Annotated in this window: 56 protein-coding genes, 1 tRNA gene and 1 pseudogene (1 of these 58 cut by a window edge); 32 read left to right on the top strand and 26 right to left on the bottom strand. The window is 73.0% G+C overall.

Translation table 11 applies throughout. The features are described 5' to 3' along the window. The 3 genes from ACFQS7_RS20635 to ACFQS7_RS20625 all read left to right on the top strand — a co-directional run. Positions 1-141, top strand: partial view of a DUF983 domain-containing protein gene (locus tag ACFQS7_RS20635; protein WP_380069016.1) — the 3' end only. The gene continues 348 nt to the left of window position 1, outside the view; the window shows 141 of its 489 coding nt (coding positions 349-489); its start codon lies off the left edge, out of view; its stop codon occupies positions 139-141. Next, positions 134-646: a UPF0262 family protein gene (locus ACFQS7_RS20630; RefSeq protein ID WP_380069015.1), complete on the top strand. Its 513-nt coding sequence runs from the start codon at positions 134-136 to the stop codon at positions 644-646. Before ACFQS7_RS20635 ends, ACFQS7_RS20630 begins: the two co-directional genes overlap by 8 nt. Positions 647-936: 290 nt before the next feature. After that, positions 937-1383, top strand: coding sequence for a type II toxin-antitoxin system VapC family toxin (locus ACFQS7_RS20625; RefSeq protein ID WP_380069014.1), 447 nt, complete (start codon positions 937-939; stop codon positions 1381-1383). A gap of 129 nt (positions 1384-1512) precedes the next feature. Here the strand turns inward: ACFQS7_RS20625 and pal are convergent, their stop codons facing one another. Continuing rightward, positions 1513-2031: a peptidoglycan-associated lipoprotein Pal gene (gene pal, locus ACFQS7_RS20620; protein WP_380069013.1), complete on the bottom strand. Its 519-nt coding sequence runs from the start codon at positions 2029-2031 to the stop codon at positions 1513-1515. A gap of 131 nt (positions 2032-2162) precedes the next feature. Here pal and ACFQS7_RS20615 point away from each other — a divergent pair, with 131 nt between their 5' ends. Together ACFQS7_RS20615 and mtnA are read left to right on the top strand one after the other, a co-directional pair. Continuing rightward, positions 2163-2804, top strand: coding sequence for a glutathione S-transferase family protein (locus ACFQS7_RS20615; RefSeq protein WP_380069012.1), 642 nt, complete (start codon positions 2163-2165; stop codon positions 2802-2804). A 156-nt stretch (positions 2805-2960) separates the two neighbouring features. Beyond that, complete coding sequence (mtnA, locus tag ACFQS7_RS20610) at positions 2961-4052, top strand: S-methyl-5-thioribose-1-phosphate isomerase (RefSeq protein WP_380069011.1); 1092 nt, start codon at positions 2961-2963, stop codon at positions 4050-4052. Positions 4053-4106: 54 nt separating this feature from the next. Here mtnA and ACFQS7_RS20605 read toward each other — a convergent pair whose 3' ends face one another. Continuing rightward, positions 4107-5009 (bottom strand): hypothetical protein, encoded by a 903-nt coding sequence (locus tag ACFQS7_RS20605; RefSeq protein WP_380069010.1) that lies wholly within the window; start codon positions 5007-5009, stop codon positions 4107-4109. Positions 5010-5304: 295 nt separating this feature from the next. Between ACFQS7_RS20605 and ACFQS7_RS20600 the strand changes: the two genes are divergently transcribed. Further along, positions 5305-6864 (top strand): porin, encoded by a 1560-nt coding sequence (locus ACFQS7_RS20600; protein WP_380069009.1) that lies wholly within the window; start codon positions 5305-5307, stop codon positions 6862-6864. A gap of 47 nt (positions 6865-6911) precedes the next feature. Here ACFQS7_RS20600 and ACFQS7_RS20595 read toward each other — a convergent pair whose 3' ends face one another. Further along, positions 6912-7127 (bottom strand): hypothetical protein, encoded by a 216-nt coding sequence (locus ACFQS7_RS20595; protein WP_380069008.1) that lies wholly within the window; start codon positions 7125-7127, stop codon positions 6912-6914. 270 nt (positions 7128-7397) lie between these two features. Between ACFQS7_RS20595 and ACFQS7_RS20590 the strand changes: the two genes are divergently transcribed. Both ACFQS7_RS20590 and ACFQS7_RS20585 read left to right on the top strand, forming a co-directional pair. Continuing rightward, complete coding sequence (locus tag ACFQS7_RS20590) at positions 7398-8264, top strand: transporter substrate-binding domain-containing protein (RefSeq protein WP_380069007.1); 867 nt, start codon at positions 7398-7400, stop codon at positions 8262-8264. A 38-nt stretch (positions 8265-8302) separates the two neighbouring features. Next, positions 8303-9055, top strand: coding sequence for an amino acid ABC transporter ATP-binding protein (locus tag ACFQS7_RS20585; RefSeq protein ID WP_380069185.1), 753 nt, complete (start codon positions 8303-8305; stop codon positions 9053-9055). An 8-nt stretch (positions 9056-9063) separates the two neighbouring features. Here the strand turns inward: ACFQS7_RS20585 and ACFQS7_RS20580 are convergent, their stop codons facing one another. Beyond that, positions 9064-9651 carry a hypothetical protein gene (locus ACFQS7_RS20580; protein ID WP_380069006.1) on the bottom strand — a complete coding sequence of 196 codons (588 nt, stop codon included), beginning with the start codon at positions 9649-9651 and terminating at the stop codon, positions 9064-9066. A gap of 95 nt (positions 9652-9746) precedes the next feature. On the opposite strand from ACFQS7_RS20580, the gene ACFQS7_RS20575 reads away from it, so the two are divergent. Then, positions 9747-10427, top strand: coding sequence for an amino acid ABC transporter permease (locus tag ACFQS7_RS20575; protein WP_380069005.1), 681 nt, complete (start codon positions 9747-9749; stop codon positions 10425-10427). Between the two features lie 7 nt (positions 10428-10434). After that, on the top strand, positions 10435-11115 hold the full coding sequence (locus tag ACFQS7_RS20570; protein ID WP_380069004.1) for an amino acid ABC transporter permease: 681 nt from the start codon (positions 10435-10437) through the stop codon (positions 11113-11115). Here the strand turns inward: ACFQS7_RS20570 and ACFQS7_RS20565 are convergent. From ACFQS7_RS20565 to ACFQS7_RS20555, 3 genes and pseudogenes are all read right to left on the bottom strand, one after another. Beyond that, entirely contained in the window at positions 11040-11387 is a 348-nt protein-coding gene (locus ACFQS7_RS20565; protein WP_380069003.1) for a hypothetical protein, read from the bottom strand. The genes ACFQS7_RS20570 and ACFQS7_RS20565 overlap by 76 nt on opposite strands. Positions 11388-11439: 52 nt before the next feature. Next, positions 11440-11847: pseudogene (locus tag ACFQS7_RS20560) on the bottom strand (substrate-binding domain-containing protein); the annotation flags it as partial. An 8-nt stretch (positions 11848-11855) separates the two neighbouring features. Beyond that, the gene (locus tag ACFQS7_RS20555; RefSeq protein ID WP_380069002.1) at positions 11856-12248 is read right to left on the bottom strand and encodes a hypothetical protein; all 393 of its coding nucleotides are present in this window, start codon (positions 12246-12248) and stop codon (positions 11856-11858) included. A 267-nt stretch (positions 12249-12515) separates the two neighbouring features. On the opposite strand from ACFQS7_RS20555, the gene ACFQS7_RS20550 reads away from it, so the two are divergent. Next, a complete protein-coding gene (locus tag ACFQS7_RS20550; RefSeq protein ID WP_380069184.1) occupies positions 12516-13421 on the top strand; it encodes a GGDEF domain-containing protein in 906 nt (301 codons plus the stop codon). On the opposite strand, the gene ACFQS7_RS20545 is transcribed toward ACFQS7_RS20550, so the two are convergent. From ACFQS7_RS20545 to ACFQS7_RS20530, 4 genes are all read right to left on the bottom strand, one after another. Continuing rightward, positions 13406-13879 carry a DUF3237 domain-containing protein gene (locus tag ACFQS7_RS20545; protein WP_380069001.1) on the bottom strand — a complete coding sequence of 158 codons (474 nt, stop codon included), beginning with the start codon at positions 13877-13879 and terminating at the stop codon, positions 13406-13408. The genes ACFQS7_RS20550 and ACFQS7_RS20545 overlap by 16 nt on opposite strands. 20 nt (positions 13880-13899) lie before the next feature. Beyond that, positions 13900-14316 (bottom strand): rhodanese-like domain-containing protein, encoded by a 417-nt coding sequence (locus tag ACFQS7_RS20540; RefSeq protein WP_380069000.1) that lies wholly within the window; start codon positions 14314-14316, stop codon positions 13900-13902. 215 nt (positions 14317-14531) lie between these two features. Continuing rightward, a complete protein-coding gene (locus ACFQS7_RS20535) occupies positions 14532-15164 on the bottom strand; it encodes a transposase (protein ID WP_380068999.1) in 633 nt (210 codons plus the stop codon). A gap of 332 nt (positions 15165-15496) precedes the next feature. Further along, on the bottom strand, positions 15497-15697 hold the full coding sequence (locus ACFQS7_RS20530) for a hypothetical protein (RefSeq protein ID WP_380068998.1): 201 nt from the start codon (positions 15695-15697) through the stop codon (positions 15497-15499). Between the two features lie 300 nt (positions 15698-15997). On the opposite strand from ACFQS7_RS20530, the gene ACFQS7_RS20525 reads away from it, so the two are divergent. Next, a complete protein-coding gene (locus tag ACFQS7_RS20525; RefSeq protein WP_380068997.1) occupies positions 15998-17365 on the top strand; it encodes a hypothetical protein in 1368 nt (455 codons plus the stop codon). 96 nt (positions 17366-17461) lie between these two features. Here ACFQS7_RS20525 and ACFQS7_RS20520 read toward each other — a convergent pair whose 3' ends face one another. Next, positions 17462-18265 (bottom strand): hypothetical protein, encoded by an 804-nt coding sequence (locus ACFQS7_RS20520; RefSeq protein ID WP_380068996.1) that lies wholly within the window; start codon positions 18263-18265, stop codon positions 17462-17464. A gap of 202 nt (positions 18266-18467) precedes the next feature. On the opposite strand from ACFQS7_RS20520, the gene ACFQS7_RS20515 reads away from it, so the two are divergent. Then, entirely contained in the window at positions 18468-19196 is a 729-nt protein-coding gene (locus ACFQS7_RS20515; RefSeq protein WP_380068995.1) for an aspartate/glutamate racemase family protein, read from the top strand. Between the two features lie 53 nt (positions 19197-19249). Continuing rightward, complete coding sequence (locus ACFQS7_RS20510; RefSeq protein ID WP_380068994.1) at positions 19250-21340, top strand: TonB-dependent receptor; 2091 nt, start codon at positions 19250-19252, stop codon at positions 21338-21340. A gap of 84 nt (positions 21341-21424) precedes the next feature. Here the strand turns inward: ACFQS7_RS20510 and ACFQS7_RS20505 are convergent, their stop codons facing one another. Next, positions 21425-21913, bottom strand: coding sequence for a nuclear transport factor 2 family protein (locus ACFQS7_RS20505; RefSeq protein ID WP_380068993.1), 489 nt, complete (start codon positions 21911-21913; stop codon positions 21425-21427). A 317-nt stretch (positions 21914-22230) separates the two neighbouring features. Here ACFQS7_RS20505 and ACFQS7_RS20500 point away from each other — a divergent pair, with 317 nt between their 5' ends. Both ACFQS7_RS20500 and ACFQS7_RS20495 read left to right on the top strand, forming a co-directional pair. Beyond that, the gene (locus ACFQS7_RS20500; protein ID WP_380068992.1) at positions 22231-22581 is read left to right on the top strand and encodes an AraC family ligand binding domain-containing protein; all 351 of its coding nucleotides are present in this window, start codon (positions 22231-22233) and stop codon (positions 22579-22581) included. Between the two features lie 126 nt (positions 22582-22707). Continuing rightward, positions 22708-23100, top strand: coding sequence for a RidA family protein (locus ACFQS7_RS20495; RefSeq protein WP_380068991.1), 393 nt, complete (start codon positions 22708-22710; stop codon positions 23098-23100). 223 nt (positions 23101-23323) lie between these two features. On the opposite strand, the gene pncA is transcribed toward ACFQS7_RS20495, so the two are convergent. Continuing rightward, entirely contained in the window at positions 23324-23980 is a 657-nt protein-coding gene (gene pncA, locus ACFQS7_RS20490; protein ID WP_380068990.1) for a bifunctional nicotinamidase/pyrazinamidase, read from the bottom strand. Between the two features lie 131 nt (positions 23981-24111). Between pncA and ggt the strand changes: the two genes are divergently transcribed. Together ggt and ACFQS7_RS20480 are read left to right on the top strand one after the other, a co-directional pair. Beyond that, a complete protein-coding gene (ggt, locus tag ACFQS7_RS20485; RefSeq protein WP_380068989.1) occupies positions 24112-25824 on the top strand; it encodes a gamma-glutamyltransferase in 1713 nt (570 codons plus the stop codon). Between the two features lie 185 nt (positions 25825-26009). Then, positions 26010-27830: a response regulator gene (locus tag ACFQS7_RS20480; protein WP_380068988.1), complete on the top strand. Its 1821-nt coding sequence runs from the start codon at positions 26010-26012 to the stop codon at positions 27828-27830. Positions 27831-27990: 160 nt separating this feature from the next. Here the strand turns inward: ACFQS7_RS20480 and ACFQS7_RS20475 are convergent, their stop codons facing one another. The 7 genes from ACFQS7_RS20475 to ACFQS7_RS20445 form a co-directional block, all read right to left on the bottom strand. Continuing rightward, complete coding sequence (locus ACFQS7_RS20475) at positions 27991-28410, bottom strand: hypothetical protein (protein WP_380068987.1); 420 nt, start codon at positions 28408-28410, stop codon at positions 27991-27993. Continuing rightward, positions 28407-29183: a hypothetical protein gene (locus ACFQS7_RS20470; protein ID WP_380068986.1), complete on the bottom strand. Its 777-nt coding sequence runs from the start codon at positions 29181-29183 to the stop codon at positions 28407-28409. Before ACFQS7_RS20470 ends, ACFQS7_RS20475 begins: the two co-directional genes overlap by 4 nt. Beyond that, positions 29176-29451: a hypothetical protein gene (locus tag ACFQS7_RS20465; protein WP_380068985.1), complete on the bottom strand. Its 276-nt coding sequence runs from the start codon at positions 29449-29451 to the stop codon at positions 29176-29178. The genes ACFQS7_RS20470 and ACFQS7_RS20465 overlap by 8 nt, the downstream gene beginning before the upstream one ends. A 99-nt stretch (positions 29452-29550) precedes the next feature. Next, complete coding sequence (locus ACFQS7_RS20460; RefSeq protein ID WP_380068984.1) at positions 29551-31407, bottom strand: ABC transporter ATP-binding protein/permease; 1857 nt, start codon at positions 31405-31407, stop codon at positions 29551-29553. A 287-nt stretch (positions 31408-31694) separates the two neighbouring features. Further along, positions 31695-32666, bottom strand: a complete 972-nt coding sequence (locus ACFQS7_RS20455; protein ID WP_380068983.1) for a 2-hydroxyacid dehydrogenase — start codon at positions 32664-32666, stop codon at positions 31695-31697. Between the two features lie 63 nt (positions 32667-32729). Then, complete coding sequence (locus tag ACFQS7_RS20450; RefSeq protein WP_380068982.1) at positions 32730-34046, bottom strand: NtaA/DmoA family FMN-dependent monooxygenase; 1317 nt, start codon at positions 34044-34046, stop codon at positions 32730-32732. Positions 34047-34267: 221 nt separating this feature from the next. Then, positions 34268-35464, bottom strand: coding sequence for an LLM class flavin-dependent oxidoreductase (locus ACFQS7_RS20445; protein WP_380068981.1), 1197 nt, complete (start codon positions 35462-35464; stop codon positions 34268-34270). 205 nt (positions 35465-35669) lie between these two features. On the opposite strand from ACFQS7_RS20445, the gene ACFQS7_RS20440 reads away from it, so the two are divergent. Next, the gene (locus ACFQS7_RS20440; RefSeq protein WP_380068980.1) at positions 35670-35888 is read left to right on the top strand and encodes a hypothetical protein; all 219 of its coding nucleotides are present in this window, start codon (positions 35670-35672) and stop codon (positions 35886-35888) included. Positions 35889-35902: 14 nt separating this feature from the next. On the opposite strand, the gene ACFQS7_RS20435 is transcribed toward ACFQS7_RS20440, so the two are convergent. Beyond that, on the bottom strand, positions 35903-37069 hold the full coding sequence (locus ACFQS7_RS20435) for a lactonase family protein (protein ID WP_380068979.1): 1167 nt from the start codon (positions 37067-37069) through the stop codon (positions 35903-35905). 157 nt (positions 37070-37226) lie between these two features. Here ACFQS7_RS20435 and ACFQS7_RS20430 point away from each other — a divergent pair, with 157 nt between their 5' ends. The 5 genes from ACFQS7_RS20430 (at position 37227) to ACFQS7_RS20410 (ending at position 41670) form a co-directional block, all read left to right on the top strand. Next, positions 37227-38117 (top strand): 2-dehydro-3-deoxygalactonokinase, encoded by an 891-nt coding sequence (locus ACFQS7_RS20430; protein ID WP_380068978.1) that lies wholly within the window; start codon positions 37227-37229, stop codon positions 38115-38117. Further along, the gene (locus ACFQS7_RS20425; RefSeq protein ID WP_380068977.1) at positions 38108-38728 is read left to right on the top strand and encodes a 2-dehydro-3-deoxy-6-phosphogalactonate aldolase; all 621 of its coding nucleotides are present in this window, start codon (positions 38108-38110) and stop codon (positions 38726-38728) included. Before ACFQS7_RS20430 ends, ACFQS7_RS20425 begins: the two co-directional genes overlap by 10 nt. A 75-nt stretch (positions 38729-38803) precedes the next feature. Further along, complete coding sequence (locus ACFQS7_RS20420; protein ID WP_380068976.1) at positions 38804-39853, top strand: TRAP transporter substrate-binding protein; 1050 nt, start codon at positions 38804-38806, stop codon at positions 39851-39853. Next, positions 39854-40348 (top strand): TRAP transporter small permease, encoded by a 495-nt coding sequence (locus tag ACFQS7_RS20415; RefSeq protein WP_380068975.1) that lies wholly within the window; start codon positions 39854-39856, stop codon positions 40346-40348. Beyond that, entirely contained in the window at positions 40348-41670 is a 1323-nt protein-coding gene (locus ACFQS7_RS20410) for a TRAP transporter large permease (RefSeq protein ID WP_380068974.1), read from the top strand. The genes ACFQS7_RS20415 and ACFQS7_RS20410 overlap by 1 nt, the downstream gene beginning before the upstream one ends. On the opposite strand, the gene ACFQS7_RS20405 is transcribed toward ACFQS7_RS20410, so the two are convergent. Then, positions 41663-42364, bottom strand: coding sequence for an EAL domain-containing protein (locus ACFQS7_RS20405; RefSeq protein WP_380068973.1), 702 nt, complete (start codon positions 42362-42364; stop codon positions 41663-41665). The genes ACFQS7_RS20410 and ACFQS7_RS20405 overlap by 8 nt on opposite strands. 264 nt (positions 42365-42628) lie before the next feature. Between ACFQS7_RS20405 and pcaF the strand changes: the two genes are divergently transcribed. The 5 genes from pcaF (at position 42629) to ACFQS7_RS20380 (ending at position 48018) form a co-directional block, all read left to right on the top strand. Then, the gene (pcaF, locus tag ACFQS7_RS20400) at positions 42629-43837 is read left to right on the top strand and encodes a 3-oxoadipyl-CoA thiolase (RefSeq protein WP_380068972.1); all 1209 of its coding nucleotides are present in this window, start codon (positions 42629-42631) and stop codon (positions 43835-43837) included. A gap of 172 nt (positions 43838-44009) precedes the next feature. Next, entirely contained in the window at positions 44010-45161 is a 1152-nt protein-coding gene (locus ACFQS7_RS20395; RefSeq protein ID WP_380068971.1) for an alpha/beta fold hydrolase, read from the top strand. Further along, positions 45161-46504 (top strand): 3-carboxy-cis,cis-muconate cycloisomerase, encoded by a 1344-nt coding sequence (pcaB, locus tag ACFQS7_RS20390; protein WP_380068970.1) that lies wholly within the window; start codon positions 45161-45163, stop codon positions 46502-46504. The genes ACFQS7_RS20395 and pcaB overlap by 1 nt, the downstream gene beginning before the upstream one ends. 66 nt (positions 46505-46570) lie before the next feature. Continuing rightward, positions 46571-47200 (top strand): uracil phosphoribosyltransferase, encoded by a 630-nt coding sequence (upp, locus tag ACFQS7_RS20385; RefSeq protein ID WP_380068969.1) that lies wholly within the window; start codon positions 46571-46573, stop codon positions 47198-47200. A gap of 14 nt (positions 47201-47214) precedes the next feature. Then, positions 47215-48018: an enoyl-CoA hydratase gene (locus tag ACFQS7_RS20380; protein ID WP_380068968.1), complete on the top strand. Its 804-nt coding sequence runs from the start codon at positions 47215-47217 to the stop codon at positions 48016-48018. A 65-nt stretch (positions 48019-48083) separates the two neighbouring features. Here the strand turns inward: ACFQS7_RS20380 and ACFQS7_RS20375 are convergent, their stop codons facing one another. Both ACFQS7_RS20375 and ACFQS7_RS20370 read right to left on the bottom strand, forming a co-directional pair. Next, positions 48084-49682 carry an ABC transporter substrate-binding protein gene (locus tag ACFQS7_RS20375; RefSeq protein ID WP_380068967.1) on the bottom strand — a complete coding sequence of 533 codons (1599 nt, stop codon included), beginning with the start codon at positions 49680-49682 and terminating at the stop codon, positions 48084-48086. A gap of 60 nt (positions 49683-49742) precedes the next feature. Then, a complete protein-coding gene (locus ACFQS7_RS20370) occupies positions 49743-50576 on the bottom strand; it encodes an alpha/beta fold hydrolase (protein WP_380068966.1) in 834 nt (277 codons plus the stop codon). A gap of 95 nt (positions 50577-50671) precedes the next feature. Between ACFQS7_RS20370 and ACFQS7_RS20365 the strand changes: the two genes are divergently transcribed. Genes ACFQS7_RS20365 through ACFQS7_RS20355 form a run of 3 tightly spaced genes read left to right on the top strand, consistent with a single transcriptional unit; the run spans position 50672 to position 54101 of the window. Then, complete coding sequence (locus ACFQS7_RS20365) at positions 50672-52414, top strand: AMP-binding protein (protein ID WP_380068965.1); 1743 nt, start codon at positions 50672-50674, stop codon at positions 52412-52414. Beyond that, the gene (locus ACFQS7_RS20360; RefSeq protein ID WP_380068964.1) at positions 52411-53691 is read left to right on the top strand and encodes a thiolase family protein; all 1281 of its coding nucleotides are present in this window, start codon (positions 52411-52413) and stop codon (positions 53689-53691) included. Before ACFQS7_RS20365 ends, ACFQS7_RS20360 begins: the two co-directional genes overlap by 4 nt. Next, positions 53688-54101, top strand: a complete 414-nt coding sequence (locus tag ACFQS7_RS20355) for an acyl-CoA thioesterase (protein ID WP_380068963.1) — start codon at positions 53688-53690, stop codon at positions 54099-54101. The genes ACFQS7_RS20360 and ACFQS7_RS20355 overlap by 4 nt, the downstream gene beginning before the upstream one ends. 49 nt (positions 54102-54150) lie before the next feature. Here ACFQS7_RS20355 and ACFQS7_RS20350 read toward each other — a convergent pair. Further along, positions 54151-54227: transfer RNA gene (locus ACFQS7_RS20350), tRNA-Met, on the bottom strand. Positions 54228-54277: the final 50 nt, after the last annotated feature.

Below are 54277 nucleotides of genomic sequence, written 5' to 3'. Positions count from 1 at the left end.
ACACTGCTGCTGCGCCCCATCAAGGGCGCCGTGGTGGGGTGGATGAGCACGCTGGGATTCGTCGCGCAGGAGCAGGAGGCGGAGGCCGAGCGGCAGGCCGCGGCGCGGGTCCCGGCCGTGGCGCGGGCCCCGCATGCCTGACCGGGCGCGGGCGGCCGTGACGGTGCCGGAGGACCCGGCGCTGCGGCGGCTGGAGAACATCGTGCTGCCGGATGCGACCGCACTGCTCTCGGCCTATGCCGAGGCGGACCGCCGCCAGGCGGTGGCCGACCTGCTGGGGGAGAACCGGTTCGACCCGACCGGGGTGCCGGGCGGGCCCTTCGCGCTGCACCTGTGTGTCCGCGACGGCAGGCTGGTCTTCGACATCCGCGACGCGCTGGACAGGCAGGTGCGGGCGGTGGCTCTCGCCCTCGGGCCGTTCCGCCGGCTGATCAAGGACTACCACATGATCGTGGCGAGCCACGAGCAGGTGGTGGCCGAGGGCGGCCACGAGGCGCGGATCCAGGCGATCGACATGGGCCGCCGCGGCCTGCACAACGAGGGGGCGGAGCTGCTGACCGCCCGGCTGGAAGGCCGCATCGGGCTGGACTTCGAGACGGCGCGGCGGCTCTTCACCCTGGTCTGCGCGCTGCACCAGCGGATCTGACGGGATTGCTCGAAACCAAGGCCGGGGCGGACCAGACGAAGCGGACTTAGTCCGGCGTGGTCCCCTGCGCAGCATCAGCATCCATGAGGCGAGGACGCATCTGTCGCGGCTGGTCGAGGAGGCCGCCGGGGGCGAGCCCTTCATCATCGCCTGAAGGTGGTGCCCTGCGACGCCTCCGAAGGCGTCGCCGGCAGGCGCATGGGATTCATGCGCGGCGAGGTCGGGATTCCCGACCGTTTCAACATGATGGGGCAGGACGGGATCGAGCGGATGTTCCACGGCGAGGAGGAGTGAGCTTCCTCCTGCCGGACACACGGTGGCTGATCCGGGCCGCGGCGGGTCCCGAATACGTGCCGGCGGATGCGCGCGCCCTGATCGCCGACCCGACCAACGCCCTGGCTTTCAGTGCCGCCTCGATCTGGGAGGTGGCGATCAGGACGGCACCCGGGAGGCCCGGCTTCCGCACCGATCCACGCCGGCTGCGGAGCGGCCTGCTGCGCGGCGGCTACCGCGAGCTTCCCGTCACCGCCGAGCGCGGCATCGCCGTCGCCCGGCTGCCGCCGGTCCACCGCGACCCCTTCGACCGCAGCCTGGTCGCCCAGGCCGGTGTCGAAGGCGCCATCCTGCTCACCGCCGACCGCACCGTCGCGCGCTGCCCGGGCCCGGTGCGCCTGGTCGCCGCCTGGTGCAGGCTGCGTCCGGCATCGCTCACGCGGCACGCACCAGGTTTCACCTGATCGCGGGATCCAGCGTTTTCGGCGCTTCCGCCTCAGCGCATCCAGCCTAGCGCCCCGCGGCAGCTGCCAACCCGGAAAGCCAGGCGCGGCGGTCCGGGGGAGAACAGCTTCTCCCCCGGCCTTGCTGCCTTACTGGACCGTCGTCACCGCCCGCCGGTTGCGCGCCCAGGCAGATTCAGTCGAGCCCAGCTCCTCCGGCCGTTCCTTGCCGTAGCTGACCGTCCGCAGCCGGGCGCCCGCCACGCCGTTGCCGACCAGCAGGTCGCGCGCCGCGTTCGCCCGGCGCTGGCCGAGCGCCAGGTTGTACTCGCGGGTGCCGCGCTCGTCGGCATGGCCTTCGACCACCGCCTGCACCTGGCGGTACTGCGCCAGCCATTGCGCCTGGCGTTGCAGGATCGGCCGCTGGTCGGCGCCGACGGCGGCGCTGTCGGTGACGAAGTAGACCCGGTCGCCGGCGGTCGCGGCCAGGTCCTCCTGGCTGCCGGGCTGGCCGGCGCCGGTCCGCAGGCCGCCGGCGGTGCCGCCCAGGGCGGAGCCCCCGGCGCCACCCGGATCGGCCGCGGCATTGCCGGTGGTGGCGGCGTCCTTGTCCGAGCAGGCGGCGGCGAGCAGGCCGAGCAGCAGGGCCGCGGCAGGGGCGATCTTCATGGCAATCCCTCGTTTCCGTATGGGTGGACCGCTGCAATCGGGCGCCCCGAATCGGCGGCGCCCAGGACCCATGGCTTGCGCCAGGGCAGCCCCGCGGTGCAAGCCGGAAGCCGGGACAACGGAGGAACGCCATGCTGTGCGTGCACCATCTGGGCAAGTCGCAGTCCGAACGCATCGTCTGGCTCTGCGAGGAGCTCGGGCTCGACTACGCGCTGAAGCATTATGTGCGGGACGCGGTGACCATGCTCTCGCCGCCGGAACTGAAGGCGCTGCACCCGATCGGCGCCGCCCCGGTGCTGACCGAGGACGGCATGGTGCTGGCGGAATCCGCCGCGATCATGGAGTACATCCTGGCAAGGCACGGCCAGGGCCGGCTGGCGCCCGCGCCGCAGGACGCGAATTTCGCCGACTACCTCTACTGGTTCCATTTCACCAACGGGACGCTGCAGCCGGCCTTCGGGCGGATGATGATCCTCAACCGGCTCAAGCCGCCGGCGGAGGATCCGGTGCGGCTGGCGATGCAGGGGCGGCTGGACCGGGCGCTCGGGCTGGTCGAGGCGCGGCTGGCCGCCGTGCCCTGGCTGGCCGGGGCGGAGTTCAGCGCGGCCGACATCATGGCGGTCTTCACCCTGACCACCATGCGCTACTTCCAGCCGGTGGACTACGCCCCCTACCCCGCCATCCGCGCCTATCTGCGGCGGGTCGCGGCGCGGGAAGGCTACCAGCGGGCGATGGCCAAGGGCGATCCGGGGATGAAGCTGCTGCTGGACTGAGCGCCCAGGCGCAGGGAAGGCTGGCACCCGCCGCGCGGCGCGTGCCGGACTCCCGAAGATGGAGGAGGGTCGGACGCGCTGCGTCCGACGGGAGGATACCGCCTCCCCGGCCTTGCCGTGTTGCCTTTCCGCCGCCGCCGTCGCATCTGACCCGGCATGAAGATCGACGGCACCCCGTATCGCAGCGTCTGGGTGGATGCGGATGGCTGGTCCGTCCGCATCCTCGACCAGACGAAGCTGCCCTGGCAGCTCGACATCCTCCGCCTCACCGATGCGGGCCAGGTGGCGCACGCCATCCGCTCGATGCAGGTGCGCGGCGCGCCGCTGATCGGCGCGGTCGCGGCCTATGGCGTGGCGCTGGCCCTGCGGGCCGATGCCTCGACCGCGGCGCTCGACCGCGCGGTGACGATGCTGGGCGAGACCCGGCCGACGGCGATCAACCTGCGCTGGGCGCTCGACCGCATGCGCGCCCGGCTGCACAACCTGCCCGCAGCCGACCGCGTGGCCGCCGCCTATGCCGAGGCGCAGGCCATCGCCGACGACGATGCCGAGACCTGCCGGCGGATCGGCGCGCACGGCCTGCCGCTGCTGCAAGAGATCCACGCCCGCAAGCCGGGCGAGGTGGTGAACGTGCTGACCCACTGCAATGCCGGCTGGCTGGCGACGGTGGATTACGGCACCGCGCTGTCGCCGATCTACCAGGCGCATGACGCCGGCATCCCCGTCCATGTCTGGGTGGACGAGACCCGGCCGCGCAACCAGGGTGCCGCGCTGACCGCCTTCGAGCTGGGCAAGCACGGGGTCCGCCACACCGTCATCGCCGACAATGCCGGCGGCCACCTGATGCAGCATGCCGAGGTGGACATCTGCATCGTCGGCACCGACCGCGTGACGCGGCAGGGCGACGTCGCCAACAAGATCGGCACCTACCTGAAGGCGCTGGCGGCGCGCGACAACGGCATCCCCTTCTGGGTGGCGACGCCGCATTCGACGATCGACTGGCGGGTCGGCGACGGCGTCGCCGAGATCCCGATCGAGGAACGCGCCGGGACGGAGGTCACCGACCTGACCGGCCGCACCGCGGACGGAAGGCTGGAGACGATCCGCGTCGCGGCCGAAGGCAGCCCCGCCGCGAACCCGGCCTTCGACGTGACGCCGGCCAGGCTGGTGACCGGGCTGATCACCGAGCGGGGGCGCTGCGAGGCCTCCGCCGCCGGGCTGCGCGGGCTGTACCCGGAAGCCGGCTGAGCCCCGGGCGACGGCGGCCGGCGCGGGCCAGTGGCGCCGCGCCGGCCGCCCGGATCAAGCGAAGAGGAAGTCGCCCGCGCCGAGCGCCGTATCGCCGAGCACGGACAGGGTATTCCCGGCCGGCGCCGCGCTGCCGAAGACGACGACGCTGCCGGCCTCGGTCACCTGGATCAGCGGCGCCAGGTCCGCGAAGCCGTGGATGCCGGCCGCGGCATAGGCCCGCAGGTCGATCAGGTCCTTGCCCGGCTCGAAGTCGTGGATGGTATTGGCCAGGCTGTCGGGCCGGATGACGAAGGTGTCGGCGCCGGTGGTGACGGCAGGGCCCTTGATCACCGCGGCATCGCCCCAGAAGTCGTTGATCGCGTTGCGGCCGCCGAGCAGCAGGTCGTCGCCCCCCGCCGCATGGCCCGACAGCGAATGGCCGTCGCCGTAGAGCCGGTTGACGGTACCCGGGAAGGCGCCGCCGCCGGCGACCCGGTCGTCGCCGCCCCGGGCATGGCCCGAGAGGTCGTAGGCATCGCCGAACAGGTCGTTCGCCGCCCCTATGCGGCTGCCCAGGCCGTTGCTGCCGAGGATGTCGTCGTCGCCGCCGCGGCTGGCGCCGGTCATCGACCCGGCATCGCCGAAGACGAAATTGAAGTTGCCGCCGGCGCGGAGGATGTCGTCGCCGCCCCGCGACCCGCCCTGCATCAGCCGGGCGTCGCCGAACAGCAGGGTGGTGCCGCCGTTGCCGCCGATCAGGTCGTCGCCGCCGGCCGCCCGGCCCTGCAGCACGTCGGCATCGCCGAAGACGCGCAGATGGACCGAGGCCGGACCGGTCTGGTTCTGCTGCAGGAAGTCGCCGAAGCCGACCGGCAGGGTCTGGCCGGCCGCCACCGTCCGGCCGCCGAGGGCGCCGTCCGTGTCGCCGTACTCGGTGTAGGAAAGCTGGCCGGGCGAGGGTTCGGGCCAAGGCAAGAGGGTCGCTGAAATCGATGTTCGCATGTCTGGTGTCGTCCTTTCCCGCCGTGCCGGGCCTCCGGCATCCAGGGCCGGAAGTCCCGACGGGCGGCGGCATCCTGCCGCCGGTGCCGGACAGGCCGGCGACACGGACGCGGGAGGTGACGCGCGAAGTGTGCGGTCGAGCACACAAGACATTCGACCTCCGGCGGTCCGGCCCCGCAAGGTCACGGAAACGACCGGATGGGCGGCGGGTCACGGCAACCGGGAGCGGGCAGACAGGCTTCTCAGCAGACCTGCGGAGAAGAAACCGATGGCCGTTACCACGCCTCCCGCCGACGCCAGGCTCGCGGCCGGCACGATAGGGCTGGGGCTCCTGCTCGCCCTCGGCGCCTCCCCGGCCCGGGCGCAGGACGCCGCCCGGATGGAGGCGATCGAGCGGCAGATCCGCTCGCTGCAGGGCGAGCTGGGCAAGATGCGCCGCGAGATGCAGGCGCGGGAGGCCGAAACCCGCGCGGCGAAGCAGGAGGCCACCCAGGCGCGCGCCGAGGCCCAGGCGGCCCAGCAATCGACCCAGCGCCGGCTCGACACCGCGCCGCCGCCGGCCCGGCTGACCGCGGCCGCCCCGGCCGACCAGGTGCGGATCGCCTTCGTCAATGCCCGGCCGACCATCACCTCCGGCGACGGCCGCTTCCAGGCCGCGCTCGGCGCCCAGGTGCAGTGGGATGTCGGCGGCGCGCTGCAGGGCGGCAACCGGCCGGCGGGGTCGGCGACGCTCGACAGCTTCGGCCAGAACCTGCGCCGCGGCCGGCTGTTCTTCAGCATGAAGTACGACGACTTCCAGCTGAACCTGACGCCGGATTTCGGCGGCTCCCCGGACGGCACGGCCTCGCTGTACGAGGCGAATTTCAACTGGAGCCCGGTCAAGCCGCTGACGCTCACGCTCGGCTACTTCAAGCCCTATTACGGGCTCGGCGATTCGATGAGCTCGAACGACTTCCTGTTCCTCGAGCGGCCCAGCATCGTCGAGGTGGCCCGCAACATCGCCGGCGGCGACGGCCGCGCCTCGGCCGGCGGCCGCTGGGCGGCCGAGCGCTGGTTCGCCGCCGGCTACCTGACCGGCGACAGCTACGGCACCAACAGCGGCACGCAGTCGACCACCGGGCAGACCGGCGGCGTGCTGCGGGTCGCCGGGCGGCCCTATGCGGACCCGGACACCGATGTGCATCTGGGCTTCACCGGCTCCGCCGCCTTCGACCTGCGGCGGAATGCCAGCGGCCAGACCCTGCAGCTGCGCGACCGGCCGGAATGGCGCATCGACCAGACCCGGCTGATCGACACCGGCGCCCTGCCGGCCGACAGCGCCCATAGCTGGGGGCCGGAGTTCGGCCTGCGCTGGCGGAATTTCATGCTGCAGGGCGAGTACACCCGGATCGGCGTGAGCCAGGCGCAGGCCGGCGCGGCGCCGCGGCCGGACCTGGAATTCGAGGGCGGCTACGTCGAGGGCAGCTGGGTCATCACCGGGGAGCCGCGGCGCTACAGCACCTCCTCGGCCGCCTTCGGCCGGCCCAGCCCGGCCAATCCCTTCACCCTGTCGGGCGGCGGCTGGGGCGCCTGGGAGGCGATGGCCCGCTACAGCGTCATCGACCTGAACGACAAGGTGACGCGCGGCCGGGCGCAGTCGGCCACGGGCGGCACCTATGGCGGCCGGCAGGAGGTGGTGGGGATGGGCCTGTCCTGGTACCCGAACACCCTGCTGCGCTTCATGCTGAACTGGGACATCGTCAACGTCGACCGGCTGAATGCCGCCGGCACCCAGCAGATCGGCCAGCGCTTCCACACCCTCGCGCTGCGCAGCCAGATGGCGTTCTGAGGGAAGGCCGCGGCGGGATGGGCATTCCCGTCCCGCCCCTGCCTGCCTCAGCCCGGCAGCGAAGCATGTGTCCGGGCGGCGGGCCCGCCCCGCTCCAGCAGCATCAGCCCGCCCACCAGCAGCACGCCGGCGCTGCAGGCGCCCCAGAAGGCCAGCATCGGCGGCACCCGGCCCGGCGCCAGCGCGTCGCTCAGCAGCAGCGCGACGAGCGCGGTGATCAGTATCATGGCGCTCCCGATCAGCGCGCAGGCAAGGCGTTGCATGGCGGGTATCCTCTGGCAGCCCGGGCGAAGCGTCCGGCCCACCCCTTGAACACCGGCGGCTTGGCGCGAAGGGGCCGGCGGTGGGGCGATTCTGTGGCACGTGCAGCCGTGCCGGGTTGCGCAACCCTTGGGCATCAGCCGCCGCCGCCGCCCAACCCGCAGCCAATCCGTGGGACAGGACGCCGGAAGCCGCCCCCCGGCCCGATTGCGCCCGTGCATCGGATGCGGGAGGCTGCCGCCGCCAATCGCCACCGCCGGAGCCTTGACCCCATGCGCCTGCTGCTCGCCGCCCTCACGCTGTCCGCCGGCCTCGCCGCCTCGGCCGGGGCGCAGACCGTCACCGTGGGGGCCGCCGGGTCCGGCCAGCCGCCGCTGCGCTGCGGCGTCGACGGCACCTTCGCGCCGCACGCCTTCCCCACCATGGGCGGCGGCGTGCAGGGCTTCCAGATCGACCTGTTCGACGCGATCGGCAAGAAGATGGGCCGCCCGGTCGAGATCACCTCGGCCAGCTTCTCCGGCCTGATCCCGGCGCTGAATGCCGGGCGCTACGACTTCCTCTGCGCGCCGACCACGGTGACGCCGGAGCGCGCCGCGAACCTGCTGTTCACCGAAGGCTATCTCTGGACCGAGCTGCAATTCGGCATCAAGCGCGGCACCCCGCCGATCAAGTCGGAGGAGGACCTGCGCGGCAAGGCGATCAGCGTGAACAAGGGCACGCCCTACGAGCAATGGGTGACCCGCAATGCCGAACGGCTGAACCTGACGCTGCTCGCCTTCGACAGCCAGGCGGATGCGGCGCAGGCGGTCATCCAGGGCCGCGCCTTCGCCAACCTGTCGGGCAACACGGTCATCAAGTATTCGGCGACCCGCACGCCGCAATACGTCGCCGACTTCGCGCTGCCCGGTACCCGCTTCCATTGGGCGACGCCCTTCCGGCAGGACAGCGCCGCGGCGCGCAACGCGCTGGAGCAGGTGATCGAGTGCCTGAAGAAGGACGGCACCATCGCCGGCCTGTCGAAGAAGTGGTTCGGCGCCGAGCCCAAGCCGGACGATGCCGAGCGGGTGGTGTTCCCCGGTTTCGGCCCGCCCGGCCTGCCCGGCTACGACGAGACGCCGAACACCGCCGCCTGCTCGTGACGGCATCCGATGAGCGGAGCGTCGCAGGACGCGAAGGCCTGAACCGGCCGCCGCTCCGCCCGATCGTCGAGGCGCGCGGCATCCACAAGCATTTCGGCAAGCTCCACGTGCTGCGCGGGGTGGACCTGGTTGTGGCCGAACGGGAGCTGGTCTTCGTCATCGGCCCGTCCGGGTCGGGCAAGTCCACCCTGCTGCGCTGCCTGAACCGGCTGGAGGAACCCACCTCCGGCATCATCACGGTGGACGGCATCGACATGCTGGACCGCCGGACCGACATCAACGCCGCGCGGCAGCGGATCGGGATGGTCTTCCAGTCCTTCAACCTCTACCCGCACATGACGGCGCTGGGGAACGTGGCGCTCGCCTTGCGCAAGGTGCAGGGCAAGTCGAAGGCGGAAGCCGCCGAGCGGGCCCAGGCCGCCCTGGCGCGGGTCGACCTCGCCGACCGGGCCGACCACTACCCCGGCCAGCTATCGGGCGGCCAGCAGCAGCGCGTCGCCATCGCCCGGGCCATCGCGCTCGAGCCCCGCGTCATGCTGTTCGACGAGCCGACCAGCGCGCTCGACCCCGAACTGGTCGGCGGCGTGCTGCAGGCGATGCGGGAGCTGCGCAAGGAAGGCATGACCATGGTGGTGGTCAGCCACGAGATGACCTTCGCCAGGGCGGCCGCCGACCGGGTGGTGTTCATGGCCGACGGGCTGATCGTGGAACAGGGCAGGCCGGCCGAGATCTTCGGCAACCCGCAGCACGAACGGACGCGGGCCTTCATCGGCCAGATCGAGCGGCACTGATGCGGGCGTTAGGTCGCCGGGCTGTCGCAGCTTTGCGGCGCCCGGGTGAAGGCGATCCAGGTATTGCCGGCGCGCAGGCACCCCAGCTCCCACTTCCCCTCGAAGACCTTGCCGTCGATGCGGAGCCGCCCCTGGCCATGCGGGCCGCTGAGGAACCAGCCGCCCTCATAGACCAGGTCGGCGGCGGGGACCGAGAAGCGGCCGCCGACGAAGCGGTCGTCCCGGTACTCGCCCTCCTCCTGCACCCGCAGCTCGCCGCCGTCGTAGTGCGACAGGCGGCCGACGCCCTCGGCCTTGCCGCGGCGGAGCGGGCCCTCGTAGATCATCTGCTTCTCCCGCCCCGCCTCGCGCCAGGTGGTGACGGCGCGGCCCTCGCCTTCCGCCGGGCCGTTCGGGCAGGGGCCGGTCCAGGTGCCGGTCAGGGCCTCCGTGTTCGCGCCCAGGCCGCCGACCCAGAGCCAGCAGCCGCCGGCGCCATCGGCGACGTAGCCGTCGCGGCCGCCGGGGACGGCGCGCTCGGCCTCGGGCGGCGGCGGCGCGGCGGCGCCCAGCAGCACGGTGAGCAGGGCGAGGACGGGACGGGAGGCTGGCGGCATAGGGCGACGATCCTTCGGCGGTCGGTCCCGATCTGCACCCGGCGGCCACCCGCCCGCAAGCACGGCGTAACGAGCCAAGGGGGGGCGAAGGCGGCATGAGCAACTGGGACCGCTTCCTCAACTCCTTCTTCAACGCCCGGGTTGCCTGGGACTACCTGCCGAAGATCGCCGACGGCTTCGTGCTGACGGTGGTGCTGGCGCTCTGCGTCATCGCCACCGGCCTGGCCTCGGGGCTGGTGCTGGCGGTGATCCGCGCCCTCGGCATCCGGCCGCTGAACTGGCTGATCATCTTCGTGGTCGACCTGTTTCGGGCGCTGCCGCCGCTGGTGATCATCGCGCTGCTGTATTTCGGCCTGCCGGCGGCGGGGCTGTCGCTGTCCGGCTTCGCCGCCACCTGGCTGTCGCTGTCCTGGGTGCTGATGGCGTTCTCGGAGGAGATCTTCTGGGCCGGCATCACCGCCACGCCCAAGGGGCAGTGGGAGGCGGCGCGCTCCACCGGGCTGTCGTTCCTCCGGACCCTCGGCTGGGTGGTGCTGCCGCAGGCGGTGCGGATGGTGATCCCGCCGCTGACCAACCGCACCATCGCCATCACCAAGGGGACGGCGCTGGGCTCGGTGGTAGCGGTGTCCGAGATCCTCGGCGCGGCGCAGGCCGGGGTGTCCTTCTCCTTCAACCCGACGCCGCTGACCCTGGGTGCGGCGGCCTACGTCGTGCTGTTCGTCCCGGTGGTCATCCTCGGCCGCTGGATCGAGACGCGCTTCGCGTGGAAGAGGTGACGCGGGCATGACTTTCGACGACTTCCTGCTCGCCTTCTTCTCGCTCGAGATCCTCGAGCAGGCCTGGCCGATCCTCTGGCAGGGCTTCCGGATGACGCTGCTGCTCTCGGCCATCGTCATCCCGCTCGGCCTCGGCGGCGGCATCGTCCTGGCGCTGCTGTCGACCGTTCGCCACCCGCTGGTGCGCTGGCCGCTGATGGCCTGGGTCGACCTGTTCCGCGCCCTGCCGCCCCTGGTGCTGCTGATCTTCATCTATGCCGGCCTGCCCTTCGCCGGCTTCGAGGTCTCGGCCATCGGCGCGGTCGCCATCGGCTTCTTCCTCAACACCGGCGCCTACTACGGGGAGATCCTGCGGGCCGGGATCGAGAGCGTGCCGCGCGGCCAGCAGGAGGCCGCGCGCTCCACCGGCCTGACCCGCTGGCAGACCATGGCCTATGTCGTGCTGCCGCAGGCGGTGAGGAACGTGCTGCCGGACCTGATCAGCAACACGCTGGAAGTGGTGAAGCTGACCTCCATCGCCAGCGTCGTCGCCCTGCCGGAACTGCTGTTCCAGGCCCGCCAGGCGCAGAGCGTGACCTACAACGCGACGCCGATCATGGCCGCCGCGGTGATCTACTTCGTGCTGCTCTGGCCGGTGGTGCGGCTGTTGAGCCGGCTGGAGAACCGCCAGCTCGCCGGCGGGCGGTAAGGCAGGCCCGGGGAGGGAAAGCTGTTCCCTCCCCGGACCCCACCCTTCCTTTCGGTGGGCCTGGCATCGGCCGCGCGGCGGTTGCGGGGCTTGGGCGCCTCCACCCCGCGCGCGGCCAGCAGGGCGCGGCCCTCGGCCGAGACCAGCCAGCGGATGGCGCGCGCCGCAGCATCCGGCGGCGCGGCGCCCGCCATCGGCACCGCCGTATGGACCAGCGGGCGCTGCGGCGCGCCGGGCATGCGGATACCGGGCGCCGTCGCCAGCAGCGTCATGGTCCCCGCGGCCCGCCAGCACCGGGGCGAGGATCGCCATCGGCGCGGCGCGGGCGAGGCGCGGCCGCACCGTCCCGGCGATGCCCAGGCGTTCCGGCGCCGCGCCGAAGACCTGGCCGGAGGCGGCGCCGTCGCACACCAGGCTGCCGGCGCCGAGCCGCACGGCCCGGAGCGCCGCGGGCGTCGAGACATCGCGCGCCGGCCCGTCCGGCCGGTTGCCGAGCCCCACCCCGACCCGGCCCACCAGCGGCCCCTCGGCCGCCGCGACCCTGCCCAGCCGCGCCAGCACCGCCATGAGATCCGGCTGGACGATCACCGGGTCGGCCGCCTCCCCGGCCTCGCTCCGCGCCTGCACCACGGGCGAGGGATCGCAGGAAAGCTCCAGCGCCAGCCCGGTCGCCGCCCGCAGCGGCGCCGCCAGCGCGGCCAGCGCCGGCTGCGGCGGGATGGCGGCCAGCACCCGCAGCGTCACGCGCGGTATTCGGCCGGGATGGGCAGGTTGTTGGCCGGGTTGGTGTCGTGCCGCGACAGCCGCGCGATGACGCCGCCGACCAGCGGCCGCAGGGCGGCTTCCAGGGCATCCGCCACCGGCCCGGCATAGACCTCCTGCCCGCCGATGCGCAGCGCGAAGGCCTGGGCGTGCTTGCGGCGCCTGGCGGGGTCGGCCAGCGTGGCCGCGGTCCAGCGATAGAGCGGGTCGTCCGGCGCGGCCGTGGCCAGATAGGCCTCGAAGGCGGCGAGCTGGCTGACCATGGTGGCGTCATGCGCCGCCAGGATGGCGGCGAGGGCCGGCGGCACCGGCGCCTCGGCAAGCGCCTCGGGCAGATAGAGCCGGAGCTGGTGGTGCCAATCCTCGGGCATGGCAGGGGGTCCTTTGCGCTGGGCCCAAGCCTGGAGGCCGCGCGGCGGCGGCGCAACCGGGGATCGGCGGGACCGGACGGAGCGGGCGCGGCACGGTGCGCTGCGGCTTCGCCGGGGCCTGCGCGCCGACCGGCGGCGCCCGGCCTGGCCGCGGATGCGTCACATTTCCTAGATAAGTCGCCACCGATGGGTTGAATGATACTCATAGTATTGCGCTCCCAAAGCAAAGGATGCACATTTCCTTAACATATCCACGGATTGACACGCATGCTCGGCTCCGGCGAGCTCCTGTACATCGCGATGCGGGTGGTGCTGGTCGGGCTCTGGCTCATGGCCGCGCTGGCCACCGCGCGCTTCTCCCGCCGGCTCGAGGCCCGGCCGCGGCGGCTTGCGCTCTGCGGTACCGTGCTGCTGGCGCTGCCGGCGGCGATGTCGGGCTACGACATCTGGGACAATGCCATCGCCCGGCCGCAGGACGCGGTGGGCCCCGGCAGCTGGATCTGGCTGATCTTCGACGGCCTGGCGCCGATCTTCTGCCTGCTGCTGCTGCGCACGCTGGATGAGCGCAACGCGGCGCAGGAGGCGCTGCGGACCCTGGCCTCCACCGACCCGCTGACCGGGCTGGCCAACCGCCGCGGCTTCTTCGCCCAGGTCATCGGCCCGCTGGCCGCGGCGCGGCGGCAGGGCCAGGCGGTGTCGCTGCTGCTGCTCGACCTCGACCGCTTCAAGGCGATCAACGACGCCTGCGGCCACCCGGCGGGGGACGAGGTGCTGCGCCATGCCGCCGCGGTGCTGCGCGGGGTGCTGCGCGCCAGCGACCTGCCGGTGCGCTGGGGCGGCGAGGAATTCGCCGTCCTCCTGCCCTTCACCACCCCGGCCGAGGCCGCCAGCCTGGCCGAGCGGCTGCGCGCCGCGCTGCGCGCCAAGGTGCCGCACCCGGCCGGCGGCGATGCCGTGGTCACCGCCAGCTTCGGCGTGGCCCCGATCGGCGGCGACGGGGCGGAGGCCGCGCTGGCCCAGGCGATCCGCGATGCCGACCGGGCGTTGTACCGCGCCAAGGCCGGCGGCCGCGACCGGGTGGTGGTCGACCTGGGCGAGCCGGACCCGCTGATCGTGCCGGGCCTCGCCTGGGTCGACCCCAACTGGCGGGCGCCGGCCTACCGCACGACGTAGACGTCGTAGGTCGGGCCGGCCGGCGGGCGCTGGCCGACGCCGACCGCCAGCACCCGGTTCAGCCAGGCCAGCTCGGGGTCGGAGGTCTCGAAGCGGATGGCGATGCGGAAGTAGTAGTCGGCCGGGTCCGCCGCCTCGCCGCGGCCGAGCCGGGCCAGCACCTCGGGCGGGCCGTGCCGCACGCCGCTGTACTGCATGAAGACGTGCTGGCCGCGGTCGGTCCGCAGCACCAGGCGGACATCCATGTGCGCGGTCCCGTCCGCCTCCAGCCTTAGCCAGTCGGCGGTGGTGCCGGGGACCAGCTCGCCGCGCAGGACGGGGCCCTCGAAGCTGCCGCCGGTGACCGGGATGACCCGCAGCTCCTGGCCGCCGGAGCTCGCCGACATCTGCGGCGTGCCGGCGTGCAGGACCATGCGGAACAGGAATTCGGTGTTCAGCGGCAGCGGGGTGGTGGCCATGTCTCTCTCCCTTCGATGGTTCAGCGTTGCCGCCAGGGCAGACCATCGGCCTTCCAGCCGGCGACCTTGCCGCGATGCCCCTCGGCATCCACCGGTCCCTCGAAGCCGTCGGCGACGTTGAAGGCCTGGCCGAAGCCCTCCGCCTGCGCCGCCATCCCGGCCGATAGGCTGCGGGCGCCGGACCGGCAGATGAAGAACAAACGGTTCCGCGGCGTCAGCCCGGCGCGGCGCAGGTGGTCGCCGAAGGCGGCGTTGACCTGCATCGAGGGGTAGACCTGCCAGGGGATCAGCACCGGCTGCTTCCCGACCTCCGCCAGGTCGGGCAGGCCGACGAAATTCCACTCGGCATCGGTGCGGACGTCGATCAGCACGGCATCCGGGTCGGCGCGCAGCGCCTCCCAGGTCTCGGCGGGGGTGATGTCGGGCACGGACGGCATGGCGGGGCGGGCTCCTGCGCGGGGGCGGGAGCATGGAACGACCGGCGCGGGGCGTCCATCCGGGCGGGTTTTACGTTTCTTGAAGCCGCGGACATGCGGCTTTCGGACAAAGGGGGATCCCCATGCGGCAAGACCCGGGAAGGGCGCCGGTCGCGGCAGTGCCGCGCCCCCTGGACCCGCCCGCCAAAGGCCGAAAGGCGCTTGGGACTCCATGGTCACGGGGGAGCCCAGCGGCGGTGCCAGGGCTTGCCGGCGAAGTGGCGGTGCAGGCGGAGCCAGCCGCGCAGCTCGGCGACCGGCAGCTTCAGGGGGCAGGCGCGGTGGGCCAGCATCACCCCGAGCATCGAGCGGCGCACCTGCTCGCAGAAATGCGGCCGGGTGAGGTAGACCGGCAGCACCGGCATCGCGGTCAGCAACCCGACCTTCTCCGCCATGACAGCGGCATCCATGCCGAGGATGCGCATCGCCCGGCGCGCGGCGCGGCAGATGAAGTACTCGACCCCGCGCAGCGCCGGCGAGGCCTCGCGGTCGGAACAGGCGCCGACCAGGCGCATCCAGAGCCCCATATGCGCCAGGCGGCGGAAATGCCGGCTGACGGTGTCGGGCTTGCCATACTCCGCCGGCAGGGAGCGCCAGGGCAGGCCGGAGACGGCGACGCGGAACATGCCGTCGATCCGCTGCCTGGCATCCCGCAGCGGCCGCCCCTCCGCCATCACGACCACCTTGAGATGCGGCAGGATCTCGGCCCATTCGGCATCCGTCAGCGGTGCCCAGACGCGCTTCGGGGTATAGCGGCGGTGGGAGGGGAACTGCGCCCGGAGGTGGGCGCGGGCTGCGTCGGGGGACATCGGCGGGACTCCGTTGCCAGCAGAACGACAGAGCAAGATAGAGGATTATTTTCCTTTTCGCAAGCCGGATCGTTGTCCTGCCGGGGGCCGCGCTTCCCGCGGCGGCTGCCGCAACCGGTCGAGCGATCCCGGGATGGCCTCGCGGCTTGGGGAGCCTCCGAGGGTCGCCGGTGGCCAGCAGGCCTCGTCCCGGTGGCGGCGCCTCGGCGGTCCGGCCGACCGGTGCCCAGGGCGCCACCACGGGCAGGCCATGCGCCGCCCCCTTGCAACGCGGGCCGCCAGCGGGCCGTGGCGGATCGCGGCCAGGCCGGGCGCGCGGCCCGCGCCGGTGGTCAGCGCGGCGCCCCGGCGCCTCGCCCGCCGGCCTTCGCCTGCCGCAGGTGCCGGCGCCAGCCCTTCGATTTCCGCGGCGCGGGCTTCGGCGCCGCGGCTTCCGCTTCGGGCGACAGGCGTTCCAGCGCCTTGCGGGTGGCACGGGCCACCCGGGCGACGGATTTACCGAGGGCGGCATTCACGAGTTCGGAGAGAGCCACGGTGTCAAGAATCCTTGCCTGGCCGAGGGGCGCCTGCCACCCGGCCGGCCGACAACGCGGCACCGCCGCGGGCGGTGGCAGCGGCGGTGCCGCCCGTTCCGCCGGCGCCCCCTTGCCGCCCCCCGCACCAGGCGTCCGGTGGCCCTTCGGCCCTTGCCGGGTTGAGCTGCAACGGCGACCAGGCGGGCGGCGCGGCTCCGGGCCGGGGGTGCCGGGGCGCCGCCGACCAACCACGCCGCCCGTTGCCGCACGCCCCCTCGCGGCCCCATATGCACGCCCCCGCTGCCAGGACATCCCGCCATGCCGCAATCCGACAACGAGGCCGGCGCCATCGCCGCCCAGGCCGCGGCGCTGGCCGAGGAGCTGGCGCCCGAGCTCGATGCCGTGCTGCTGACCCATTTCCCCGATGCCGACACGCTCGACACGCTGCGCCCCGGCGGGCCGGACCTGGCCACCACCCGCGCGGTGAACCGCGCGGTGGCCGAGGCGCTGGCCGCCCAGGGGGTGGAGATCTTCGCCCAGGCCGCCGATCGCGGCGCCTTCCGCCGCTGGCTGGCCGACCGCCGCGACACGCCGGAGGTCCGCCGCGCCTGGGTGGACCGCGGCCGCGTCCTCAGCGGCGCGGCGGCGCACACGCTGCTCGGCATCGCCCCGCCGGCGCCACCGCCCGCGCCGGCGAAATTCCCCCAGGCGCCGGGGCCGGTGGCCGACCGGCTGCTGGCCCTGCTGGATGCCGACGACGGCGCCGCGGTGGACGAGCTGACCCAGGCGCTGCTGACCGCCGGGCGCGGCGACATCCTCGACCTGGCGATCCGCAAGATCGGTCAGCGCTACGGCGAGGATGCGTCCGAGGAACTGGAGGCCGACCTGCTGGCGGCCGCCGAGGGCGCCCGGATGGGTCCCTCCGGCTGGGCCGAGCTGGTGGCGCTGCCGGTGGCGCTGCCGCCCGATTCGATGCCCGACGCCGCGGCGATGGGCGAGAGCCTGGTCCAGGCCGGCCTGCTGGCGGAGACGCTGGAGGTCCGCTTCCTGCCCGGCTGGCGGTCACCGGAGGCGCTGGAAGCGCTCTCCCCCGTCGCGCTGCGCCGGGTGCTGCTGGACCTGCTGGCGGGGCAGGAGCCGCGCGACCTGCCGCCGGGCGACACCGACGACCTCCGCCGGCGCGGCTTCGGCCTGCTGCTCGGCCTGCAGATCGACTGGGCGATCCCAAGCTGGGAGACCATCACCGCCGACGGCCCGCCGGAGCAGCCGGAGGAGGACGAGGAGGGCACGCCGACGCCCGAGCAGGCGCGCCGGGCGGCGCTGTTCGACGGCTGGCGCGGCGCGGTCTTCGAGGCGAGCGGCGGCGGCGTCCCGCTGGCGCTGGTCCCGGCCTCCGAGGTCGGGGCCGAGATCGCCGAGTTTCTCGAGGAGGCCGGCGGGCATGTCGGCGGGCTGGAGGAAATCCGCGAATTCGTCGCCATGGCGCGGAACGAGGCCGGCGGCGAGGACGTGGTCTGCCGGCCGGAGGTGATCGGCGACTCGCTGGAATTGGCGCTCTATGCCGAGAGCGGCCGCTTCCTCGACAGCCTGACCCTGCCCGCCAAGCGCCTGCCCGCCCGGGCCGAGGAGATGCCGCGGCTGATCGAGGGGTTCGTGCGGGTGGTGCGGGACGCGCCCGGACGCTGATCGCGGGACGCGCCCGGACGCTGATCGCGGGATGCGCCCGGACGTTGATCGCGGGACGCGCCCGGACGTTGATCGCGGGACGCGCCGGGCCGGCGGTCAGCGGCGGAGGGCGGCCAGCACGAAGCCCACCACCCGGTCGGCGGCCACCAGGGTGGTGGTCACGTCCGGCCGCGACCAGGCGCGGCGGCCGCTGCCGGCGGGGTCCGCCAGCCGAGTGATCCCGCCCGGCAGCACCAGGTTGTAGGCATCCCAGCCATAGCTCGCCCCGGCGAGGACGCTGTGGCGGACCGCCGCCGGCACCGGGAAGGCGGCGGCCAGGCGACCGCAGGCGGCCGGGTCGTTGGCCGGGTCCGCATCGCCATGCAGCAGCAGCACCGGTCCCGTGGCCTGCGCGGCGGCGGCGGCCAGGGTGGCGTCGCAGCCGGGATAGAGCAGCGCCAGCGGCGCCTGGCCCGCCGCCTCCCGGCCGAGCAGGGCGGCGCGTGCCCCCTCCCCCAGCCCGAGCAGCGCGACCCGGCCGGGGTCGATCCGCGGATCGGCGGCGAGCGCGGCCAGCGCCAGGCGCAGCCGGACGGCGGCCGGCGGCAGCGGGGTGTCCTCGCCCAGGCCGCCGGCGAAGTCGGGTTCCAGCAGGGCCAGGCCGTTCTCCAGCAGGCGCTGGCCATAGACCGCGCCGCGTGGCCCCATCCCGTCCGCATCCGGCAGCAGCACCACCGCCCCGAGCGGCCGGCCGGCGGCGCCGGGCGGCAGGGTCAGGGTGGCGGCGGCGCCGGTCCCGAGCCGGACCAGCTCGGTCCGGGTGTCGAGGCCGGGCATGCGTTCCTGTGCCGGGACCGCCGCGGCGGATACCAGCACGGCGAGGCAGGCGAGGGTCAGGCGGCTGGCGATCGTTTGCGGCATCGGTCCGGCTCCGGATCGCTTGATCCTGCGATGCAGCCTGTCGTAACCAAAGCTGGATTGACTGTGCCGCGCCGCACAATGCCGTGCGGACCGGCGTCGCGCACGCGGCCGTCCGCGGGACGGCTCGCCGGCCCCCCCGCCGCGACCTGGCCCACCTGCCGCGCCGGTTGACGGCCGGGCCGCCGGCGCGGAACAACCGCGCATGACCGCTCCCCTCCGCCTCGGCATGCTCACCCCTTCCTCCAACACGGTGCTGGAGCCGCTGACCGCGGCCATGCTCGGCGCCCTGCCCGGCGCCTCGGCGCATTTCGCCCGCTTCCGGGTGGTGGCGATCGACCTCGGCGCGGGCTCGCGGGCGCAGTTCGACCTGTCCCCGGTGCTGGCGGCGGCCGACCTGCTGGCGGATGCCAAGGTCCATGCGATCTGCTGGAACGGCACCAGCGGGTCCTGGCTGGGGCTGGAGCAGGACCGCGCGCTCTGCGCCGAGATCACCCGCCGCACCGGCATCCCGGCGACCACCGCGACGCTCGCCCTGATGCGTGCCTTCGCCGCGCTCGGCGCGACGCGGATCGGCCTGGTGACGCCCTACCTGGCCGAGGTGCAGGCGGCGATCGCCGCCCGCTGGGCCGAGGCCGGGCTCGACTGCGTCGCCGAGCGGCACCTGGAGGATCCCGGCAACTACAGCTTCGCCGACCATCCGGAGGCGACCGTCGCCCGGCTGGTGCGGGAGGTCGCGGCGGCGCGGCCGCAGGCGATCGCCATCCACTGCACCAATTTCCGCGGCGGCGGGATCGCGCCAGCGCTGGAGGCCGAGTTGGGCATCCCGGTGCTGGACAGCGTCGCCATCTCGCTCTGGGGGGCGATCGGCGCGGCGGGGGCCTCGGCGGCACCGCTGGCGGCGCAGGGCCGGGTCTTCGCCCTGCCCTGGTGAACGCCGCCGGCAGCGGCTTGCCAGGACCGAATGTTATATTATAACATTCGGCCATGACCCGACGCCTGCTGCCGCTCCTGCTGCTCACCCCCCTCGCCACGCCGGCCGCCGCCCAGCCGGCGGAGCCCGAGGCCAGCCTGCCCGACCTCGTGGTCCAGGGGCAGCGCGCCGCCGCGGCGCGGCAGGACATCCTCGCCCGCTTCGGCAGCCGGGAGACGGTGGTGGACCGCGCGACGATCGAGGCGCTGCCCGGCGGCGCCGCCCAGCCGCTCAACCAGGTGCTGCTGCAGACGCCGGGCGTGGTGCAGGACAGCTTCGGCGACATCCATGTCCGCGGCGAGCACCGCAACCTGCAGTACCGGCTCAACGGCGTGGCGCTGCCGGAAGGCCTTTCCGGCTTCGGCCAGGTCTTCGACGCAAGGTCGCTGCGCAGCGTGTCCGTCCTGACCGGGGCGCTGCCGGCGCAATTCGGCTTCCGCACCAATGCGGTGATCGACCTCGAGACGCGCAGCGCCGCGCTCGACCCGGGTGGTTCCATCGGCGTGCAGGGCGGCTCGCGCGGCACGCTCCAGCCCTATGCGAACTGGGCCGGCTTCCTCGGCGGCTGGGACGTCTTCGCCACCGGCAGCTTCCTGCGCAGCGACCAGGGGATCGAGAACCCGACCAGCTCCTGGGCGGCGATCAACGGCCAGACCGAGCAGACCCGGGGCCTGGCCTATGCGGCGCGGCAGCTGGACGACACCACGCGGCTGTCGCTCATCGCCGGCACCTCGCTGAACCGCTTCCGCCTGCCCGTGACCCGCGGGGTGGAGTCGGAGTTCACCGCCTTCGGCCTGTCCGAATTCGACAGCGCCGCGCTGCGCGCCCGGCAGTGGGAGCGGTCCTGGTACGGCACCGCGGCCCTGCAGAAATCCTGGGGCGACGTGGACCTGCAGGTGGCGCCCTTCATCCGGTCGTCGTCGATCCACTATGTCCCCAGCGTGGTGGGGGAGACGGTGATCAACGGCCTCGCCTCCGACGTCTATCGCGGCAGCCTGGCCATGGGCACCCAGGCCGACGTCGCCTGGCGGGTCGCCGCCGACCACACGCTGCGCGCCGGCTTCCAGGTCACCGGCCAGCGCGCCCGCCTGCGCAGCGCGACCACGGTGCTGCCGCTGGATGCCGACGGCAATGCCATCGACGACCCGCTGACCCTGGTGGACCGCTTCGGCCGCACCGGCTGGCTCTATGGCGGCTATGTCCAGGACGAGTGGCGGCTGGGCGAGGCGGTGACGCTGAACCTCGGGGTGCGCTGGGACCAGATGGTGGAATACGTCACCGCGGGCCAAGTCTCGCCGCGCGCCAACCTGGTCTGGCGCGCGACCGGCAGCACCACCGTCCATGCCGGCTATGCCCGCACCTTCACGCCGCCGCAGTTCGAGTTGGTCCAGACCAGCACGATCGAGCGCTTCAACGGCACCACCGGCGCGCCCTTCAGCCAGGAGAACGGCGCGGTGCGGCCGGAGCGCGCGCACCGCTTCGACCTCGGCGTCTCCCAGCGGGTGACGCCGAACCTGACCTTCGGCGTCGACGGCTACTACAAGGATGTCCGCGACCTGCTGGATTTCGGCCAGTTCGGCAACGCGCTGATCTTCACCCCCTTCAACTTCGAGACCGGCAAGATCTACGGCGTGGAGTTCAGCGGCAGCTGGCGGGACGAGCGCTGGCTGGTCTACGGCAACCTGGCGCTCAGCCGCTCGGTCGGGCGCAACATCCGCTCCGGCCAGTTCAACATCGAGCCCGACGAGCTGGCGTATATCGCGGGGAAATACGTGCGCACCGACCACGACCAGCTGGTCACCGGCTCGGCCGGCGCGGTCTGGAAGGGCTGGGAGGGCGGCCGGCTGTCGGGTTCGATGCTTTACGGCAGCGGGCTGCGGAAGGGCTTCGCGGCGACCGAGAAGGTGGCGGCCTATGCGACCTTCAACCTCGGCGTGGCGCAGGATTTCCGGGGACCGGATGGCGGGACCTGGACCGCGCGGCTGGACCTGCTGAACGCCTTCGACACCATCTACCAGCTGCGCGACGGCACCGGCATCGGCGTCGGCGCGTCGCAGTACGGGCTGCGGCGGACGGTGCTGGCGGGGCTGAGCCGGAATTTCTGAGCCCCCGGCCGGGCGGGCGGGGCCGATCGAAGCCCATGGGCGGCGATCGCGCCGAGCCGGCCTGCGGCCATCCCCCGGCAGAGATCAGACCATGCCGTTGGGATTTTCCGCGTGGTCCGGGATGACCTGGAGCACATCCCAATGCTCCACGATCCTGCCGGCGTCATCGAGCCGGAAGATATCGATGCCCGCATAGTCCTGGTCGCCCGGCCAGTGCTGCCGGCAATGCAGGACGACGAATGCCCCTTCCGCCACGACGCGCCTGATCTCGACGCGCTTGCCCGGCCAGTCCCGCGCCATGCGCTCGAAGTAGGCAATGAAACCCGCCTTCCCGGTCTGCACATGCGGGTTGTGCTGGATGTACTCGTCGCCGACGAAGCGCTCGACGGCTTCGGCGGGACGGCAGGCATTGAACATCAGCTCGTAGAAGGCGATCACCGTCGCCTTGTTGCGCTGCAGATCATGCATGACGGCGTGCCCCCATGGCCGGACCAACGGGCTGTCCTGCGACGTCGGTCGCCGCGCAGGCAGCCTCGCCAGAACGCCGGGCCCGGGCAAGGGGTCCTTCGCCATGCGCCCGAACGCCGGTCCCGTCGAGCGGCCACCGACGCCCCAGGGATGGTGTCCTGTCGGATGGCGCCTGGAGCGGGCCGCATGACGGTGCGATGCACAGCGCCCCGCCGCCCACGGCCGGTCATCGGCGCAAGCGAGGTCGACGGGACCGCAGGCCGCGACAGGGCCGTGACCCTCGGTTCGCGCCGAGCGGCGACGCCGAAGCGCCGCCTCGGCGGGCAGGCCGATGCCGCGATGGACCGGACGATGCGACCACGGCCGATGAACGGCGTTCACCTCCCGCCAAGGCATCATCCGAAGGACGGAGCGGCACCATCATGGAGGTTCGGAAGTTCACCATCGCCAACGCAGCCTTCGAGCGATCGCCCGGACAGGATGGGGACGTCCTGGCCGGGAACGTCGTCGACCAGCGCGACGGTGGTCCGATCACCATCGGCTATGGCCGCTATGGACCCCGGCAGAGCATCGACGTGACGCTGGCCGTGGACGACGTCATGGTAATTCTGGAAGGGCAGCTGACCGTCTCGTCCGCTGGCCGCGACATGACCGCCGGACCTGGCGAGATCGTCCACATGCCGAAAGGCGAGACGGTGACGATCCGGTCGCATGAGCAGGGCGCCGTGACGGCCTATGTCACCTACCCGCACTGGCAGGAGGCGCTTCCCTGAGCGGCACCGGCCGCAGGAGCGGCGCGGCGGGCCGCCTGCAGGACCGATCGGACCGACCCCGTGGGATCGCCGGGCGTGCCGCCCGTTGAGAGCCCGGTTCGGCAATCCATGACAGGAGAATTTCCCATGGCCCAGCGTGACGCTGTTTTCCCCGCCGGTCGGCAGGACCTCTATACGTCACAGAGCTATTCCGCCGCGATCAGGTCAGGCGATCTGCTGTTCGTATCCGGCCAGGTCGGCAGTCGCGCCGATGGCTCGCCCGAGCCGGACTTCGAGGCCCAGGTCCGACTGGCATTCGCCAATCTCCAGGCGACCCTGCAGGCGGGCGGGTGCGGGCTCGACGATATCGTCAACGTGACGACCTTTCATACCGATCCCGAACGACAATTCGCCGCGGTCATGACCGTGAAGAGCGACGTCTTCCCGAAGGCGCCCTATCCGAATTGGACCGCGGTCGGCGTCACCTGGCTTTCGGGCTTCGACTTCGAGATCAAGGTCATCGCCCGCATTCCCGGCTGACCATCCAGCCGGCCGGCGTGCCGGACCGGCGCGGAGGCGCGATGCGTCGTGCGGGGACCCGCATGGCCCGTCGCGCCCCGCCTGCACCAGTCGATGATGGCCGCGGTGTCGGCTCCTTCTCCCATGGGGCTGGCACCCGCGACGCCGCGGCCACCGACCGACGGGGGCGGAACCGGGGCTCGGGACGGGGACAGGCTTCCCTCCCCGATCGTGCCGGCCGCCTTCAGGCGGCGAGATCCTCGCTCCGCACGAACCCCACCCCCAGCGCCGCCAGCCGCCGCCGCGCCGCGTCGAGCGTCGTCCCGCCGCCCTCCAGCGGCAGGCCGATCCCGCGGCAGGCATCCTCGACGACGAAGACCGCATAGCCCAGCCGCGCCGCATCCTCGGCCGAGAAGGCGACGCAGTAGTCGGTGGCCAGCCCGGCCAGGAACAGCCGGCGGAAGCCGCGCTCGCGCAGCCAGCCATGCAGCCCGGTCGGCGTCGTGCGGTCGTTCTCGAAGAAGGCCGAGTAGCTGTCGACCGCGGGGTGGAAGCCCTTGCGCACCACCAGCTCGACCCGCGCCTGGTGCAGCCCCGGGTGCAGCGCCGCCTCCTCCGTGCCCTGCACGCCATGCTCGGGCCAGAGCACCTGCTCGCCGTAGTGCAGCGCCACCGTCTCGTAGGGCTGCCGCCCATGCGTGGCGGCGAAGGAGGCATGCCCGGGCGGGTGCCAGTCCTGCGTGGCGAAGGCATGCGCGAAGGGCCCGGCCAGCAGCCGGTTGATCACCGGCACCACCGCCGCGCCATCCGCCACCGCCAGCGCGCCGCCCGGCATGAAGCAGGGCTGCACGTCGATGATGCCGAGGATGTCGGTGGCGGGGTCGAGGGCGATGGCGGGCATGGCGGGGCTCCGGCGGCGGCGGGCCGAGGCTAGCCGCATCGGTCCGCCGCCGCATGCCCCAAGGCGTGCTGGCGTCTTGCATCCGGCACCGCGGGGGGCGACGCTTCCCGTCCAGCCCGAGGCCTCCCCGCATGACCACCCAGGATTGGCGCAGCCGCGCCGGCACCGTCTTCGCGCCGACCAAGCGCCCCGCCACCGGCAGCCGCGGCATGGTGGTCACCAACCATCCGCTCGCCTCCGCCGCCGGGGCCGAGATGCTGGCCGAGGGCGGCAACGCCATCGATGCCGGCATCGCCGCGCTGTTTGCCCTGTCCGTGGTGGAGCCGATGATGGTCGGCCTGCTCGGCGGCGGCATGGCGCATCTGCGGCTGGCCGACGGCACGCATACCGTGCTCGACGGCCTCTCGACCGTGCCGGCCGCCGGCCGGGCCGACATGTACGCCCCGGTCAGCCAGGACTGGCCGGCGGCGCTCGAGACCGTGGGGCGGGCCAATGCGGTCGGCGCCACCTCGGTCGCGGTGCCGGGCAACCTGCTGGCCTGGTGCGCCGCGCTGGAGCGGCATGGGTCGCTGCCGCTGGCCGATGTCATGGCGCCGGCCATCCGGCTGGCCGCGCGGGGCTTCGCGGTGACGCCCTACCTGGCGGAATGCGTGACCGAGGCGGCGGCCGACCTGGCGCGCGATGCGGCGATCGCCGCGCTGCTGCTGCCGGGCGGCGCGCCGCTCCGCGCCGGCGCGAGGCTGGTCAACGGCGCGCTGGCCGAGACGCTGGCGACCATCGCCCGCGATGGCCCCGGCGCGCTGCATGGCGGCGCGCTCGGCGCCATCGTCGCCGCCGACAGCGAACGCCGCGGCGGGATGCTGACCGCCGCCGACCTGCGCGACGCAAGGCTGGCGACGCGTGACGCGGTGCGTGGCAGCTACCGCGGCATCGAGATCCTCGGGCCGCCGCCGCCCTCCTCGGGCGGGGTGCATGTCATCCAGATGCTGAACATCCTGGAGGGCTACGACCTGCAGCATCTCGGCTACGGCACCGCGGCGAGTTGCCACCTGATCGCGGAGGTCCTGAAGATCGCCTTCGCCGACCGCGCCGCGGCGACCGCCGACCCGGATTTCGTCGCCGTCCCGGTCGCCCGGCTGCTGTCCAAGGCCTATGCGGCGGAGCGCCGGGCGCGGATCGACCCCGGCCGGGCGCAGGCCTGGGGCGCCGGCGTCCCTGCGGTGGGGGAAAGCCCCAACACCACGCACCTGACGGTGGCCGACGCCGATGGCCGCATCCTCTGCGCCACCCACACCATCAACAGCCTGTTCGGCGCCCGCTTCCTGGTGCCGGAGCTCGGGCTGATCCCGAACAACTACATGGCGCTGTTCGACCCGCGGCCGGACCATGCGCTGTCGATCGCCCCGGGCAAGCGGATCACCACCAGCCAGGCGCCGCTGATCGCGCTGCGGGACGGGAAACCCCTCGTGGCGCTCGGCCTGCCCGGCGGCCTGCGGATCTTCGGGGCGGCCATGCAGGCGCTGATCAACCTGATCGACCATGGCATGAGCCTGCAGGAGGCGGTGGAGGCGCCGCGGATCTGGACCCAGGGGCCGGGCGCGGCCGGCCCGCTGGAGATCGAGACCTGCCTCGGCAGCGCCAGCCAGGCCGGGCTGCGCGAGATGGGCCATACGCTCACGCCGCTGCCGCATGTCGCCGGCGGGATGTGCGCCATCCGCTTCCAGGACGACGGGCGGCTGGAAGGTGCCGCCTGCTGGCGGGCGGACGGCACGGCCATCGGCCTCGGCGGCGGGCTGGCCCGGGACGGCGTGCGGTTCTGGCCGGACGCGGCGCGGCGGGCATGAAACGCCGGCGCACCGCACCCTTGGGTTGAAATGGTCTCTGGCAACACCGCCTTTTTCATGGTCTATCGTTGCGCCATGGCCCCATCCGGCGCCATGCCGCAGCCCCTGCCGGAGCAGGCGGCCATGACCAGGACCCGCCTCTCGTGCTGTTTCCCGCTCCCCTGCGAGTCGCGCTCGGCTTTGCCTTGGCAACCGCCTTCGCCTGGCTGTTCCTGGTGCTGTGGCGGCGCGACCGGGCCCAGCCGGCGCTGGGCTTCTGGGGCACGGCGCATGCCGCCTGGGCGGCCTCCGCGCTGTTGTTCGCGCTGGCGGGCATGCTGCCCGGGGCGTCCGCCATCATCGCGGCGAACATGGCGCTCGCGCTCGGCTACGGCCTGGTCTGGGGCGGCGCGCGGCGCTTCGCCGGGCGGCCCGCCCGGCCGGCCGGCATCCTCGCCGGCCTCGTCGCCTTCCTGCTGCTGAGCCTGCTGCCCGGCTTCGCCACGATGCTGCCGGCCCGCGTGGTCGCCGTCGCCGTCATCGTCATCGCCTATGACGGCGCGACCGTGCTGGCCTTCCGTGCCGTCCCGGCCGACCGGCGCCTGCCCTCGCACGGCATGGTGGTCGGCCTGCTGCTGACGCATGGCCTGGTCTTCGCCTTGCGCGCGCTGCTGGCGGCGCTGCCCTTCCTGCCGGAGGGGATGCCGCCGCCAGGGCTGGCCGCGTTCCTGGCGGCGCCGGGCGTGGCCGCGGTGCTGCTGGTGCTCAGCCTGGCGCTGACCGCGGCGCTGGCCGTCGCCCTGGTGGCGCTGAGCCGGGAGCGGGCGGAGTGCGACTCCAACGCCGTGCTGGCCGCGGCGCGCGACGCCGCGGCGGCGGCCAGCGCGGAGAAATCCCGCTTCCTGGCCCGGCTGAGCCACGAGCTGCGCACCCCGCTCAACGGCGTGCTGGGGATGGCGGAGGCGCTGGCCCGCGACCCCGCCCTGCCGCGCCGGCAGCACGACCACGCCGCGACGCTGGAACGCGCAGGCCGGCACCTGCTGGCGATCGTCAACGACGTGCTCGACCTCGCCCAGGTGGAAGCCGGCCGGCTCGACCTGGCCCCGGCGCCGGTCGGGCTGCGCGGCCTGCTGGAGGGCACGCTGGAACTCATGCAGCCCGCCGCCGCGGCCAAGCGGATCGGCCTGCGGCTGGAACTGGCGCCGGGACTGCCGGAGGCGGTGCTGGCGGACAGCCTGCGGCTGCGGCAGGTCCTGCTGAACCTGTTGGGCAATGCGGTGAAATTCACCCCCGAGGCGGGCAGCGTCGTGCTCTCGGCGACGCCGGCCGGCCCCGGCCAGCTCTGCCTGGCGGTGGTGGATACCGGGCCGGGCATCCCGGACGCGCTCCGGCCGCGGCTGTTCGGCGAATTCGCCGCCGGGGCCCAGGCCGAGGCCGGGACCGGGCTGGGCCTGGCGATCTCGGCCGGCCTGGCCCGGGCGATGGGGGGCCGGCTCGACCACGCGCCGGGGCCGGCGGGCCAGGGCAGCCGCTTCACCGCCACCCTGCCGCTGCCCGCGGCCGAGCCGCCTGCCGCCGCCGGCCCGGCCCCCGCGCCGGACCCCGGGCATGTCGCCGCCCTGGGCCCCGCCGCGCCGCCGCCCTGCCTGCCGCGCCCGCTGCGGCTGCTGGTGGTGGACGACGCCCGGGTGAACCGGGAGGTCGTCCGCGCCCTGCTGCGGCCCGAGGGGCATCTGATCGAGGAAGCCGCCAGCGGCGACGAGGCGCTGGCCGCGCTGGCGCGCGAGCCGTTGCCCGACGTGGTGCTGATGGACGTCAACATGCCCGGCATGGACGGCTTCCGGGCGACCGAGGCGATCCGCGCGCTGGCCGGGCCGGCGGCGCGGCTGCCGGTGATCGCGCTGACCGGCGACGCGATGCCGGAAACCGCGGCGGCCGGCCGGGCCGCCGGGATGGACGGCCACCTGACCAAGCCGCTGCAGCGCGCGGTGCTGCTGGCGGAACTGGCGCGGGTGGTGCCGGCCTAGGCGGGCAAGCCTCGGGGAGCGGACAGCGCGCGCTCCGCATGCCGGCATGTCCCCTCGGCCTGCCTCTTTCCGCGCCGGCACCTGCCGCGCGGCGGGTGCCGATGCGGAAAGCCAGAGAGAGGGTCAGGGAGGATACCGCCTCCCTGGCCCCGGCGTCCCGTCAGCAGCCCGCACCGCGCAGCAGCAGCGCCGGGACCGGCGCGACCCCGTGCCGCAGCCGGTACCAGACCTGCCGCAGCGGCAGCGCCGCCGGGTCCGCCGGCCAGGGCTCCAGCCCGCCCAGCCAGAGCTCCGCGCCCGCCCAATCGGCGTCGTCCAGGCCGCGGCGCAGCAGCGGCAGGATCTCCTCCGGCTTGTCGAGCGGCACCACGCGCGCCCCGCAGGCGCCGGCCAGGGTCACCATCCGGTAGCTGCCGGACTGGCCGAGCCCGCGCTCGGCCACCGCCGCACGGCCCCGGGCGGCGAACCAGGCGACCGCATCCAGCGCCGCCGGATCCGGCGCCGCGCGGCCGAGCTTGAGGCCGGCCCCGAGCCCGAGACTCGCGGCCAGGCCAAGCACCGCCAGCCAGCGCCCCGTCACGCGACCAGCGCCGCCAGCAGCGCCACCGCGGTCCAGAGCATTTGCAGGCCGGCGCGGCCCGCCTCGCCGTGCAGCGCCTCGGCCAGCGGGGCGGAGGCCGCCATGCCGGCCAGCCGCGCGAGGTTCAGCAGCAGCGCCATCGCCGCGGCCAGGAGCACCGCGTCCCGGCCGGCCGCGAGGCTGCCCGGCCCGGCCGGCCGCAGCAGCAGCGCCAGCGCGAGGCTGGCCACCAGCATCTCCGGCAGCAGCACCAGGGCCGAGCAGCCACGCAGGATCAGCAGGGTATGCCGCGCCTCCGGCAGGGCGACGAGGTTGCCGGCGGCCGTCGCGGCGATGCCGGCGGCATGCAGCAGCGCCGCGACGGTGGTGGCCTCCAGCGCCATCACCCGCGGCGCCAGGATCGCGCTGCCGAGGAGGTCGAACAGCCCGACGCCACCCGCCGCCAGCAGCAGCACGCCAGCGCCGCCGGCCGGCCGGCCGCGCCGCAGGCAGGGCCAGGCGAGCAGCAGCAGCGCCGCCAGCGCCCCGGCTCGCGACGGCGCGGCGGCGAAGGCCAAAGCGAGGCCGAAGCAGGTCCAGTCGGCCATGTCGGCCGGCAGCGGCGGCAGCCGGCGCAGCGCCAGCCCGAGCGAGGCCGCGGCGAGCAAGGCCGTGCCCGCGGACAGGCCGGGGATGCCGCCGCCATTCGCCGCCAGGTTCCCCGCCGCCGCCACGCCGCCAAGGGCGACGAGCAGGCCGGCCGGAATTCCCCTGGCGGCGAGGGCGTCAGCCATGGCGGCCCGCGCGGCGGCGACGGACCAGCAGGGCCGCGGCGCCGGCGCCGCCGACCAGCAGCATCCCGATCGGCCCGGCACCGGTCAGCGGCAGCGGCGCCTCGGTCATCGATGCGGCGCAGCCGTCGCGCAGCAGCGCCGACTGACAATTCGCCGTCGTGCTGCTAGCGGTCGAGGCGGCACCGTCATTGTAGTTGCCATCCGCCGCGCGGACCGGGTCTGGTGCCAGCAGCAGGACGGCCAGCGCCGCCACGATGAACTTCCGCATCTGCATCTCCCGGCGTCACGCCGCGGAATCAACCAGCGAGTTTGATGACCCTATTTCCATTCATATCAGGCGTTTTGCAACACATTCGGCAGAATGCCGTCAGCCCACTGGCTGCCAGAGCCCGGCGCCACGTCCGCGCTCCGCTCGCGCCGCGATCCGTTCGCCGTGCCGCTCACCTGGGACGGCGTGCGCATGGGCGACGCGCACCCGCCCCCGCGCCGGCAGCTTCGGCAGTCCGGCAGCCTGCAGGCGCCCGCCTTCGAGCCGCAGCACCCGGTCGTGCCATTGCGCCAGGCCTGGCCGGTGGCCGATCGAGACCAGCGCCGCCCCGGCCAGCTCCTGCTCGAACAGCCCCATCACCAGGGCCTCCGCCGCCTCGTCCAGCGCCGAGGTCGCCTCGTCCAGCAGCACCCAGGCGGGCTTGTGCAGCAGCAGCCGGGCGAAGCCGAGCCGCTGCTGCTCGCCGAGGCTGAGCGTGCGGTCCCAGCGCCCGGCCTCGGCCAGCCGCCCGGCCAGCCCGGCCAGCCCGCAGCGGGCCAGCGCCGCGCCGATCGCCGCATCCGTGAAGCGGCCGGGCGGCGCCGGGTAGCAGACCGCCTCGCGCAGCGTGCCGAGCGGCAGATAGGGGCGCTGCGGCAGCAGCATGGTGGCGGCCGGGTCGGGCATGCGGATGCGGCCCTCGCCCCAGGGCCAGAGCCCGGCGGCGGCACGGAACAGGGTGGACTTGCCGGACCCGCTGCCGCCCTGGATCAGCACCCGCTCCCCGGCAAGGATCGCCGCGCTGGCGCCGTCCACCAGCACGCGGCCGTCCGGGGCGTGCAGGGTCACGCGGTCGAACACCAGCGACCCGGCGCCGTCCTCCACCACGATCCCGCCCTCCCGGCCGAGCGTCGCCGCGGCCTCGAGGCTGTCCTCCAGCGCCATCAGGCGCTCGACATGGCTGCGCCAGTCGGCGATCTGCGGCCAGTGCTCCTGCAGCCAGGACAGCGCCTTGACCACCTCGGCGAAGGCCTGGCCGAGCTGGACCAGGACGCCGAGGCCGATCGCGCCGGCGAAGAAGGCGGGCCCGGCCAGCAGCAGCGGCAGGGTGGCGGCGACCATGCCGTAGCCGGAGCCGAGCCACATCAGGTGCCGTTCCTGCCGCAGCATCCGCCGCATGACGCCGACGACGCTGGCGAAGCTGGCATCGAGCCCGCGCGCCTCGTCCTCGCCGCCGCCGATCAGCGCCACCGCCTCGGCATTCTCGCGCAGCCGGATGAGGGCGAAGCGGTGGTCGGATTCGGCGGTCTGGCGGTCGATATGGATGCCGATCAGCGGCCGGCCGAGCCACCAGGCCGCCAGCGTGCCGACGGCGGCATACAGCACGGCAAGGCCCAGCATGCCGCCCGGCAGCAGGATGCCGGCCACCGGCACGGCGGCCGAGAGTGTCCAGAGCAGGCCGAGGAAGGACACCAGGTTGAGGCCGGCATAGATCAGGCTGCAGGCGAGGTCGACCGAGACCGCGGTGGCCCAGCGGGTATTCTCGCTGATCCGCTGGTCGGGGTTGTCGGCGGCACCGGGCAGCAGGCCCATGCGGTAGTTGCGGGCATCCCGCGCCCAGCGTCCCTGCAGGTGCTGCACCAGCCAGCGCCGCCAGGACAGCGCCAGCATCTGCCGCGCCCAGAGCTGGGCCACGCCGAGCGCCATGGTGAAGCCGACCAGCCCGGCGAAGTGCCAGGCCTGCATGCCCATGGCGGCCTGGTCGCGGCGTTCGAGCGCGCCGAAGAAGCCGCCGGTCCAGGCATTGACGCCGAGCGCGGTGGCGATCTGCGCCAGCGTCATCAGCAGGACGAGGCCGGTCAGGCCCCAGGCGAGGCGGCGCTCGCCCGAGCCGTACCAGCCGCGGGCGAGGCGGAAGGTGCTGGCCAGGGGGCCCCGGCGGGGTCGGCTGCGCGGCTGGTGCGGAAGGTCGTGCAACGAGGCGCTCCCCTGACGGTTGTCCTGGAATGGGAGGCAGTATACAAATACGCGTGATCGGGCAAAGGAATTAGGGCAAAATCTTGGCGTAATCGGGGCAAATAAGGCGAGACCAGGGCAAGTGTGGCATTCCTGCCGGGCTGGACCCTGGCAGGTCGGGTGGCGGCAAGGCTGTGCCGGGCGGCACGCGATCGGCGGGAAAGGCCCGGCGGGAGGGACGGCGCATGGGGCCGCCCGGCCCCGCGATCCTGGCGCGCGCCCGGGCCGGGACGCGCGCCGGCCGGCGGTCAGCTGGCCAGTTCGGGGATCACCCACAAGGGCTTCTCGCCCCGCGCCACCCGCTGGCAATTGTCGAAGGCGTTGCGGAAGCGGGCCTGCTGGTTGTCCCAGGTGGGGCCGGCGAAATGCGGCGTCAGCACCACGTTCTTCAGCCGGAACAGCGGGTTGTCGGCCGGCGGCGGTTCGTTATCGAAGACGTCGAGGCCGGCGCCGGCGATGGTGCCGTCGGTCAGGGCCGCGGTCAGCGCGACCTCATCCACCACCGGGCCGCGGCAGGTGTTGATGAGGTAGGCCGTGGGCTTCATCCGGGCGAGTTCCGCCGCGCCGATCATGTGCCGCGACGCCGCCGAGAGCGGCACGTGCAGCGAGACGATGTCGGCATTGCGCAGGATCTCGCCGAGCAGCTTGAAGCGGACATGCAGCGCGTCCTCCTCGGCTTCCGACACGCGGCGGATGTCGTAGTAGTGCACCGTCATGCCGAAGGCATTGGCCAGCCGCGCCACCTTCTTGCCGATGGCGCCGAGACCGACGATGCCCAAGGTCTTGTCGCGCAATTCGTACAGCTTGGTGCCGGCCAGGTCGTTGCCGCGCCAGCGGCCGGCGGCGACGCTCTCATGCTGCCAGACCAGCCGGCGGGCGACCGCCATCATCAGCAGGATGGCGTGCTCGGACACCGCGGTGGAATTGGCGCCGCCGTTGTTGCAGACGGGGATGCCGGCGCCGCGCGCCGCCTCGATGTCCACCGTGTCGTAGCCGGCCGAGAGCAGCTGCATGAGCTTCAGCTTGGGCGCCCGCTGGTAGAATCCTGCATCCACCGCGCGGTTGCCGAAGCCGACCAGGAAGTCGGCGCCGGGCAGGGCGGCCTCGAATTCCGGGCTGCCGAGCGGCGCCACCACCAGCTCCATGCCGGCGGGCGCCAGTTCGCGCGCGATCTCGTTCGCGCTGAGCGGGTTCTCCATCATCAGGATACGCGGGGCCATTGTCGTTTCCTCCTGGACTGCCCCCCGGGTGTGGCCGGCGGCGCGCCGGCCGGCAAGCCCCGCTCAATACTCCAGCAGGTTGTCGCGGAACTGCGCATGGCCATAGGCGCGCCGCGCCAGGCCGCGCCGCTGCAGCGCCGGCACCAGCCCGTCCGCCACCTCGGCCACGGTGCGGCGGCTGACATCGCCCATCGAGATCAGGAAGCCGTCGCCGCCGACCTCCTGCATCGCCTCGGCCATCTGCCCGGCCACCGCATCCGGCGTGCCGACCAGCTCGACCGAGCCGGAGGAGCCGCGGTAGCTCAGCATCGCCTCGCGCAGCGACCGCTTCCCCGCCACCCGCTTGAAGTCGTCGAGCGACTGCTGGTGGCCGTTGGTGCGCAGTTCAAGGCTGTCCACCGGCGCGTCGAGGTCGAACCTCGAGAAGTCGATGTTGGTGATCTTGCCGAAGAAGGCGAGCAACTGCGGCACCGCGGCCTCGGCCCGCGCCTGGCGCGCCGCCAGCCGCGCCCGGGCTTCCTCCATGGTCTCGCCGAGGCAGGGATTGACCAGGTACAGCACCTTCACATGGTCCGGGTCGCGCCCGGCCGCCGCGGCGCGGGCGCGGACGTCGTCGCGGTAAGACTTCATCGCCGTGGTGCCCTTCAGGCTGGCGACGATGGTGTCGGCATGCCGGGCGGCGAAATGCCGGCCGCGCGGGCTGCCGCCTGCCTGGGCGATCACCGGCCGTCCCTGCGGGCAGGGGCCGGAGTTCAGCGGCCCATGGGTGCGGTACCAGCGGCCCTCGAAGTCCACCGCATGGACGCGGGTCGGGTCGACCAGCACGCCGCTCTCGGCATCGGCGAGGATGGCGCCCGGCTCCCAGCTGTCCCAGAGCCCGTTGACCACCTGCATGTACTCGTCGGCCATGTCGTAGCGCAGGTCGTGCTCCGGCAGCGCCGGCAGGCCGTAGTTGCGCGCGGCGACGTCGGAGCTGCCGGTCACCATGTTCCAGCCGATCCGCCCGGCCGAGACCTGGTCGAGCGAGGCCACCATCCGCGCCAGCAGGTAGGGCGGGTGGGTGAAGGTGGCGAAGGTCGGCACGATGCCGATCCGCTTGGTGGCCGCGGCCATCAGGGTCGCGATGATCGCCGGGTCCTGCCGCGGCACCGCGAGGCCATGCTTCAGGTAGACCTCGGTCGAGCCGCCGTAACTTTCGCCGACATAGCTGCTGTCCTCGATCAGGATGTAGTCGAAGCAGGCGGCCTCCAGGTGGCGGGCCATGTCGCAGAACAGGTCGGGCCGCATCCAGTCGCGGCCGATGGCGCCGGTCCAGGGCTCGCCCCAGGCCTGGACCGAGGAGCCCTGCAGGAACCAGCCGAGATGGAAGGGTTTGGCCATCGATCCGCTCCGTGCCGTGGAAGCGCCGAGCCTAGCATCAGGCGTGCCAGCGCGCGGGCCGGAGGCAGCAAGGCCGGGGAGGAGGTATCCTCCCTGGCCCCGCCTCTATCCTTCCGGGCCTGGCACATGCCGCGCGGCGGTGCAAACCCGCGGAGAGGCAAAGTGGGGTTGGACGCATGCGTCCAACGCGGAGGGAGTGCGTTCCCCTCCCCGGCCTTGCCTTACAGATCCACCTTCCCGGTGTGCAGCCGCATCCGCATGTGGTCGGGCACCTCCTGCCCGGCATCGACGAAGGCCTTGCGCAGCGCGTTCATGCTCGGCCCGAAGATGCCGCTGCGGTTCTCGCTGCACCATTCGCGGCTGGCCGCCGGCATGGTCAGCGAATTCTGGAAATGCGGCATGACCCAGCGGGCAAACAGCTCGAAGCTGCGCATGGTGTCCTCGCGGTTGGCCCATTCATGCGCGCGGAACAGCACGCCGCCGGCACCGCCCTCGGTGTATTCCAGCAGCCGCTCGATGCCCTTGATGATGGTCTCCGGGCTGCCGACCAGCGTGGTGCCGGCCTTCAGCCCGTCGCCCAGCGGGTTCTCGCTGCGCATCGGCGGCCGGCCCAGGGTTTCGGAGAAGTAGGACAGCGTCTCGATCCGCTCGCCGCGCGCCACGTCGCGGAAGGCGCGCTCGTCCTCCTCGGCGCAGTGCATGTTGATGACCAGGCGCCAGCCGTCGCGCTTGAACTGCTTGCCGTGCTTCTCGGCCTCGGCCTCGCCTTGCCGCCAGTAGTCGGCCAGCTTGGCATTGCCGCCGGGCAGCCCGGCGCCGAGCGAGAGCAGCCCCAGGCCGTACTTGCCGGCCGCCAGCACGCCGGACGGCGTGGTGGCCGAGGCCACCGCGATCGGGAAATGCGGGTAGGTGTAGGGCGCCAGGTGCAGGCGGGCCTGGTTCAGCTCGAACCAGTCGGTCTTCATCGTCACCGGCTCCTGGCACGCCAGCAGCCGGGTGATGGCGTCGAGGCTCTCGTCCATCATGCGCCGCTGGTCCTCGGCCTTGATGCCCATCATGTAGGCGTCGGACACCAGCGCGCCGGGGCCGCAGCCCAGCATGGCGCGGCCGCGCGTCATGTGGTCGAGCTGGACGAAGCGCTGCGCCACCAGGAAGGGGTGGTGGTAGGGCAGCGAGGTCACGCCCGACCCGAGCATGATGTGCTTGGTGCGCTCCGCCGCGGCACCGATGAAGATCTCCGGCGAGGCGATGATCTCCCAGCCGGCCGAATGGTGCTCGCCGATCCAGGCCTCGTCGTAGCCCAGGCTGTCGAGCCAGGAGATCAGTTCCAGGTCGCGGCCCAGCGCCAGGGTCGGGTTGTCGCCGACCCGATGGAAGGGGGCGAGGAAGATGCCGAAGCGCAAGCCGGCATGGGCCATGGGGAGGTGCCTTTCCTGGAGCGGTATGGTGTTTCCGTTAGCAGGCTAGGGAATTCCCCCGGGGTCGGTCAACCGGACGACCGACCAAGCCACCGCGCCGGCGGCGTGCGCCGGCGCACCGGCGCGGTTGCCTCGGCCCGCCATGGTTCCGTCACGGAAGGCGCCGCCGGCACCGCCCGAACGCCCGTCTCAAGGAGCGACCCGCATGCGCATCGCGGTCACCGACTGCGCCAGCCTCCCTGCGTCCGGGCCCGCCCCCGGCGCGGCGCTTGCCATGCGGGTGCGCCGCTGGCTGCGGCAGCGGCGCCAGGCGGCGGTGCTCCGCCAGGTCGAGCCGCGGCTCCGCGAGGATGCCGGCCTGCCGATGGGTGCCGCCGCGGCGATCCTGGCCGCGGCCTCGCTGCAGGCGCCGCGCGGCGCCTGAGGCGTCGGAGGGGGCTACCGCGCTGCCCGCTGCGCCACCCGCAGCGCGGCCGAGCCGCCCGCCACCTTGATCCGCGGCCCGCCCTCCGAAAGCCTGCCGTCCTCGGCCACCTTCAGGACGGAGATGTCGCGGTCGGTCATGTTGCCGACGAACAGTGTCCGCCCGTCCGGCGCGAAGGCGGCGCCCTGCGCCCAGTTGCCGACCCGGGCCTCGGACACCACCGAGAGCCGCATCCCCTCGACCTTCAGCAGCTTGACCAGGCCAGGCCCGGCGAAGGGCGAGTGCGCCGGCTTATTCGACCCGTTCATCACCGTGACCGCGACATGCCGGCCGTCCGGGCTCGCCGCGATGCCTTCCGGCGTCTGGCCGACGCTGATGGTGTCGACGACGCGGAAGGGCTCCTTCGTCAGGTCGACCAGGCTGACGGTGTCCGCGTCCCCGGTGCCGCGGCCGATATTGGCGACCACCGCCCAGCGCCCGTCGGGGGCGATCGTCAGCCCGTAGGGGCGGACGCCGGTGGTGATCTCGCGGTTCAGCTTGGTGACCTTGTCGCCTTCCACCTGCAGCACGTTCAGCATGTGGTCGCCGTTGCGGGTCACCAGGGCGAAGCGGCCGTCCGGGGTGAATTCCACATGGCTGACCTCGGAGGCGACGGTGCCGATATCGACCTTGGCGGCCGGCGTCACCTGGCCATGCGCGATGCGGAAGACGCTGACCGTCCCCTCCGCCCGGTTGGCCACCAGGGCCAGCGTCCCGGCCCGGTTGATCGAGACGCCGGCCGGCGCCGCCCCGGTCGGCAGGGTGGCGAGGAGGCGCGGCGGGGTGGCGGCGAGGTCGATGACCGCCATGCTATTGCCGGGCATGAGCTTGCCCGGCTCGGCCGGGTTGGGTCGCGTGTTGGCGGTGACCAGGGCCAGCTTCTCGTCGGGGGTGATGGCGACCGAGGTCGGCGGGCCGACCACGCTGGCGGGCACGGCGATCTCCGCCCGCAGCGTCGGCGTGCCGGTCGAGAGGTCGATCACCGAGAGCGTATCGGGTTGCGGCTCCCGCAGGGTTTTCACCGCGCCGTTCTCCAGCACCACCTTGTTGTCGTTGGCCGAGAGCAGGAGTTGCGCCTGGGCGCCCGGCGACGGCAGGGCCAAAGCGAGCACGGCGGCGCCGGCGAGCAGCAGATGTTTCATGGCGTGAGGCCAATCCCCCGATTTATCCGCCGAGTGTCGGGCGTGGGGGGCGGGGTGTCCAGATGCGATTGTTACGGGGCTGGGCGGCATGCGGCCGTCCCGGCGCATGCCGGGGCAGCCCGTGCAAGCCGCCGCCTCCCCGGCTAGGCTGCGCCGCATGATCGGCATCGACTGGGGCACCACCGCCTTCCGCGCCTACCGCATGGACGCCCGCGGCGGCGTCCTCGACCGCATCGACCGCACCGCCGGCATCCTCGGCATCCCGCCGGGCGGCTTCCCCGCGGCGCTGCGGGACGCGATCGGCCCCTGGCTGGCGGCCGGCGAATCCCGCGTCCTGCTCTGCGGCATGGTCGGCAGCCGGCAGGGCTGGGTCGAAGCGCCCTACCTGCCCTGCCCCGCCGGCCCGGCCGAGATCGCCGCCGCCGTGGTCCCGCTGGACTTCGCCGGCGCCGCCTGCCGCTTGGTCCCCGGCCTGACCGCGCAGGATGCCGGCGGGGTGCCCGACGTGATGCGCGGCGAGGAGACCAAGCTGGTCGGCCTGCTGGCCGGGCTCGGTGCGGCCGAGGCGCTGGCCTGCCTGCCCGGCACACACAGCAAGTGGGCGCGCCTGGCGGGCGGCCGGGTCACCGGCTTCGCCACCCAGATGACCGGCGAGACCCGCGCCGTGCTGCTGCAGCACTCCATCCTCGGCCGGCTGGCCGAGCCCGGGCCGGAGGACGACGGCGCCTTCCGCCGCGGCGTGCGCCGCGCCGGCGAGCCGGGCGGGTTGCTGCACCACTTGTTCGGCACCCGCGCGCTGGGGCTGCTGGGCGGGCTGCCCGCGGCCGGCACCGCCAGCTATCTGTCCGGCCTGCTGATCGGGCACGAGATCCAGGCGGTGCTGGCCGAAGGGCGGCCGGCCGGGCCGATCCATCTCGCCGGCAGCGAAACCCTGGCCCGGGCCTATGCGCTGGCGCTCGACGAACACGGCCTCGCCTACCGCCGCCACCCGGACGACATCGTGGCGCGCGGCCTTGCCCAGATCGCGGAGACGATCCCATGGCCCTGAAAGAATGGCTTGCCCGCTGCCCGCTCGTCGCCATCCTGCGCGGGCTGACGCCCGATGAGGCGGTGCCGGTCGGCCAGGCGCTGGTCGATGCCGGCATCGTGGTGCTGGAAGTGCCGCTGAACTCGCCCGAGCCGATCGAGAGCATCCGCCGCATGGCGCGGCATTTCGGCGGGCGCGCGCTGGTCGGCGCCGGCACGGTGATGACCGCGGCCCAGGTCAGCGAGATCGCCGCGGCCGGCGGCCGGCTGCTGGTGACCCCGCATGCCGATGCCGAGCTGGTCCGCTTCGCCAAGACCCGCGGCCTGCTGGCGGCGCCCGGCTGCTTCACGCCGACCGAGGCCTTCGCGCTGCTCGCCGCCGGCGCCGATGCGCTGAAGCTGTTCCCGGCCGAGGCGGCGTCGCCGGCCGTGCTGCGCTCGCTGCTGGCGGTGCTGCCGAAGGGGACCGCGGTGCTGCCGGTCGGCGGCATGTCGGCCGAGACGATCGGGCCCTGGCGCGCGGCGGGCGCTGCCGGCTTCGGGATCGGCTCCTCGCTCTACAAGCCGGGCGATCCGGCGGCGGCCGTCGCGGCCAGAGCCCGCGCGCTGGTCGAAGCCCTGCACGGCGGTTGAACCGGCCCGGCCGATCGTCCATACCGCGCAACGAGGCGGCCACGCATGACCGCCCGCGTCCAGGGAACAACCAAGATGCAACGTCGTACCGCCCTCGGCCTGGGTACGTCCCTGGGCGCCGCCCTCGCCCTGCCCGCCCTCCGCTCCGCCCGGGCGCAGGAGACGGTGCTGCGGCTGCACCACTTCCTGCCGGCCGTCTCCAATGTCCACCGCTTCTTCCTGCAGCCCTGGGCGCAGAAGGTCGCGGCCGAGAGCCAGGGGAAGCTGCGGATCCAGATCTTCCCGGCGATGCAGCTCGGCGGCGCGCCGCCGCAGCTCTTCGATCAGGCGCGCGACGGCGTCGCCGACATCGTCTGGACCCTGCCCGGCAATACCCCCGGCCGTTTCCCGAGGATCGAGGTCTTCGAGCTGCCCTTCGTCTCGCACAAGCGGGCGATCGTGAACTGCCTGGCGATCCAGGACTACGCCGATGCCGCGCTGCGGGACGAGTTCCACGAGGTGCATCCGCTGTGTGTCTGGGGCCATGGCGAGGGGCTGATCCACAGCCGCCGCCAGGTCACCACCATGGAGGACCTGGCGGGGATGAAGCTGCGCTTCCCCTCGCGGCTGAACGGGGAGGCACTGCGCGCCTTGGGCGCCGCCCCGGTCGGCATGCCTGTGCCGCAGATCCCCGAGGCCATGACCCAGGGCGTCATCGACGGCGCCGTGGTGCCGTGGGAGGTGGTGCCGAGCATCCGCCTGCAGGAGATGGCGAAGTTCCACACCGAGGTCCCGGGCAGCCCGACGCTCTACATCGCCACCTTCATCCTGGCGATGAACAAGGCGAAGTACGAAGGCCTCGCACCGGAGCTCCGCGCGGTGCTGGACGCCAACAGCGGCGCCGCCGCCGCCCGTCTGGCCGCCGTGCCGTGGGACGAGCGCGGCCCGGTGGTCGAGGCCGATGTGCGGAAGCGCGGCAATACCATCACCGTCATCTCCGAGGCCGAGAAGGCCCGCTGGGTCGAGAAGACCAACCCGGTGGTCGAGGCCTGGGTGGCGGGGTCCAGGGAGAAGGGCTTCGACGGCGCCGCGCTGCTGGCCCAGGCCCGGGCGCTGGTGGCCAGGCACGGCGCCGGTATCGCCTGAGTGGCCGATGACCCGGCGCCGCCGCGCGGCCCCGTCGCGCGGCTGGCGACCGGGCTCGCCTTGGCCGGCGGTGCGACGCTGCTGGCGACAGCGCTGCTGACGACATACAGCGTCGTGCAGCGCTGGATCACCCGCCAGCCGGTGCCCGGCGACTTCGAGCTGGTCTCGCTCGGCGCCGGCCTCTCGGTGATGGGCTTCCTCGCCTATGGCACGGCGATGCGCAGCAACATCCTGGTGGACAGCTTTTCCGGCTGGCTGCCGCGGCGGGTGAACGAGGTCGTCGACGCCTTCTGGATGCTGGTCTGGGCGGCGGTCGCCGCGGTGCTGGCGGAACGCCTGTTCGTCGGCGCGCGGGAGACCTGGCGCAGCGGCACCACCACCATGGTGCTCGGCCTGCCGACCTGGTGGGCGATCGGGCTCGGCGCGCTGGCCTTCGCGGCGACGGCGCTGGCGGCACTCTACTGGGTGCTGCGCTTCTTGCGGGGCCGCGGCTGATGGCGCCGGAAATCCTCCAGGCGGCGCTCGGCTTCGCGGCACTCCTCGGGCTGATCGCGCTGCGCTGCCCGGTCGGGCTGGCCATGCTGCTGGTCGGCGCCGGCGGCTACCTTCACATCGTCGACCTGGCGACCCTGCTGAACTACCTGAAGACGACGCCCTGGCACCTCTTCGCCAACTACACGCTGTCCGTCATCCCGCTGTTCATCCTGATGGGGGCGATCGCCGAGCGCGGCGGGCTGGCGCGCGACCTCTTCACCGCCGCCAACGCGCTGGTCGGCCACCGCGCCGGCGGCATGGCGATGAGCGTGATCGGCGCCTGCGCCTGCTTCGGCGCGGTCTGCGGCAGCAGCGTGGCGACCACCGCCACCTTCGGCCGCGCCGCGCTGCCGGAGCTGCGGCGCTACGGCTACGATCCCGGCCTGTCCACCGGCACCATCGCGGTGGGCGGGACGCTCGGCATCCTGATCCCGCCCAGCGTCATCCTGGTGGTCTATGCCATCAGCACGGAACAGAACATCGCCAGGCTCTTCATGGCGGCGCTGATCCCCGGCCTGCTGGCGACGCTGTTCTACATCCTGACGATCGCCGCCCTGGCCCGGCTGCGCCCGGCGCTGATGCCGGCGGCCGCCCGCGTCACCGCGGAGGCGAAGCGCCGGGCGATGCGCAACGTGGTCCCCGTGCTGCTGATCGCGGTGGTGGTGGTGGGCGGCATCTATGGCGGCGTCTTCACCCCCACCGAGAGCGCCGCCATCGGCTGCATCGCGACCCTTGCGGTCGGCGGCCTGCGCGGCACGCTGAGCCCGCGCCAGGTGCTGGAGGCGCTGCGGGCGACGGCCGAGACCACGGCGATGATCTTCGTCATCCTGCTCGGCGCCGAGGTGTTCAACGCCTTCCTCGCGCTGACCTCGGCGCCGGAGCTGCTGGCGCTGTGGATCGGCGAGCAGGGCTGGCCGCCGTTCGGCGTGCTGGCGGTGCTGCTGCTCGCCTACATCGTGCTGGGCGCGGTGATGGACGAGCTGGCGATGATCCTGCTGACCCTGCCGATCTTCTTCCCCGTGGTGACCGCGCTCGACTTCGGCCTGACCACCGAGGAGACGGCGATCTGGTTCGGCATCCTGGTGCTGGTGGTGGTCGGCATCGGGCTGACCGCGCCGCCGATCGGGCTGAACGTCTTCGTGGTCTCCTCGCTGGCCCGCGACGTGCCGATCTCCCGCATCTATCGCGGTGTCCTGCCCTTCCTGGCGACCGACCTGGCGCGGCTGGCGCTGTGCGTCGCCTTCCCCGGGCTGAGCCTCTGGCTGGTGCGGCTGCTCAGTTGAGCGGCGGCAGGGTGGCCCTCGGCAGCGTCCGGAAGCCGGGCCGGGCGAACAGGTAGCCCTGGAACAGCCCGACGCCCATGCCGCGCAGCGTGGCGTATTCCGCCGCCGTCTCGATCCCCTCGGCGACGACCTGGATGCCGAGCTCCGCGCAGGCCCGCACCATGCTGGCGATGATCACCCGGCGCGGGCGGTCGGCGTCGCAACCGTGGACCAGTTCCATGTCGAGCTTCACCATGTCCACCCGCAGGTCGGCCAGCAGCGCCAGCCCGGCATTGCCGGCGCCGAAATCGTCGATCGCCAGGGTGAAGCCCATGGACCGGTAGGTCTGGATGATGGATTGCAGGTGGCGCGGGTCGGCGACCTTCTCGCGCTCGCTCAACTCGAAGATGAGCAGCCCGGTCGGGAAGCCGATCCGCTTCGCCGCGGCCAGGGTCGACTTCATGCAGGTCAGCGGGTCGAGGATCGCATTCGGCAGGATGTTCACCGACAGCTTCGCGCCGGTGGCGGGCAGGCCGAGCCGGCTCGCCTCCTCGATCGCGGCGATGCGGCAGGCCTTGTCGGCGGCATAGACCGCTTCGGGCCTGACCTGGTCGAGCACCCAGCCGGCGCCCTGCCCGTCCGGCCCCCGCACCAGCGCCTCATGCGCCAGGGTGGCGCCGCCGCGATCGGCATCGACGATGGGCTGGAAGGCCATGGCGAGCGCGAAACCCAGGCCATGTCCGGTGCCGCATCCCTCGCATGCGACTGGTCCGGACGGCAGCGGTGGACGTCCATCCGTCATTCTTGCGACTTTCGTTATGATAGCATCGAAGCCGTTCCGGTGCTGGCAGGGTGTAGATAAGCATTCGGCGGCCTCGCCGAACCGACCTCGCGGCAACGGCATCCATCCCCGGCCGGGCGTTGACCCCGGCCGCCCCCGGGGGCAAGTCTCGCCAACCAAAGAGGGAGGAAAGCCGCCATGGCCGTGGCCTATATCTGCGACGCCGTCCGCACCCCGATCGGCCGCTATGCCGGCGGCCTGGCCCCGGTCCGCGCCGACGACCTCGGCGCCATCCCGCTGCGCACGCTCATGGCGCGCAACCCCGGCATCGACTGGGAGGCGGTGGAGGACGTGATCTACGGCTGCGCCAACCAGGCCGGCGAGGACAACCGCAACGTCGCCCGCATGGCCCTGCTGCTGGCCGGCCTGCCGTCGAGCATCCCCGGCGGCACCGTCAACCGCCTCTGCGGGTCCGGCATGGACGCCGTCGGCATCGCCGGCCGCGCCATCAAGGCCGGCGAGGCCGACCTGATGCTGGCCGGCGGGGTCGAGAGCATGACCCGCGCGCCCTATGTCCAGGGCAAGCAGGCCGAGGCCTTCGGCCGTTCGCCCGAGATCTACGACACCACGATCGGCTGGCGCTTCGTCAACCCGAAGATGAAGTCGGCGCATGGCGTCGATTCGATGCCGGAGACGGCGGAGAACGTCGCGCAGGACTTCCAGGTCAGCCGCGCCGACCAGGACGCCTTCGCGTATCGCAGCCAGCAGCGCGCCGGGCGCGCGCAGGCCAGCGGCCGCTTCGCGCAGGAGATCGTCGCCGTCGAGATCCCCCGCCGCAAGGGCGACCCCATCCGCGTCGAGCAGGACGAGCATCCCCGCCCCGACACCACGCTGGAGGCGCTGGCCAAGCTGCCGACGCCGTTCCGCCGCGAGGGCGGCAGCGTCACCGCCGGCAACGCGAGCGGCGTCAACGACGGCGCCGCGGCGATCGTCATCGCCTCGGAAGCCGCGGTGAAGAAGTACGGGCTGACGCCGCGGGCGCGGATGGTGGCGGCGGCGACCGCCGGCGTCGCGCCGCGCATCATGGGCTTCGGCCCGGCGCCGGCGACGCGGAAGGTGCTGGAGAAGGCCGGGCTCAAGCTGTCCGACATCGACGTCATCGAGCTGAACGAGGCCTTCGCGGCACAGGCGCTGGCGGTCACCCGCGACCTCGGCCTGGCCGACGACGCCGAGCACGTGAACCCGAACGGCGGCGCCATCGCGCTCGGCCACCCTCTCGGCATGTCCGGCGCGCGGCTGGTGCTGACGGCGGTGCAGGAGCTGCAGAACCGCCAGGCGCGCTACGCCCTGACGACCATGTGCATCGGCGTCGGCCAGGGCATCGCCATGGTGATCGAGCGGGTCTGAGGGAAGCAAGACCGGGGGAGAAGGTATTCTCCCCCGGACCCCCTCATCTATTTTTCCGAGTCGGCATTCGCCGCGCGTCGAATGCCAGACTCCCAGAAATAGAGGAGGGTCCAGGGAGGATACTTCCTCCCTGGCCTTCCCTCACTGCCACTGAAACGCGGGAGGCTTCGCCATGTTCTGCCAGGTCGGCGACATCGTCATCCATGCCACCATCGAAGGCCCGGCCCAGGCGCCGCCGGTGCTGCTGCTGCACTCGCTCGGCACCACCCTGCAGATGTGGGACCCGCAGGCGGCGGCCCTGGCGAAGCACTACCGCGTCATCCGCATGGACATGCGCGGCCATGGGCTGACCGAGGCGCCGGCCGGTCCCTACACCATGGCCATGCTGGCGCGGGACGCGCTCGGGCTGCTCGACAGCCTCGGCATCGCGGAGGCGCATGTCGGCGGCGTCTCGATCGGCGGGCGGATCGCGCTGCAGGTCGCCGCCATGGCGCCGGGGCGGGTGCTGTCGCTGCTGCCCTGCGACACCGCGCTGGAATTCGGCGGCGCGGCGAACTGGCAGGAGCGGATCGACCTGGTCACTGGCGGCGGGATCAAGGCGGTCGCGGATGCCACCATGGGCCGCTGGGTGCTGGACCATTCGCTCGCTTCCTCGAAGGGGCTGAAGCGGATGCTGCTCGGCACCGATCCGGTCGGCTGGCTCGGCTGCGCCGCGGCGCTGCGCGACTGCTCGGCGGCCGATGTCGCCGGGAAGATCGCCTGCCCCACCACGATCATCGTCGGCGACCGCGACCAATCGACGCCGCTCTCGGCCGCCGAAGCCATTCGCGACGCCATCCCCGGCAGCGCGCTGGTCACCATCGCCGAGGCCGCGCATATCCCGAATTTCGAGCAGCAGCACGCGGTGACCCGCGCCGTGCTGCACCACCTGGACGGCGTCACCGCCCTGCCCGCCGCGGCGGCGGATGCCGGCATGGTCATGCGGAAGCGCATCCTGGGCGAGGCGCATGTCGCGCGCTCCGAGGCCGCGCTGACGGCGATGGATGCCCCCTTCCGCGACTTCATCCTGGAAGGCGTCTGGGGCCGGGTCTGGACCCGGCCGGGACTGTCGGTGCGCGACCGCAGCCTGCTCTGCCTCGGCATCCTGTCCGCGCTGCACCACCACGACGAATTCCGCCTGCATGTCCGCGCCACGCAGAACACCGGCGTGACGCCGGAGGAGATCGCCGAGGTGCTGCTGCAGGTCGCCGCCTATGCCGGCGTGCCCTCCGCCAACACGGCCTTGCGCATCGCCAAGGACACCTTGAAGGACATGCAAGCCTGATGAGCGTCAACCCGGCCGACAGCCCCGTCCTCGGCGCCCTCTACGGCACCGACGCCATGCGCGCGGTGATGGGGGAGCGCGCCTATCTCGCCCGCATGCTCGAGGTCGAGGCGGCACTCGCCCGCGCTCAGGCGCGGCTCGGCATCGTCCCCGAGGCCGCGGCGCAGGCGATCACGGCGGCGGCCGAGGTGGACCGGCTGGACCTGCCGGCGCTGGCCGCGGCCACGCGCAACACCGGCTATCCCGTCGTCGGGCTGGTGAAGCAGCTCTCGGCCCTGGCCGGCGCCGAGGCCGGCCGCTGGACCCATTGGGGCGCCACCACCCAGGACATCATGGACAGCGCCGTGGTGCTGCAGGTCAAGGCCGGCCTGGACCTGATCGGCGCGGAGCTGGAAGCGGTGATCGCCGGCCTTGCACGGATGGCGAAGGCGCACCGCTCCACGGTGATGGCCGGGCGCACCCATCTGCAGCACGCGCTGCCGGTGACCTTCGGCTACAAGGCGGCCGTCTGGCTCTCGCCGCTGATCACCATGCGCGAACGGCTGGCGCAGCTCCGCCCGCGGGTCGAGCGCGTGCAGTTCGGCGGCGCCGCCGGGACCCTCGCCTCGCTCGGCGACCAGGGCCTCGCGGTGCAGGCGGAACTGGCGAAGGAGCTCGGCCTCGCGGTGCCGGACATCCCCTGGCACGTGGCGCGGGACGGGATCGTGGAAGCCGTCTCCTTCCTCGGCCTGGTCACCGGCGCGCTGTCGAAGCTGGCGACCGATGTCATCCTGCTGATGCAGACCGAGGTCGCCGAGGTCGCCGAGCCGCACCAGGAGGGCCGCGGCGGGTCCTCGACCATGCCGCAGAAGCGCAACCCGATCTCCTGCGAATACATCGTGGCGCAGTCGCGCGGCGTGCACGCGCTGGTGCCGCAGATGCTGGCCGCCATGGCGCAGGACCAGGAACGCGGCACCGGTCCCTGGCAGGCCGAGGCGCTGGCGGTCGGCCAGGCCTTCACCCTGGCGCATGGCGCGCTGGCCTGCGCCCGGGTGCTGGCCGAGGGGCTGACGGTGGATGCGGCGCGGATGCGGCGGAACCTGGACTCCACCGGCGGGCTGATCGTGGCGGAAGCCGTGATGATGGGCCTCGCCCCGGTGATGGGCCGCGGCGAGGCACACCACGTGGTCCACCACGCCTGCGACGTCGCGCTGGCCGAGGGCATCCCGCTGGCCGAGGCGCTGCTGCGCGACCGGCAGGTGGCCGGGAAGCTCACTGCGGCCGAGGTGGCGCGGCTGACCGACCCGTCGGGCTACCTGGGCGCGGCGGAAGCCTTCGTCGACCGCGTGGTCGCGCGCGCCTGACCCTTCCCACCGCCTTGCCGCTCCGTCACCATCGCGGGTGAGGACCCGCTGCAGGAAAGGCCCGCGATGAGGGACGTTCACGTCGTCGACCACCCGCTGGTGCAGCACAAGCTGACCCTGATGCGGGAGGCCGAGCGCACCACCAAGGGCTTCCGCCAGCTGCTGAACGAGATCGGCATGCTGCTGGCCTACGAGGTCACCCGCGACCTGAAGCTGGAAGACGTCGAGATCGAGACGCCGCTGACCCGCATGCAGGCGCCGAAGCTGGCCGGGAAGAAGCTGGTCTTCGCCCCCATCCTGCGCGCCGGCGTCGGCTTCGTCGACGGGATGCTGGAACTGGTGCCGAGTGCCCGCATCGCGCATATCGGCCTGTACCGCGACCCGAGGACGCTGCAGGCGGTGGAGTACTACTTCAAGGCGCCGCCCGACGTCGCCGAACGCCTGGTGATCGTGCTCGACCCGATGCTGGCCACCGGCAACAGCGCGGTCGCCGCGATCGACCGGCTGAAGGAACGCGGCTGCCGCGACCTGCGCCTGGTCTGCCTGCTGGCGGCGCCCGAGGGCATCGCGCATGTCCACGGCTCGCACCCGGAGGTGCCGATCTGGACCGCGGCGATCGACAGCCACCTCGACGCGCATGGCTATATCGTGCCCGGCCTGGGCGATGCGGGGGACCGGATGTTCGGCACGAAGTAGGGGAGGATAAGACAATGGCCCATACCCAGATCGCGGTCGAGCGCCGCGGCGCCGTCGCCTGGCTGTTCCACGACCGGCCGGAGATGCGCAACGCCGAGAGCAGCGTGCTGCTCGACGAGCTGGACGCCGCGCTGCGCGAGGCCGCCGCCGACGACGACATCCGCGTCATCGTCATCGCCGGCAAGGGCGAGCATTTCTCCGCCGGCCACGACCTGAAGGAAGGCCAGGAGAAACGCCAGGGCTTCACGGTCGAGCAGCGCTACGCCTACGAGGAGCGCCGCTACCTCGAATACTCCTTGCGCATCTGGGACTGCCCGAAGCCGACCATCGCCTGCGTCCAAGGCGCCTGCATCGCCGGCGGGTTCATGGTGGCCAACATGTGCGACATGATCGTGGCGTCCGAGGATGCCTTCTTCGCCGACCCGGTCTGCAAGACGCTGGCGGCCTCGGCGGTGGAGGTCCTGATGCATCCCTTCGTCATGGGGCTGCGCGCGGCGAAGGAATTCCTCTTCACCGGCCGCCGCATGGGGGCGGCGGAAGCGCTCCGCCTCGGCATGGTCAACCGCGTCGTGCCGCGCGCCGAGCTGGACGCCGCGACGCAGCGGCTGGCGGAGGATATCGCGTCAGCCCCGCCCTTCGCCATCAAGCTGACCAAGCGGTCGCTCAACCGCGCCGCCGACATGCAGGGCTTCCGCGACGCCATCAACGCGCATTTCGACACGCACCAGCTGGCACATGTGACGGAGGAATTCCGCCGTACCCGCGAAGCCGGCCTCGCCGCGGCGATCGCGCGCGGGAAGGCGCAGACCGCGGTCTGAAAGGCCGGGGGAGAAGGTATTCTCCCCCGGACCTCCTCATTCATGTCTGCAAGTCGGCGGCCGAGCTAGGTCTTCTTCACGCCCCAGAAGACCGGGAAGCCCTTCGACACGCCGGTGACGTTGGTGCGGTAGGCGGTCGGCTGGATGTACTGGCCGACCGGCACGCTCGGCACCACCTGCATCGCCCGCGCCTGCAGGTCGCGGCAGATCACCTGCTGGGCCGCCAGGTCGGGCGCGTCGAACCAGGCGTTGCGCAGGTCCTCGAGCGTCTGGTCGACGCACCAGCCCGGCCAGGCGGAAGGATCGTTGCCGTTGCCGCGGGCGGCGTAGTGGTTGGACGGGTCCATCTGGTCGGCACCCTCCCAGCCCGTGTTGAAGCAGGACCAGCCGCCCTGTTCCAGCGGCCCCTTGTTGCTGCGCCGCTGCAGCATGGTGCCCCAGTCGGTGGCGACGAAGTCGACGTTGATGCCGATCTTCGCCATGGCATCCGCCGCGACCTCGCCGATCGCCTTGAACTGGGCGTAGTCGGTGGCGACCAGCATCGCCACCTTCTGCCCGGCATAGCCGGACTGCTTCAGCAGCTGCCGCGCCTTGTCGTAATTGCGCGGTCCCTTCAGCGGCTCGAGGCCCGCCTCGCTCGCCATCGGCGTGTTCGGGCAGAAGACGCCATGCGGGACATGGTACATCGCCGCGTCGTCGCCGACGATCGCCTGCATGAAGTCGGTCTGGCTGAAGGCGTACAGCAGGGCCTGCCGCCCTTCCGGCTTGTCGAAGGGCGCCTGCAGGTGATTGAGCCGCATCATGTTGACCGAGCCGGTCGGATTGATGACCTCGATCTTCACCTTGCGGTCGCGCTGCAGCAGCGGGATCAGGTCGTGGGTCGGATTCTCCCACCAATCCTGCTCGCCCTGCAGGACGGCAGCGACCTTGGTGGCGGCGTCGGGGATGGTGGTCCATTCGACCCGGTCGAAATTCACCACCTTGGGGCCGGACAGCCAATCGGCGCGGCCGTCGCCGCGCGGGACGTACTTGTCGAACTTGACGTAGACGTTGCGCGAGCCGGGGACGCGTTCGCTGGCCAGGAAGCGGAAGGGGCCGCTGCCGACCATCTCGGTCATCTGCTTGAAGGGGTCGGTATTCGCCAGCCGCTCCGGCATCATCGCCGGCATGGGCGAGCTGACCTTGCCCAGCGCCTCCGGCAGCAGCGGGAAGGGCTTCCGCAGCCTGAAGACGATGCGGCGGTCGTCGGGGGCGGAGAGCTCCTCGGTCGCCGCCATCAGCGCCCCGCCCAGCGCGTCGCGCTTCGACCAGCGGCGGATGGAGGCGACGCAATCGCGCGCCGTCACCTTCTCGCCGTCGTGCCAGAGCAGCCCGGGGCGCAGCGTCAGGGTCCAGAGCCTGCCGTCGTTCTCGACGACATGGCCCTCGACCATCTGCGGATGCGGCTTGAAGTTGCTGTCCAGGCCATAGAGCGTGTCGAAGACCATCTGGCTATGGCCGCGCGTGACATAGGCCAGGCTGCCATGCGGATCGATGGTGGACAGGTCGATCTGCGGGATGAACCGCATCACCCGGGCGCCCTGGGCGAGGGACAGCCGCGGCGCGGCGATGGCGGCCGCCGCCGTGGCCAGCACGGCACGGCGGGTCACACGCGAATTCTGCATTTGGGTCACGACGCTCTCCTGATGGGGCGCGGGACCGGCTCTTCCCCGTTGGGCGGAAGGCTAGACGGCCGCCGCGCCGGCGTCACTCCCCCCTCCCGGCAGCCGCGCGAGGAAATCGCGCACCGCCGCCAGCACGGTTGCCGAGGCTTCGGCATGCGGGGCATGGCCGATGCCCGGCAGCAGCCGCCGCTCGACCGGGCCCGGCGCTTCCCGCGCGATGGCGTGCAGCTGTTCCGCGGTGCCATAGGCATCGGCCTCGCCCTGGATCGCCAGCACCGGCAGGCGGATCCGCCGCAGCTCGGGCAGCAGGTCGAAGGCGGCGGGAAAGCGGGGGTCCAGCCAGGCGCCAGCCCAGCCCTCAAAGGCGACATCGACATGGCGGTGGTGCCGCGCCAGGCGGGCGCGCAGGTCGCCGGTCGCATAGCGCGCACGCGTCGCGGCGACGCCGGCCAGCCCGATGGGTTCGGCGAAGACATGCGGCGCCAGCAGCACCAGGCCCTGCAGCCGCGGATCGGGGCAGGCGCCAGCATGGATCGCGGCGATCGAGGCGCCGTCGGAATGCCCGAACAGGATGCCGCGCCGCAGCCCGGCCGCGTCGAGCACGCGCGGCAGCACCTCGGTCGCCTCGCGCCGCAGGTAGTCGAGCGGCCGCGGCAGGGCGACGGGGTCGGACCCGCCATAGCCGAAGCGCGACCAGGCGAAGACGCCCCAGCCGGTCGCCGCGCTCAGCGCCGGCGGGAAGTCCCGCCACAGGCCGAGGCTGCCGAGCCCTTCGTGCAGCAGCACGATGGTCGGCGCCGCCGCGGGCCCCGGCCCCCACCAGCCGGTCTCGAGCCGTCCTTCCGCCAGCCGGATCTCGCCGGGCCGCATCGTCGCGGGCGCCTTCCCGTTCATGCCTGGCCTCCCTGCCCCGGTGGAGGATATCCATGGCGGGGCTTGCAGGGTCATGCCACGGCAGGCACTCCGCAGGCCATCGGGGGATGCGCGGGATGACCAGGCAGAGTGAGGCGCCGCTCTTCGCGCCGGTGCGGATGGAGCGGATCGCGCTGCCGGGCGGCGGCTGGCTGCTGCGCTCGCGCGAGCCCCTGGCGCCGCATGCGCCGCGGATCACCGACTGGCTCTGGCACTGGGAAAGGGCGGCGCCGGCCCGGCCCTTCCTGCGGGAGCGCGGGCCGGATGGCGGCTGGCAGGGCGTCACCTTCGGCGAGGCGGCGGCGCAGATCCGGGCGCTCGGTGCGGCGCTGCTGGCACGCGGCCTGGGGCCGGGCCGTCCGCTGGCGGTGCTGTCCGGCAATTCGGTGCGGCATGCGCTGCTGGCCTATGCGGCGCAGGCGGTGGGGGTGCCCTGCACCGCGGTCTCGGTGCCCTACTCGCTGCAGAGCGGCGACCTGGGCAAGCTGCGGCATATCCTCGGCAGGCTCCGCCCCGGGTTGCTCTTCGCCGAGGATGCCGCCCCCTTCGCCCGTGCCCTGACGGTGGAGGAGGCGCAGGGGATCGAGGTGGTCTCGGCCGCCGGGTGGAACGCCTTGCTGGCAACACCCGCGACGCCTGCGGCGATCGAAGGCGTCGATCCGGACGGGCTGGCAAAGATCCTCTTCACCTCGGGCTCGACCGGCGTGCCGAAGGGCGTGCCGGCGACCCACCGGATGCTGGCGGCGAACCAGCAGCAACTGGCGCAGGCCTGGCCGTTCCTCGACCGCGAGCCGCCGGTGCTGCTGGACTGGCTGCCCTGGAGCCATGTCTTCGGCGGCAGCCAGAACCTCAATCTGGTGCTGCGCGGCGGCGGCACGCTGTGGATCGACGCGGGCCGGCCGATGCCGGGCGCCTTCGACCGCACCCTGGCCAACCTGCGGGACGTCGCGCCGACCCTACACTTCGACGTGCCGCGCGGCATCGCCCTGCTGCTGCCGGCGCTGGAAGCGGATGCGGCGCTGGCCGAGGCCTTCTTCAGCCGGCTGCGCCTGGTCTTCAGCGCCGGCGCGGCGCTGCCCGAGGCGCAGTTCCGCCGGATGCAGGCGCTGGCCGCGCGGCATGCGCCGCGGCCGGTGCCGGTGGTCTCCGGCTGGGGGCTGACCGAGACGGCCCCCGCGGCGACCAACGCGCATCGGATGGACGCCGCGCCGGGCGGCATCGGCACGCCGCTGCCGGGGGTCGAGCTCAAGCTGGTCCCGGCCGAGGGCAAGACCGAGATCCGGGTGCGCGGGCCGAATGTCTTCCCCTTCTATCTCGACGACGGGGAGGCGACCGCGGCGGCCTTCGACGCCGAACGGTTCTTCCGCACCGGCGATGCGGTGGCCTGGGTCGATGCGGCCGACCCGGACCAGGGGCTGCGCTTCGACGGCCGGTTGGCGGAGGATTTCAAGCTCTCCTCCGGCACGCGGATCAATGCGGCCGAGTTGCGGCTGCGGGCGCTGGCGGCGCTCGGCGCACTGGTCCGGGACGTGGTGGTGGTGGGGGCGGACCGCGACGAGGTCGGGCTGCTGGTCTTCCCGGCGGAGTCCGGGGTGGACCAGGACGCGGTGCGTCAGGCGTTGCGGGCGATGAACGCGGCGGCGGGGGGCGGTTCCTCCCGCCGGGTCGGGCGTGCCATGCTGCTGGCGGAGCCGCCCTCGCTGGATGCGGGGGAGGTGACGGACAAGGGCTCGCTGAACGCGCGGGCGATCCAGGCGCGGCGGGCCGACATGCTTGCGCGCCTGTACGACAACGAGGATCGGGAGGTGATAACGCCATGAACGTCGCCCTGAGCGCCGCCGCGCCGGACTGGACGCGCTATGCCGATGCGGCGCTGGTCGAGCGCTTCGCCGATGCCACGCTGGTGGCCGGGGCGCGGACGCCCTTCGTCGATTTCAACGGGTCGCTGGCGCTGGTCTCGCCGACCGACCTCGGCATCCATGCGGCGCGGGCGGCGATCGCGTGGGCCGGGATCGATGCGGCGCGGATCGGCGTGACGGTCGCCGGCAACTGCACCCAGGCCAGCTTCGACAGCCTGTTCTTCGCCCGCCATGTCGGGTTGTATTCGGGCATGCCGGACGACCGGCCGGCGCATGGGGTGCAGCGGCTCTGCACCACGGGGTTCGAGGCGATCGCCCAAGGGGCGCGCGCGACGAGCGCGGGCCAGGTCGAGGCCGCGCTCTGCGTCGGCACCGAGAGCATGAGCCGGGCGCCGGTCGCTTCCTATACCTCGCGCGGCGGCTTCGGGCTCGGCCAGGTGGAGTTCAAGGATTTCCTCTGGGAGGCGCTGTATGACACCGGTTGCGCCACCGCGATGGGCGGCACGGCGGAGAACCTGTCGAAGCTGCACGGCATCACCCGCGAGGAAGTGGATGCCTACGCCGCGGAGAGCTTCGCCCGGGCGCTGGACGCGCAGGCGGCCGGGCGCTTCGCCGCCGAGATCGCGCCGGTCGTGGAGGCTGTGTTCGAGGGCAAGGGGCTGAAGCCGCGCAAGCTGTCGCTGCCGCGGAAGGTGGCGGAGGTCTCGGCGGACAGTCATATCCGGCCGACCCCGCTGGAGGCGCTGGCCAAGCTGAAGCCGGTCTTCGGCGGGGTGCAGACCGGCGGCAACAGCAGCGCGATCGTCGATGGCGCCGCGGCGGTGGTGCTGACGACGCGGGCGGTGGCGGCCGGGCTGGGCGGCCATGCCGCGCTCGGGCGCGTGGTGGCGGCGGCCGCGGCCGGCGTGCCGGCGGAGGTGATGGGGATCGGGCCGGTGCCGGCGGCGATCGCGCTGCTGCGCAAGCTTGGGCTGGGCGTCGACGATATCGACCTGTTCGAGATCAACGAGGCCTTCGGTGCCCAGGCCGAGGCGGTTCGGCGGGCGCTGGGCGTGCCGCGCGAACGCTTCAACGTGAATGGCGGGGCCATCGCCTTCGGCCACCCGCTGGCGGCGACCGGGGTGCGCTGCGTGCTGTCGGTGATGATGGAATTGAAGCGGCGCGGGCTGAAGCGCGGCATCGCCGGCGCCTGCGCGGGCGGCGGCCAGGGCATGGCGGTCCTGGTGGAGGTCGATTGAGCCTCTTCGGCCGCAGCATCCTTGTGCATTGGGGGGATTGCGACCCGGCGCGGATCGTCTTCCATCCCAATTTCATCCGCTGGATGGATGAGGGTTTCACCGAGATGGCGCTGGCGCGGGGCGTCGACTTCGCCGCCCTGCAGCGGGAGGATCCGCATTTCCGCGGCGCGCCCCTGGTGGATGTGCGCTGCGGCTTCCGCGCGCCGGCGCGCTACGGCCAGGTGGTGACGCACGAGGTTTCGCCGCCCGTCCTCGGCGGCCGCAGCTTTCGCGTCGGGCATCGCTTCCTGTTGCCCGACGGAAGCCTGGCAGCAGAGGGCGAGCAGGTGCGGATCTGGGGCCGCGAGGTGGATGGCGTGCTGCGCGCCGTGGCGATGCCGGCGGCGATCGCTGCGGCGTTCACGGCCTGAACACGACGAAGCCGCCGGCCCGGTCGGGTCGGCGGCTTGTCATGAGTTTTGGATGCGGGGACAGGATTTGAACCTGTGACCTTCAGGTTATGAGCCTGACGAGCTACCGGGCTGCTCCACCCCGCGGTGGTGTGTGTGTGTGACGGGTGAGTTCAAGGATCCGGCTGGGTGGCCCG

This window comes from Dankookia sp. GCM10030260 (assembly GCF_042666655.1).
Taxonomy (GTDB): Bacteria; Pseudomonadota; Alphaproteobacteria; order Acetobacterales; family Acetobacteraceae; genus Paracraurococcus.
This window is presented reverse-complemented; position numbering and strand designations above follow the sequence as displayed.

Coding starts and splice junctions, on each gene's coding strand:
- ACFQS7_RS20515 (WP_380068995.1), top strand. CDS start 18,468: ATGACCGCTCCCCTCCGCCTCGGCATGCTCACCCCTTCCTCCAACACG.
- ACFQS7_RS20525 (WP_380068997.1), top strand. CDS start 15,998: ATGCCGCAATCCGACAACGAGGCCGGCGCCATCGCCGCCCAGGCCGCG.
- pcaB (WP_380068970.1), top strand. CDS start 45,161: ATGAGCGTCAACCCGGCCGACAGCCCCGTCCTCGGCGCCCTCTACGGC.
- ACFQS7_RS20575 (WP_380069005.1), top strand. CDS start 9,747: ATGAGCAACTGGGACCGCTTCCTCAACTCCTTCTTCAACGCCCGGGTT.
- ACFQS7_RS20410 (WP_380068974.1), top strand. CDS start 40,348: ATGGCGCCGGAAATCCTCCAGGCGGCGCTCGGCTTCGCGGCACTCCTC.
- mtnA (WP_380069011.1), top strand. CDS start 2,961: ATGAAGATCGACGGCACCCCGTATCGCAGCGTCTGGGTGGATGCGGAT.
- pcaF (WP_380068972.1), top strand. CDS start 42,629: ATGGCCGTGGCCTATATCTGCGACGCCGTCCGCACCCCGATCGGCCGC.
- ACFQS7_RS20375 (WP_380068967.1), bottom strand. CDS start 49,682: ATGCAGAATTCGCGTGTGACCCGCCGTGCCGTGCTGGCCACGGCGGCG.
- ACFQS7_RS20430 (WP_380068978.1), top strand. CDS start 37,227: ATGATCGGCATCGACTGGGGCACCACCGCCTTCCGCGCCTACCGCATG.
- ACFQS7_RS20500 (WP_380068992.1), top strand. CDS start 22,231: ATGGAGGTTCGGAAGTTCACCATCGCCAACGCAGCCTTCGAGCGATCG.
- ACFQS7_RS20555 (WP_380069002.1), bottom strand. CDS start 12,248: ATGCCCGAGGATTGGCACCACCAGCTCCGGCTCTATCTGCCCGAGGCG.
- ggt (WP_380068989.1), top strand. CDS start 24,112: ATGACCACCCAGGATTGGCGCAGCCGCGCCGGCACCGTCTTCGCGCCG.
- ACFQS7_RS20570 (WP_380069004.1), top strand. CDS start 10,435: ATGACTTTCGACGACTTCCTGCTCGCCTTCTTCTCGCTCGAGATCCTC.
- ACFQS7_RS20615 (WP_380069012.1), top strand. CDS start 2,163: ATGCTGTGCGTGCACCATCTGGGCAAGTCGCAGTCCGAACGCATCGTC.
- ACFQS7_RS20365 (WP_380068965.1), top strand. CDS start 50,672: ATGACCAGGCAGAGTGAGGCGCCGCTCTTCGCGCCGGTGCGGATGGAG.
- ACFQS7_RS20405 (WP_380068973.1), bottom strand. CDS start 42,364: ATGGCCTTCCAGCCCATCGTCGATGCCGATCGCGGCGGCGCCACCCTG.
- pal (WP_380069013.1), bottom strand. CDS start 2,031: ATGAAGATCGCCCCTGCCGCGGCCCTGCTGCTCGGCCTGCTCGCCGCC.
- ACFQS7_RS20445 (WP_380068981.1), bottom strand. CDS start 35,464: ATGGCCCATGCCGGCTTGCGCTTCGGCATCTTCCTCGCCCCCTTCCAT.
- ACFQS7_RS20520 (WP_380068996.1), bottom strand. CDS start 18,265: ATGCCGCAAACGATCGCCAGCCGCCTGACCCTCGCCTGCCTCGCCGTG.
- ACFQS7_RS20440 (WP_380068980.1), top strand. CDS start 35,670: ATGCGCATCGCGGTCACCGACTGCGCCAGCCTCCCTGCGTCCGGGCCC.
- ACFQS7_RS20370 (WP_380068966.1), bottom strand. CDS start 50,576: ATGAACGGGAAGGCGCCCGCGACGATGCGGCCCGGCGAGATCCGGCTG.
- ACFQS7_RS20380 (WP_380068968.1), top strand. CDS start 47,215: ATGGCCCATACCCAGATCGCGGTCGAGCGCCGCGGCGCCGTCGCCTGG.
- ACFQS7_RS20590 (WP_380069007.1), top strand. CDS start 7,398: ATGCGCCTGCTGCTCGCCGCCCTCACGCTGTCCGCCGGCCTCGCCGCC.
- ACFQS7_RS20600 (WP_380069009.1), top strand. CDS start 5,305: ATGGCCGTTACCACGCCTCCCGCCGACGCCAGGCTCGCGGCCGGCACG.
- ACFQS7_RS20510 (WP_380068994.1), top strand. CDS start 19,250: ATGACCCGACGCCTGCTGCCGCTCCTGCTGCTCACCCCCCTCGCCACG.
- ACFQS7_RS20450 (WP_380068982.1), bottom strand. CDS start 34,046: ATGGCCAAACCCTTCCATCTCGGCTGGTTCCTGCAGGGCTCCTCGGTC.
- ACFQS7_RS20535 (WP_380068999.1), bottom strand. CDS start 15,164: ATGTCCCCCGACGCAGCCCGCGCCCACCTCCGGGCGCAGTTCCCCTCC.
- pncA (WP_380068990.1), bottom strand. CDS start 23,980: ATGCCCGCCATCGCCCTCGACCCCGCCACCGACATCCTCGGCATCATC.
- ACFQS7_RS20420 (WP_380068976.1), top strand. CDS start 38,804: ATGCAACGTCGTACCGCCCTCGGCCTGGGTACGTCCCTGGGCGCCGCC.
- ACFQS7_RS20595 (WP_380069008.1), bottom strand. CDS start 7,127: ATGCAACGCCTTGCCTGCGCGCTGATCGGGAGCGCCATGATACTGATC.
- ACFQS7_RS20425 (WP_380068977.1), top strand. CDS start 38,108: ATGGCCCTGAAAGAATGGCTTGCCCGCTGCCCGCTCGTCGCCATCCTG.
- ACFQS7_RS20505 (WP_380068993.1), bottom strand. CDS start 21,913: ATGGCGAAGGACCCCTTGCCCGGGCCCGGCGTTCTGGCGAGGCTGCCT.
- ACFQS7_RS20630 (WP_380069015.1), top strand. CDS start 134: ATGCCTGACCGGGCGCGGGCGGCCGTGACGGTGCCGGAGGACCCGGCG.
- ACFQS7_RS20545 (WP_380069001.1), bottom strand. CDS start 13,879: ATGGCCACCACCCCGCTGCCGCTGAACACCGAATTCCTGTTCCGCATG.
- ACFQS7_RS20470 (WP_380068986.1), bottom strand. CDS start 29,183: ATGGCTGACGCCCTCGCCGCCAGGGGAATTCCGGCCGGCCTGCTCGTC.
- ACFQS7_RS20395 (WP_380068971.1), top strand. CDS start 44,010: ATGTTCTGCCAGGTCGGCGACATCGTCATCCATGCCACCATCGAAGGC.
- ACFQS7_RS20550 (WP_380069184.1), top strand. CDS start 12,516: ATGCTCGGCTCCGGCGAGCTCCTGTACATCGCGATGCGGGTGGTGCTG.
- upp (WP_380068969.1), top strand. CDS start 46,571: ATGAGGGACGTTCACGTCGTCGACCACCCGCTGGTGCAGCACAAGCTG.
- ACFQS7_RS20540 (WP_380069000.1), bottom strand. CDS start 14,316: ATGCCGTCCGTGCCCGACATCACCCCCGCCGAGACCTGGGAGGCGCTG.
- ACFQS7_RS20465 (WP_380068985.1), bottom strand. CDS start 29,451: ATGCGGAAGTTCATCGTGGCGGCGCTGGCCGTCCTGCTGCTGGCACCA.
- ACFQS7_RS20565 (WP_380069003.1), bottom strand. CDS start 11,387: ATGACGCTGCTGGCGACGGCGCCCGGTATCCGCATGCCCGGCGCGCCG.
- ACFQS7_RS20580 (WP_380069006.1), bottom strand. CDS start 9,651: ATGCCGCCAGCCTCCCGTCCCGTCCTCGCCCTGCTCACCGTGCTGCTG.
- ACFQS7_RS20455 (WP_380068983.1), bottom strand. CDS start 32,666: ATGGCCCCGCGTATCCTGATGATGGAGAACCCGCTCAGCGCGAACGAG.
- ACFQS7_RS20360 (WP_380068964.1), top strand. CDS start 52,411: ATGAACGTCGCCCTGAGCGCCGCCGCGCCGGACTGGACGCGCTATGCC.
- ACFQS7_RS20495 (WP_380068991.1), top strand. CDS start 22,708: ATGGCCCAGCGTGACGCTGTTTTCCCCGCCGGTCGGCAGGACCTCTAT.
- ACFQS7_RS20435 (WP_380068979.1), bottom strand. CDS start 37,069: ATGAAACATCTGCTGCTCGCCGGCGCCGCCGTGCTCGCTTTGGCCCTG.